Source organism: Paenibacillus sp. P4_A7 (assembly GCF_056402455.1).
The window spans coordinates 1-55,455 of the sequence record NZ_JBFUHJ010000013.1 but is presented as its reverse complement, the minus strand read 5'-3'; the positions used below and the strand labels follow the sequence as shown (position 1 = coordinate 55,455).

47 protein-coding genes and 1 pseudogene are annotated in these 55,455 nt (G+C 42.6%); 15 read left to right on the top strand and 33 right to left on the bottom strand.

Going from position 1 to position 55,455, the window contains the following annotated elements; all coding sequences use genetic code 11:
- Positions 1 to 267: 267 nt before the first annotated feature.
- From AC1DWN_RS03900 to mutS, 7 genes are all read right to left on the bottom strand, one after another.
- On the bottom strand, positions 268 to 918 hold the full coding sequence (locus tag AC1DWN_RS03900) for a peptidylprolyl isomerase (protein ID WP_477557628.1): 651 nt from the start codon (positions 916 to 918) through the stop codon (positions 268 to 270).
- 16 nt (positions 919 to 934) lie between these two features.
- The gene (locus AC1DWN_RS03895; protein WP_477557627.1) at positions 935 to 3,406 is read right to left on the bottom strand and encodes a transglycosylase domain-containing protein; all 2,472 of its coding nucleotides are present in this window, start codon (positions 3,404 to 3,406) and stop codon (positions 935 to 937) included.
- 160 nt (positions 3,407 to 3,566) lie between these two features.
- Positions 3,567 to 3,812 carry an RNA chaperone Hfq gene (gene hfq / locus AC1DWN_RS03890; protein ID WP_477557626.1) on the bottom strand — a complete coding sequence of 82 codons (246 nt, stop codon included), beginning with the start codon at positions 3,810 to 3,812 and terminating at the stop codon, positions 3,567 to 3,569.
- 17 nt (positions 3,813 to 3,829) lie between these two features.
- Positions 3,830 to 4,843, bottom strand: coding sequence for a tRNA (adenosine(37)-N6)-dimethylallyltransferase MiaA (miaA, locus tag AC1DWN_RS03885; protein ID WP_477557625.1), 1,014 nt, complete (start codon positions 4,841 to 4,843; stop codon positions 3,830 to 3,832).
- Positions 4,840 to 5,616: a class I SAM-dependent methyltransferase gene (locus AC1DWN_RS03880; RefSeq protein WP_477557624.1), complete on the bottom strand. Its 777-nt coding sequence runs from the start codon at positions 5,614 to 5,616 to the stop codon at positions 4,840 to 4,842. The genes miaA and AC1DWN_RS03880 overlap by 4 nt, the downstream gene beginning before the upstream one ends.
- A complete protein-coding gene (gene mutL, locus AC1DWN_RS03875) occupies positions 5,613 to 7,646 on the bottom strand; it encodes a DNA mismatch repair endonuclease MutL (protein ID WP_477557623.1) in 2,034 nt (677 codons plus the stop codon). The genes AC1DWN_RS03880 and mutL overlap by 4 nt, the downstream gene beginning before the upstream one ends.
- A gap of 27 nt (positions 7,647 to 7,673) precedes the next feature.
- Entirely contained in the window at positions 7,674 to 10,418 is a 2,745-nt protein-coding gene (mutS, locus tag AC1DWN_RS03870) for a DNA mismatch repair protein MutS (RefSeq protein WP_477557622.1), read from the bottom strand.
- Positions 10,419 to 10,935: 517 nt separating this feature from the next.
- On the opposite strand from mutS, the gene AC1DWN_RS03865 reads away from it, so the two are divergent.
- Both AC1DWN_RS03865 and AC1DWN_RS03860 read left to right on the top strand, forming a co-directional pair.
- Complete coding sequence (locus tag AC1DWN_RS03865) at positions 10,936 to 11,271, top strand: YolD-like family protein (protein ID WP_477557621.1); 336 nt, start codon at positions 10,936 to 10,938, stop codon at positions 11,269 to 11,271.
- 64 nt (positions 11,272 to 11,335) lie between these two features.
- Positions 11,336 to 11,461: a hypothetical protein gene (locus AC1DWN_RS03860; RefSeq protein WP_477557620.1), complete on the top strand. Its 126-nt coding sequence runs from the start codon at positions 11,336 to 11,338 to the stop codon at positions 11,459 to 11,461.
- 193 nt (positions 11,462 to 11,654) lie between these two features.
- Here the strand turns inward: AC1DWN_RS03860 and AC1DWN_RS03855 are convergent, their stop codons facing one another.
- Positions 11,655 to 13,307: a putative amidoligase domain-containing protein gene (locus AC1DWN_RS03855; RefSeq protein ID WP_477557619.1), complete on the bottom strand. Its 1,653-nt coding sequence runs from the start codon at positions 13,305 to 13,307 to the stop codon at positions 11,655 to 11,657.
- A gap of 387 nt (positions 13,308 to 13,694) precedes the next feature.
- Complete coding sequence (locus AC1DWN_RS03850; RefSeq protein ID WP_477557618.1) at positions 13,695 to 14,255, bottom strand: outer spore coat protein CotE; 561 nt, start codon at positions 14,253 to 14,255, stop codon at positions 13,695 to 13,697.
- 534 nt (positions 14,256 to 14,789) lie between these two features.
- On the opposite strand from AC1DWN_RS03850, the gene AC1DWN_RS03845 reads away from it, so the two are divergent.
- Positions 14,790 to 15,218 (top strand): PH domain-containing protein, encoded by a 429-nt coding sequence (locus AC1DWN_RS03845; protein WP_477557617.1) that lies wholly within the window; start codon positions 14,790 to 14,792, stop codon positions 15,216 to 15,218.
- A gap of 157 nt (positions 15,219 to 15,375) precedes the next feature.
- Here the strand turns inward: AC1DWN_RS03845 and AC1DWN_RS03840 are convergent, their stop codons facing one another.
- The 4 genes from AC1DWN_RS03840 to AC1DWN_RS03825 form a co-directional block, all read right to left on the bottom strand.
- Positions 15,376 to 16,173, bottom strand: a complete 798-nt coding sequence (locus tag AC1DWN_RS03840; RefSeq protein ID WP_477557630.1) for an ABC transporter permease — start codon at positions 16,171 to 16,173, stop codon at positions 15,376 to 15,378.
- 82 nt (positions 16,174 to 16,255) lie between these two features.
- Entirely contained in the window at positions 16,256 to 17,050 is a 795-nt protein-coding gene (locus AC1DWN_RS03835; protein WP_477557616.1) for an ABC transporter ATP-binding protein, read from the bottom strand.
- Between the two features lie 16 nt (positions 17,051 to 17,066).
- Positions 17,067 to 18,077, bottom strand: a complete 1,011-nt coding sequence (locus AC1DWN_RS03830; protein WP_477557615.1) for an ABC transporter substrate-binding protein — start codon at positions 18,075 to 18,077, stop codon at positions 17,067 to 17,069.
- Between the two features lie 138 nt (positions 18,078 to 18,215).
- On the bottom strand, positions 18,216 to 19,733 hold the full coding sequence (locus AC1DWN_RS03825; protein WP_477557614.1) for a carboxypeptidase M32: 1,518 nt from the start codon (positions 19,731 to 19,733) through the stop codon (positions 18,216 to 18,218).
- Positions 19,734 to 19,874: 141 nt separating this feature from the next.
- Between AC1DWN_RS03825 and AC1DWN_RS03820 the strand changes: the two genes are divergently transcribed.
- A complete protein-coding gene (locus AC1DWN_RS03820; protein WP_477557613.1) occupies positions 19,875 to 20,192 on the top strand; it encodes an iron-sulfur cluster biosynthesis family protein in 318 nt (105 codons plus the stop codon).
- Between the two features lie 38 nt (positions 20,193 to 20,230).
- Positions 20,231 to 20,797, top strand: a complete 567-nt coding sequence (locus tag AC1DWN_RS03815; RefSeq protein WP_477557612.1) for a beta-class carbonic anhydrase — start codon at positions 20,231 to 20,233, stop codon at positions 20,795 to 20,797.
- Between the two features lie 27 nt (positions 20,798 to 20,824).
- Here AC1DWN_RS03815 and AC1DWN_RS03810 read toward each other — a convergent pair whose 3' ends face one another.
- A complete protein-coding gene (locus tag AC1DWN_RS03810; RefSeq protein ID WP_477557611.1) occupies positions 20,825 to 21,364 on the bottom strand; it encodes a DUF309 domain-containing protein in 540 nt (179 codons plus the stop codon).
- Positions 21,365 to 21,582: 218 nt separating this feature from the next.
- Between AC1DWN_RS03810 and AC1DWN_RS03805 the strand changes: the two genes are divergently transcribed.
- From AC1DWN_RS03805 to AC1DWN_RS03790, 4 genes are all read left to right on the top strand, one after another.
- Complete coding sequence (locus AC1DWN_RS03805; protein WP_477557610.1) at positions 21,583 to 22,002, top strand: hypothetical protein; 420 nt, start codon at positions 21,583 to 21,585, stop codon at positions 22,000 to 22,002.
- A 2-nt stretch (positions 22,003 to 22,004) separates the two neighbouring features.
- Positions 22,005 to 22,283 carry a YxcD family protein gene (locus tag AC1DWN_RS03800; protein ID WP_477557609.1) on the top strand — a complete coding sequence of 93 codons (279 nt, stop codon included), beginning with the start codon at positions 22,005 to 22,007 and terminating at the stop codon, positions 22,281 to 22,283.
- Between the two features lie 188 nt (positions 22,284 to 22,471).
- A complete protein-coding gene (locus AC1DWN_RS03795; protein ID WP_477557608.1) occupies positions 22,472 to 24,409 on the top strand; it encodes a glycosyl hydrolase family 18 protein in 1,938 nt (645 codons plus the stop codon).
- A 39-nt stretch (positions 24,410 to 24,448) separates the two neighbouring features.
- Entirely contained in the window at positions 24,449 to 24,610 is a 162-nt protein-coding gene (locus AC1DWN_RS03790) for a hypothetical protein (RefSeq protein ID WP_477557607.1), read from the top strand.
- 72 nt (positions 24,611 to 24,682) lie between these two features.
- On the opposite strand, the gene AC1DWN_RS03785 is transcribed toward AC1DWN_RS03790, so the two are convergent.
- From AC1DWN_RS03785 to nirB, 4 genes are all read right to left on the bottom strand, one after another.
- Positions 24,683 to 26,194, bottom strand: a complete 1,512-nt coding sequence (locus tag AC1DWN_RS03785; RefSeq protein WP_477557606.1) for an alkaline phosphatase family protein — start codon at positions 26,192 to 26,194, stop codon at positions 24,683 to 24,685.
- Positions 26,195 to 27,652: 1,458 nt separating this feature from the next.
- Positions 27,653 to 28,438, bottom strand: a complete 786-nt coding sequence (locus AC1DWN_RS03780) for a formate/nitrite transporter family protein (RefSeq protein ID WP_477557605.1) — start codon at positions 28,436 to 28,438, stop codon at positions 27,653 to 27,655.
- Positions 28,439 to 28,491: 53 nt separating this feature from the next.
- Positions 28,492 to 28,818: a nitrite reductase (NAD(P)H) small subunit gene (locus AC1DWN_RS03775; protein WP_477557604.1), complete on the bottom strand. Its 327-nt coding sequence runs from the start codon at positions 28,816 to 28,818 to the stop codon at positions 28,492 to 28,494.
- A 36-nt stretch (positions 28,819 to 28,854) separates the two neighbouring features.
- Entirely contained in the window at positions 28,855 to 31,296 is a 2,442-nt protein-coding gene (nirB, locus tag AC1DWN_RS03770) for a nitrite reductase large subunit NirB (RefSeq protein WP_477557603.1), read from the bottom strand.
- 465 nt (positions 31,297 to 31,761) lie between these two features.
- On the opposite strand from nirB, the gene AC1DWN_RS03765 reads away from it, so the two are divergent.
- Positions 31,762 to 32,331, top strand: coding sequence for an SGNH/GDSL hydrolase family protein (locus tag AC1DWN_RS03765; protein ID WP_477557602.1), 570 nt, complete (start codon positions 31,762 to 31,764; stop codon positions 32,329 to 32,331).
- Between the two features lie 45 nt (positions 32,332 to 32,376).
- On the opposite strand, the gene AC1DWN_RS03760 is transcribed toward AC1DWN_RS03765, so the two are convergent.
- Positions 32,377 to 32,538, bottom strand: a complete 162-nt coding sequence (locus tag AC1DWN_RS03760; RefSeq protein WP_477557601.1) for a hypothetical protein — start codon at positions 32,536 to 32,538, stop codon at positions 32,377 to 32,379.
- 127 nt (positions 32,539 to 32,665) lie between these two features.
- On the opposite strand from AC1DWN_RS03760, the gene AC1DWN_RS03755 reads away from it, so the two are divergent.
- Positions 32,666 to 32,917, top strand: a complete 252-nt coding sequence (locus AC1DWN_RS03755) for a DUF6199 family natural product biosynthesis protein (RefSeq protein ID WP_477557600.1) — start codon at positions 32,666 to 32,668, stop codon at positions 32,915 to 32,917.
- 164 nt (positions 32,918 to 33,081) lie between these two features.
- The gene (locus tag AC1DWN_RS03750; RefSeq protein WP_477557599.1) at positions 33,082 to 34,545 is read left to right on the top strand and encodes an ATP-binding protein; all 1,464 of its coding nucleotides are present in this window, start codon (positions 33,082 to 33,084) and stop codon (positions 34,543 to 34,545) included.
- Positions 34,546 to 34,885: 340 nt separating this feature from the next.
- On the opposite strand, the gene AC1DWN_RS03745 is transcribed toward AC1DWN_RS03750, so the two are convergent.
- The 9 genes and pseudogenes from AC1DWN_RS03745 to AC1DWN_RS03705 all read right to left on the bottom strand — a co-directional run bounded on the left by AC1DWN_RS03745 (position 34,886) and on the right by AC1DWN_RS03705 (position 43,995).
- Positions 34,886 to 35,464, bottom strand: coding sequence for an LURP-one-related family protein (locus AC1DWN_RS03745; RefSeq protein WP_477557598.1), 579 nt, complete (start codon positions 35,462 to 35,464; stop codon positions 34,886 to 34,888).
- Between the two features lie 31 nt (positions 35,465 to 35,495).
- A complete protein-coding gene (locus AC1DWN_RS03740; RefSeq protein WP_477557597.1) occupies positions 35,496 to 36,368 on the bottom strand; it encodes a tetratricopeptide repeat protein in 873 nt (290 codons plus the stop codon).
- 28 nt (positions 36,369 to 36,396) lie between these two features.
- Positions 36,397 to 37,353, bottom strand: a complete 957-nt coding sequence (locus tag AC1DWN_RS03735) for an ATP-binding protein (RefSeq protein WP_477557596.1) — start codon at positions 37,351 to 37,353, stop codon at positions 36,397 to 36,399.
- An 84-nt stretch (positions 37,354 to 37,437) separates the two neighbouring features.
- Entirely contained in the window at positions 37,438 to 38,661 is a 1,224-nt protein-coding gene (locus AC1DWN_RS03730) for an amidohydrolase (protein ID WP_477557595.1), read from the bottom strand.
- Between the two features lie 36 nt (positions 38,662 to 38,697).
- A complete protein-coding gene (locus AC1DWN_RS03725; protein ID WP_477557629.1) occupies positions 38,698 to 39,363 on the bottom strand; it encodes an ankyrin repeat domain-containing protein in 666 nt (221 codons plus the stop codon).
- Between the two features lie 79 nt (positions 39,364 to 39,442).
- A pseudogene (locus AC1DWN_RS03720) lies at positions 39,443 to 40,558 on the bottom strand (aminopeptidase).
- Between the two features lie 330 nt (positions 40,559 to 40,888).
- Positions 40,889 to 41,725, bottom strand: a complete 837-nt coding sequence (locus tag AC1DWN_RS03715) for a carbohydrate ABC transporter permease (RefSeq protein ID WP_477557594.1) — start codon at positions 41,723 to 41,725, stop codon at positions 40,889 to 40,891.
- The gene (locus AC1DWN_RS03710) at positions 41,715 to 42,608 is read right to left on the bottom strand and encodes a carbohydrate ABC transporter permease (protein WP_477557593.1); all 894 of its coding nucleotides are present in this window, start codon (positions 42,606 to 42,608) and stop codon (positions 41,715 to 41,717) included. The genes AC1DWN_RS03715 and AC1DWN_RS03710 overlap by 11 nt, the downstream gene beginning before the upstream one ends.
- Before the next feature lie 61 nt (positions 42,609 to 42,669).
- Positions 42,670 to 43,995, bottom strand: coding sequence for an ABC transporter substrate-binding protein (locus AC1DWN_RS03705; RefSeq protein WP_477557592.1), 1,326 nt, complete (start codon positions 43,993 to 43,995; stop codon positions 42,670 to 42,672).
- Between the two features lie 274 nt (positions 43,996 to 44,269).
- Between AC1DWN_RS03705 and AC1DWN_RS03700 the strand changes: the two genes are divergently transcribed.
- Together AC1DWN_RS03700 and AC1DWN_RS03695 are read left to right on the top strand one after the other, a co-directional pair.
- Positions 44,270 to 46,015 (top strand): sensor histidine kinase, encoded by a 1,746-nt coding sequence (locus tag AC1DWN_RS03700; protein ID WP_477557591.1) that lies wholly within the window; start codon positions 44,270 to 44,272, stop codon positions 46,013 to 46,015.
- 14 nt (positions 46,016 to 46,029) lie between these two features.
- Complete coding sequence (locus AC1DWN_RS03695; RefSeq protein WP_477557590.1) at positions 46,030 to 47,592, top strand: response regulator transcription factor; 1,563 nt, start codon at positions 46,030 to 46,032, stop codon at positions 47,590 to 47,592.
- A 58-nt stretch (positions 47,593 to 47,650) separates the two neighbouring features.
- Here the strand turns inward: AC1DWN_RS03695 and AC1DWN_RS03690 are convergent, their stop codons facing one another.
- From AC1DWN_RS03690 to AC1DWN_RS03680, 3 genes are all read right to left on the bottom strand, one after another.
- On the bottom strand, positions 47,651 to 51,691 hold the full coding sequence (locus tag AC1DWN_RS03690) for an immunoglobulin-like domain-containing protein (protein WP_477557589.1): 4,041 nt from the start codon (positions 51,689 to 51,691) through the stop codon (positions 47,651 to 47,653).
- Positions 51,692 to 51,895: 204 nt separating this feature from the next.
- Positions 51,896 to 52,159, bottom strand: a complete 264-nt coding sequence (locus AC1DWN_RS03685; protein ID WP_477557588.1) for a hypothetical protein — start codon at positions 52,157 to 52,159, stop codon at positions 51,896 to 51,898.
- A 36-nt stretch (positions 52,160 to 52,195) separates the two neighbouring features.
- Positions 52,196 to 53,077 (bottom strand): SMP-30/gluconolactonase/LRE family protein, encoded by an 882-nt coding sequence (locus AC1DWN_RS03680; protein ID WP_477557587.1) that lies wholly within the window; start codon positions 53,075 to 53,077, stop codon positions 52,196 to 52,198.
- Positions 53,078 to 53,428: 351 nt separating this feature from the next.
- Between AC1DWN_RS03680 and AC1DWN_RS03675 the strand changes: the two genes are divergently transcribed.
- Positions 53,429 to 53,581 carry a hypothetical protein gene (locus AC1DWN_RS03675; protein ID WP_477557586.1) on the top strand — a complete coding sequence of 51 codons (153 nt, stop codon included), beginning with the start codon at positions 53,429 to 53,431 and terminating at the stop codon, positions 53,579 to 53,581.
- A 507-nt stretch (positions 53,582 to 54,088) separates the two neighbouring features.
- On the opposite strand, the gene AC1DWN_RS03670 is transcribed toward AC1DWN_RS03675, so the two are convergent.
- Complete coding sequence (locus AC1DWN_RS03670) at positions 54,089 to 54,487, bottom strand: zinc ribbon domain-containing protein (protein WP_477557585.1); 399 nt, start codon at positions 54,485 to 54,487, stop codon at positions 54,089 to 54,091.
- An 87-nt stretch (positions 54,488 to 54,574) separates the two neighbouring features.
- A complete protein-coding gene (locus AC1DWN_RS03665; protein ID WP_477557584.1) occupies positions 54,575 to 55,297 on the bottom strand; it encodes an alpha/beta fold hydrolase in 723 nt (240 codons plus the stop codon).
- Positions 55,298 to 55,455 lie beyond the last annotated feature (158 nt).

The following is a 55,455-nucleotide window of genomic DNA, read 5'->3' as shown; positions in this document are numbered from 1 at the left end:
CCATTCGACCAGGGCAGCAGAATACGCGCAAAATTCGCTATAAATCAGCTGTTAGCTTCGTCTACAGAGTAGCATAATTCGGTTCATAAGAACATTTTTTAAGCGGATATTCCATCCGCTTTGTTTGCTGTACGCTTTTTTCCTTGCTTGCACAAAAAAACAAACGGCACAGGGCTTTTTCCCGTGCCGTTTCGGATTCCATTTTTATTCCCGGTCTTGTCTTTGAACTTAACTTAATGACATTGCCCAAATGGGACGGCGTTAGCATTACGCTTCTTCAATGACGATTGATTCGATAATTATTTTCTCAGTCGGCGAATTGTTCTTGATCGGTGTTTTAGCGATCGCTTGTACGATATCCATACCGTTCTCCACCTTGCCGAAGATCGAATAATTCGGTTCACGATTTAAATTAACGGCATCTGGACCCGTGCAAATGAAAAACTGACTGCCCCCGGAGTTAGGCTTGCTCGCATTAGCCATCGCCACAATTCCCTCTTCATATTTCATATCTGCATCAAGCTCATCAGGAATGACATATCCAGGTGTTCCTGTTCCATTTCCTTTTGGATCACCGCCAAGAATCATATACGATTCAATGATGCTGTGGAATGTCAACCCATCATAAAAGCCTTCCCGAGCTAGGAAAACGAAATTATTTACCGTTACTGGCGCTTCATCAGAAAATAGCTTTACTGAAAAATCGCCTTTATTCGTATGGAACTCCGCTGTGTACGACTTATTAAGATCGATGCCCATTTCAGGCATCTTGTCCCAGTTCATTGTCTTTACAGGCGCTGCCTCGCCATCATCAGCTGTTGTCCGTATATCGCTCTTTGATCCACAGCCAGCCAAAAGAATGGCAATGGATACAAGAGCGATAAAAAAACGAAACCGCGTATTCCTTTGCATGTTCATTACTCAACCACCTGTTCTACAAGTTTCCTTCACCGGAATTTCCCGTTGAATTATTCTCCATGCCACCGCCTGTACTAGGTATTTCACTAGGTTGCGCACTTCCATTTCCTGGATCAGGAGTAGGTGTCGCTTCTGGAATGTCGGTGCCGTCCCCAGGCTCCGTCGTTCCTTGATCACCGTCCCCCTCTATCGGAGGAGTTGGTTCAACTGGATCAGTTGGAATTGGTTCCATTGGGATATCCGGTTCGGTTATCTCAGTCTCCGGAATTTGTATAGTACTCGGTTGAGATTGACTGCTTTCCACCTTATTCGTTCCATCATACGCAACCACATAATAGGAGTAGGACATTCCTGGGAATGCACTCATATCAACTGTACTTGTTTCAGTAAGTCCATCTACAAATAGTGAGAAATCACTTTCCGAGGCTTCTTTACGATATACCGCATACGTAATATCGCTTCCCTTAAACAGATCCCATGATAGCTGGACCTTCATTTCTTCCGGAACAAATACGGCCTTAAAGTTTGTTATAGCTGCCGGCGGTATATTCTCTTTGATACCTTGCGGTTTCACGAAGCTGGACTTTGGCTCATTTTTCAAAGCTGATTTCATGACCTTCCCGAACAGCGCAGCTGATTGAGAACCGCCAGTTTTCAGAAAATGTTTATCATCTGTAATATCGTAGCCCATCCATACTGCAGCCGTCCATTCCGGTGAGTAACCTACGAACCAAGCGTCTTTAATACCCGAATTTTTATTACTCATTTTTCCGAACTGAGTCGTACCCGTTTTCCCGGCAATAGGACGATTAATAGCCGCCTTCCTACCTGTTCCACCATTTACTACATCTTGCATCATCTCAGTCATATACCAAGCCGTTTCGGCAGACATAAGCTGCTTGGACACTGGAGCTTTATAATCCCAAGTCTTCTCCTTGCCCACAATCTTAACGATTGTATGAGGATCAACTGATTTACCGCCATTCGCAAACACGCTGTAAGCAGTGGCTAATTGTAATGGTGTAGTTCCCTCTGTAAATCCGCCTAGAGCAATTGACAAGTTACGGTCTCCCGGCTCTAGCTCAATGCCAAGCTTAGTTGCAAACTCAAAGCTTTTCTTCAAGCCTACTTCATTCAGCATCCATACAGCTGCAAGGTTGCGTGAATCCTTCAAAGCTTGATTCATCGTAACGGATTGGGCTCCCCATCTATCCGTAGGACAGTAATTAGAGAAGCATTTCTTGTCATTTGCGAGCACTGTCCATGGGTAGTACTTACCCGTTTCAAGTGCAGGACCATAAGACATAATCGGCTTGATCGCTGAACCAGGCTGACGTTTTACCTCTACACGATTATGGCTAATGCCTTTCTTAACATAATCACGACCGCCAGACATTGCTTGTATCGCACCGTCACGGTGATCCATAATAATCATCGCACCCTCTACCTGACGCTTCGGGTCTTTGCTTTCTTCAAAGTTATTATCATTATTAAACTCGGTATCGACTGCCTTCTGAGCATCCTGATTGAGCGTCGTATAAATTTTATATCCGCCAATCCGCAATTCTTCCTCAGATTTACCCGTCACCTCAATTGCCTCTTCAATTACATAATCAACAAATGCCGGATAGAGATCTGTTTTATTTTGTTCGTGTTTAGTAGGCAACTCGTACACAACAGCCTTGGCTTCTTCCATTTCAGCTGCTGTAATTTTTCCTTGATCGTACATTAGTTTAAGTACGACTGCACGGCGACTCATCGAATCCTCCGGGTTTTTGATCGGATTATAGCGATTCGGCGCCTTCGGCATGCCTGCTAGCGTTGCGCTTTGCCACAACTCCAAATCTACAAGCTCTTTATCAAAATAGAATTTAGCAGCATTCTTCACACCATATACACCTTTACCAAAGTAAATACGGTTTAGATACGTTGCTAAAATTTCTTCCTTAGACATCTGATGCTCAAGCGCGACAGCAATTGAAGCTTCAGTTGCCTTTCGGAAGAATGTCTTATCGGCAGTTAGAAACACGTTTTTGGCTAACTGCTGTGTAATCGTACTTCCGCCCTCAACCGCGCTTCGCGCGATAACATCCTTCACAATAGCTCGTCCAATAGAGAAGAAATCAATTCCTGAATGCTCGTAAAAACGCTGATCTTCTGTTGCTACAATCGCATCCAGCATCGATTTTGGGATATCTTTAAATTCCGCGAGTTCACGATTATCATGCAAATTATAGAGTCTCGAGATTTCTACTTCGTTCGCATCATAAATGATCGACGTTTCTCCTAGATCCAGCTTACCCCCGTGTTCCTCCAGCAATCGCTCACCATTCAATATAATAAAAAGGTAACCGATTATTCCACACACAATTGCGATAACCGCGGTAAAAAATATACCATAAAACCACTTGCGTCCTGATATCCTTTTTTTCTTTTTTGTCTTCGTTTTTGTTTTCGTTGCAGTCTTATTACTTGGTCGTTCAGCCATAGCCGACTCCCCTCCTGTTGTTCCAGTATCCGTATACTCTATTTTTGCCATGAAATGAAAAGAACAACCCGGCATGGAGCGGGTTGTTCTTGCCTGCCGCTATCTAGTTAAACGTAGCACGGTAAGAGAAAGTTTCACTTACCAGTATTCACGTATTCACCTAAGCATCTGATCCGCTAAGCTCATGGTGCATAAGCGACACATTGCGCTGCGGAGTATACGTAGAAATCGCGTGTTTATAGACCATCTGTTGACGGCCTTCACTGTCAATAATGATTGTGTAATTGTCAAAAGCTTTAATAACGCCCCGAATTTGAAATCCGTTCATCAAAAAAACCGTAACAGGTATGCTGTCTTTACGCAGCTGGTTAAGAAACGTATCTTGAATATTAATTGATTTGTTCATTGGACGTTACCCCCGTCTTAAAAAGATTGATTAGAAGTATATTCAAGATTGACTTGAAACTTTCCTGCTATTGTATCATGAATCAGCAGTAAATTGTTGTGAAAATTTTCATCCATGTCGATCCAATGAATATCTTTCATATGTCTAAACCATGATAATTGCCGCTTTGCGAATCTTCGAGTATCTCGCTTCAGTCGTTCTACGGCAGCTTCCAAAGAACAGTTTCCTTGCAAATAATCCGCTATCTCCTTGTAACCAAGTCCTTGCATCGCAACTGCCTGCGGAGGCAGATCCCGCTCCAGCAATTGTCTAACCTCGTCCACCAAGCCCTGCTCCATCATTAAATCTATCCGCTGCTCTATTCTACGATACAACTTTACACGGTCCATAGTCAAACCGATTATGCAAAGCTCGTAAGGAGACTCTTTCTTTTGACCTTCCTGCTGCTCCGTAAAAGTCTGTCCCGTCATATGATAAACCTCTAAAGCGCGGATAACGCGGCGAAGGTCGTTAGGGTGCAGCCGCTCTGCAGCCTGAGGATCAGTTTCCGCTAGCTTGAGGTGCAGAGCTTCTGGCCCATTTTCCAAGGCGAACTGTTCCTGCTCCTGCCGGAAAGCTTCATCTGAGCCGTTAGACGCAAATTGATATTGATAACAGACCGATTCGACATATAGACCGGTTCCACCTACGATGAAAGGCAGCTTACCGCGTTCAGCAATTTGCTCAATTGTACGGATCGCCTCTGCTTGAAAATCTGCTGCTGAGAAGGACTCATCAGGATCACAAATATCAATAAGATGATGAGGAATTCCTTCTTGCTCTTCATGGCTGATTTTGGCTGTACCGATATCCATACCGCGATAGACCTGCATCGAGTCACCTGATATTATCTCAGCGTTCCATGCTTTTGCAAGATCAAGGCTCATTCTAGTTTTGCCTACCGCAGTCGGTCCAATCAGCACAAGAAGAGGCTGTTTGCGTACAGCAGCAGGTTCTGTTTCTAGCTGTTCTTTATCTATAAATTCATTCAAATCTCTATCACTCCATATGCAATTTTGGACGTATTTACATGCCGTCGCTCGAAGCCGAGCCTGCCAAACTCTTCGCTTGCTTGATGCTCCTTAAGTACTACTGTTTTACGCGCAACCCTCACTGCCTGCTCGATGACCTCGGGCGTCAATGCGTTCATATTTGCAATGGATCGAAGCGGCTCCATCGAGCTCGATTCATTAATAGGCCTGCGAAACATTGGGTCGAAATACACGATGTCGACACTGCTATCTGACAATGTCTTCAAATAGTCCAGATGATTAACGTTGCGCATAACGATACGCCGCATTGCGGCATTTACATCTTCCAAGCCTGTATCGTAGCTTGCCAACCCTTCACGAACAAGTGCGCAAAGGACAGGCTCACTTTCCACTGCTACAACACTGCCACTCTCGCCTGCTGCATATGCAAATACAAGAGAATCAGAAGCAAGACCAGCCGTACAGTCCAAGACACTATCCCCTTCTCGGCAGTCGGATAACTGTATGAGCGGGTCTGATTCACCTTTACGCAGTCGTTTTACACGTACGAAGGCCATGCTTGGATGGAAATATAACGGTGTTTCCGATTGTTCATCATAATAGCGAACCTCTTGCTCAGTGACTACCATTAATCGCTCATCCGTGCTGAGCGTTATAAGCTTACGGACCGTCAAGTTTCCTCGTGCAACTAATTTAGCCGAGAGCTCCACCGCTAACCGCGCTGCTTGATCCATCGCGTTACGGGATGGCTTAGCTGTAGTTGTCACAATCACGACATCACCCGCTTAAACATTTTTTCCAGCTGATAGGTAGAAAGATGGACGATAATAGGTCGGCCGTGAGGGCAAGTATACGGCTGTTCACATCTCGAAAGTCTTGCTAGCAATGAATCGCCCTCTTCACGATTCATCCGGTCATTTGCTTTGATTGACGCTTTGCAAGAGCACATGATGGCCGCTTTCTCGCGCAGCTTCGCGATGTCAATGGACTTGCGCTCTGAAATAATCAGCTCGGCCATTTCTTCAAGTATGGCCTGTTCATCTCCCGCAGGCATCCATTCTGGATACGAACGAACAAGAAAGGTTTGTGCGCCAAACGGTTCAATCTCAACTCCAGCTTGTGCAAATAGTGGCATCAAACCTCGGAGCTGCTCCGCTTCTCCTGATGTAAATTCCATCGTAAACGGTACTAAAAGCTGTTGACTCGCATCTTCTGGATTGCCAAATTTACGAAAATAATATTCGTAATTAATTCTTTCATGTGCCGCATGTTGATCAATAAGATACAGTCCATCCTCGGCTTGCGCCACGATGTAGGTGCCATGATGCTGTCCGATCCAGTGAAGCTCTGGAAATGCCGGCTCATCGGAGTTCGCTTGCTGCGTTACTGCTTGGCTATCCTGTAGCTCAGCTTTATCAGTTGAAGCTGATGAAGAGTCTGTTGATGCAGTTGAAGCAAATGGCAAGTCAGATGATGCTGTTGTAGATGATTCAGAGCCTGTTGATGCCAATGAAGCAAATGACAAGTCTGTCACTGTAGAAGCTTGCTCCCAAGCTGCAGCCTGCTCGCGCACTGTTACGTTCTGTTCATTTGAAGCCACAGGCGTTGCATACAGTCTTTCCGTCGCATCACGAGGGATATACTCTCGCGAAGTTTGAGGCATGCTTGATGGTGCTGAACCAGTTGTTCGATTCGGCACGAATGGTTTAAACGATTCCGACTGCGGTTCGAGGCGATGAAAGGATATTGCGTCCTGCACAAACAGCGGCTTCGAGCGATCCTGTCTCGTGCTTGATTCAGGACCTGGTATATGGCGCTGACGACCCAGAACGCTTTTGACAGCCTCTTCTACTAATGCACGAAGCTCTGGTTCCTTACTGAATCGCACCTCCATCTTAGAGGGGTGGACGTTAACATCAAGCAGGCTGGGATGCATACCTATTTCTAGAACAGCTAGCGGAAAGCGATTGATCGGCAGCAGCGTATGAAAAGCTTGAAGCAATGCTTGATTAATGGCATGACTGCGAATGTACCGTCCGTTAACGATAGCTGTTATTCCATTGCGGTTCGCACGCGTAAGCTCTGGCTTCGATACATAGCCGCGAAGCTCGTAATCCGCATTTTCCGCTTCTACGGGCAGCATCGCTTTTGCTGTACTCGAGCCATATACAGCAGCAATTACTTGGAGCCTGTCTCCAGTGCCAAGTGTCCGCAGCAAAACATTTCCATTGTGCTTAAAAGTAAAAGCGACACCGGGGTGCGCTAGCGCGATTCGGTAAATATAGTCGGATATATGGCCTAGCTCTGTTTGAATAGCTTTCATATATTTAAGACGAGCAGGCGTATTATAGAATAGATCACGAACGGTAATATCGGTTCCTTGCGGCGAATTAGCTGGTTCATCTGTCGTAATCGCACCGCCCTCAATGACGATCCGCCTTGCAAGACCGGTTGTTGTGTCCGAAGAAATACAGGTCAACCTAGAAACTGCCGCGATACTCGGAAGCGCCTCGCCACGAAAGCCTAGACTAGCTATTTTGAAAAGATCACTGCTCGTAGAAATCTTGCTCGTCGCGTGGCGCTGAAACGCCGTAACGATATCGGATGCTTCAATCCCGAAGCCGTTATCGACGACTCGAATAAGCGTCAAGCCGCCTTCTTCAATCGTTATATCTACTGTCGTGCTGCCTGCATCGACAGCATTTTCTACAAGCTCCTTCACAACAGCAGCCGGTCGTTCTACTACTTCGCCTGCCGCAATTTGGTTGGCGAGCTGTTCATCTAAAACCTTTATTTTTCCCATACGTTACGACTCCCCCTCTCGCTTCTACTATTCGTTCAGCTTGCCTTTCATATCATTCAGCCATTGCATCGCTTGCATCGGAGTCAAATTAAACAAGTCAAGCTTGCGAAGCTGCTCCGCGAGTTGTTCCGCCTTCGGACTCGCTTTCCTCTTAACAGGCTCCAATTCCTTTGCAGCAGCAGGCTCGTCAAAGATGGAAAGCTGTACGATACCGTAATTCCCTGCAGTTTCCTTTGCTATATTTTCAGGAGCAGGATTATTGGATGAGTTAGGCAACGAAGTAGGTGTTGCATTCGATTCTATAAAAGCTGGTGTATTCAAACTAGATGACGAAATATTTTCAAGGTTAGGCTTTCTTTTATCCACTGTACTTGACGGCTGGACTGAGTATGGCTCAGCATCTTCAAGAAGCTCATATGCTCGTCCAATAATCGACTGCGGCAAACCTGCTAGCTGAGCGCAATAAATACCATAACTCGTATCCGCTGCACCAGGAATCAGCTTGCGTAAAAATGTAACATTGTCGCCGCTCTCCTCGACCGCCATACGCGCGTTTGTAAGTGCCGGCAATGATCCTTCTAAATGTGCCAGCTCATGAAAGTGGGTGGATACTAAAGCCTTGCAGCCAATATGATGATGTACATATTCAATGACTGCTTGCGCTATAGCCATACCTTCACCAGTCGATGTCCCGCGTCCCAGCTCATCAATGATAACAAGACTGTTCGCGGTCGCTTTTTCCGTCATAATCTGAATATCTTTCATTTCCACCATAAAGGTGCTCTGACCGCCAATTAGATCATCAGCAGCTCCAATTCGGGTGAAAATTCGATCGATAAGCGGAACGACAGCTGATTTTGCCGGTACGAAACATCCGATTTGAGCCATAATGCAGATTAACGCGACTTGACGCATATAGGTGCTTTTCCCAGCCATGTTCGGCCCTGTAATAAGAAGCATCCACTCTTCGTCCTTGCTGAGTGAGGTGCCATTAGCAATAAATGGAGTTCCATCCATCATTGCTTCAACAACCGGATGTTTTCCGTCTTCAATATGCAAATCAAAGCTTTCATTTACGCGAGGCCGTGAGAATCTGCGCTCGGCACTAACCGTTGCCAATGATTGATAAGCGTCAAGCTCCGCAATGACTGCTGCCGCTTGCTGTAGCCTACTTAAATGCAATGCAAGATGGTCACGCAGCTCAATGAATTGCGCATATTCCAAATCAACCATTTTGTCTTCCGCTTCTAGGATAAGACGTTCCTTCTCCTTCAGCTCAGGCGTGACATAACGCTCAGCGTTCGCCAGCGTTTGCTTGCGCTCATATCGGCCTTCCGGAAGCATCGCGATACTTCCTTTTGACACCTCCAAATAATAGCCAAACACCTTGTTGTAGCCGATTTTCAGTGATTTAATGCCGGTTGCTTCACGCTCTTTGCGTTCTAGCTCCGTAAGCCACTTCTTCCCGTTCGTGCTCGCTTCTCGAAGAGTATCCAAGTAGGCATCATGGCCAGCACGAATGAGTCCGCCTTCGCGAATGGTAACTGGCGGCTCATCAACCAGCACTCTCTCGATTAGATCTGCTAAGTCCGAGCAATCATCTACTCCGTCTACGACTTTCTTAAGTACATCCGACCCAGACTGCTCACAAAGCGTCGACAAGCTTGGTATACGCTGCAGTGAGCTGCGCAGTGCCTGAAGGTCACGGCCATTTGCGCTGCCAAATGCTACTCTACCTACTAATCGTTCCAAATCATATATAGGCTGCAGCTCAGCCCGAATATCATCTCGTAAAATAAGATCGCGATAAAGTGTCTCCACAGCATCCAATCGAGATTCTACTGCCTTGCTGCTCAGCAGTGGCTTATCGATCCAGCGGCGAAGCATACGCGCCCCCATAGAAGTTTGTGTACGATCTAGGAGCCATAAGAGCGAACCCTTCTTGCTTCTATCGCGAACCGTCTCCGTCAATTCCAAGTTTCTTCTCGTATAATGATCCAAAATCATAAACTGATTCGGTTCATATGTACTTATTGTCCGTACATGTCCAAGCGAACGCTTCTGCGTCTCATCCAAATAGCCTGTCAAAATACTGACAGCGCGTAGACGAGCCTCTGAAAGCTGCGCCAATTCCTCTGCGCCGTAGTGTTCAGTAAGCTTGTCTGCTGCCATTGGCTCGCGAGCAGTCAGGAGTACTTGTCTGTTCCATACGGCTGTTGCCTGCAGCTTGTCCAACAACTCGGTATCACCAACGATCTCCGCAGGCTGATAGACGTTGATTTCATCGATCAACGCTTCCAAATGATCAGGAAACGATGTGACATACAGCTCGCCAGTGGATAAATCGCATGCTGAAATGCCTAACATGCTGCCTGAACGGACAGCGGCTGTAATGAAATTGTTCGACTTGCCTTCCAGCGACTTGGATTCCATGACCGTACCTGGTGTAATAATTCGCACGATCTCGCGGCGCACAATGCTTTTGGTAGCTGATGGGTCCTCTACCTGCTCGCAAATGGCTACCTTGTAGCCCTTTTCAACAAGTCTGCTTATATAGTTTTCCGCAGAATGATGGGGAACGCCGCACATAGGAATTTTTTCATCGCCACCGCCCCCTCGAGCCGTCAGCGTAATTTCAAGTTCACGGGAAGCATTTATTGCATCTTCAAAAAACATTTCATAAAAATCACCTAATCGAAAAAATAAAAAAGCGTCCTTCGCTTCTTCTTTTATGGCAAGATATTGTTGAATCATCGGCGTATATTCAGACATGAGGTCCTCCTAAAAATTAACGGCCAATCCTTCTAATTATAAAAGAGGCTCGTTCCTATAATAGATAACAGTAGAACTTCATTATACCAAGCGGAACAGGTGTGCGCTACAAGCGTAATCGGCTTTCGCTGTCCTTTTGCTGCCAAAAATGCTCGTCTCGAGGAAATAGGTGAGTACATTTAAGAGTGATAACTTATAAAGATTAATCTATCTGAAAAGACTTCATTAGATTCTGGTTAGGCTTTGAGGAACTTTAGTAAGCTGAAAGGAAGGAAAACTAAGCGGGACGGAATGGATTTTTTAGGTAAAATACGGTTTAGACAAAAAAAGGACCCACATCGCTGTGGGTCTGTCCTAGTTCTATAGATCAACTGTGGGGTTGATGTTTTCATTATAAAAACCGAAGCTTAAACCAGCATTAAAAGAGTATGTCCGTTTCATGAAAAGTCAAGACTAGAATAAGAACGTTTGTTCTGTATATAATGGAACCATCGATAATGTAAAGGTGGGAACGAGCGTGAAAGTGAACAAACTAACTCCAGAAAGCAACCTGATGTGGGATGGCGGCACAATGCTGCAGCCTGAGCACACCGAAGCAATGAAGGAGCATCGTCACAACCACATTCGCCGGCAGCAAATTAAATTGCAGGAGCAGCAACAAAATGGTGTATCGCAAGCACTTGAGTTATCTCTTAAGCACAGAATGCAGATCAAGCTTCGGATGTATCATCCCTATGAAGCACTTGAGGTGATTGGTGTGTTGGACCGCCTCGATCAGAACAATAGTCGGTTTATGGTAGACGGCGAGTGGTTTGAGATTGGGAATATTGAAGGAGCTTGGGTTGGGGAGTGAGTTGTAGTCAATAAGTGTCATGAGAAAATGACGTGTAAGAAATAGCAATTGAAAGGAAAATGCTATGCAACTTTATTTTACACTTGAGAATCATGGTTGGTTGGATATTCATGTTACCGACAACGTCACAGACGATTTTACAAACAAGACAAGCAGCTATTTGATCTCTGCCTCTTATTTGACAGATTAATAAAGGTACTTGTGTTTTTAAGAGCCAGTTAAAGTTAATGGTTTTAGTAAAGAAATTTGAGATTGAGATTAATAAGTTACATAATTTAGACCCGAAATGAAAGCATGGAAAATGTTGGAAAACTCATAAATAGCAATGTTTCAACGATAATAGTCCAAATAATAAAAAGTGTATTTATTTTTGAGTTACAAAGCTAATAAGGCGCTATACGCCATTTCGCGCGGATATCAGTGGATTCATTCCATGTATTTCCACGGAGGGCCGCATCAAATAACGGCTCGATGTAAGGCGCGAGTTCTTTGAAGCTTGCAGTCGCCGCAATGGACGCGGCGATACCATCTAGACAGTCGGCGAGCTCGGTGCGATCGCCGGTGTAATAAGCTTCAACATACCGCTCCTCAAGAGCAGGTATGTAAGTCAAATTGAACGCTTCGCGGGCGCATAAGAGCGCCAATGCGAAGGATGCTTTTGCTGCTGCCGGCGAGACAAGCCAGCTCGGCAGCGTACGATATTCAAACCCGCCATGCGACTGCAGTCGATAGTCCCCGAGTGTTCCATATCGGGGACGTCGAGCTCGCCCAGCGGGGTCCTCGACTAGAGCAAGCGGGAAAGCCGCGTAGCTGTCAAGAAGGCTGAGCAAGCGGCCGGTAAGCGGCGCTCCGCTTAGGTGAATGTGCCCGCCGAGCGCTAGCCCCGGCACGGGCATGGCTCCAGCGGCCCAGCGCAAAGCGGGGTCGCTGATGCGGTCGGCGGCGCGCAGCATTAGCCGCCGGATGTTCGCGGCTAGCGATGCCGGGTCAGCGGCCGGATCGGGCCGCAGCTCGGCGACGGGATAGAGCAGCCGTCGTCCCACAAGCATAGCGTCGGCTCCCGCAGCCCCGCCGACGCCAGCTCCAAAGAAACGTGACGCCGACGCGATCTTACCGCTGGGCGTCACAAGCACAAACTCTGGATCGGCTCCTATAAGAAGCGGCCGCCTCTCCGCACCCTCCGCTCTCACTGCTGCGTACCACGCAGCAAATCGGCGCAGCGCAACCGCCTGCAGCTTCGTGTCCCTCAGCTTCGGCCAAACTGCATGGACGGCTGTTCGCCCGTCCCCGCCTAGCGCGACCTCGGCCTCTCCGATATCGAGGCCTAGCGCGTAGAGTGCTTGCACGGCGGTGCGTACAACACGCCGCAGAACAATATCCTCAGGCCATCGCCCAATGCTCTGCCCAACATCCTCGCTCGCTTGCTGCGCCCCACTCTGGGCTCTCCAAGTACTCATAGGATTACTACCTACACGTCTTTCAACAACTCCCTCCTCAGTACCCAATCTCTCCTGTAAAACACCACTGTTAGATCTCCAATTGCTTCTTGCCTCACTAACCTCTCGATTTATTTCTCTCTCATTGCTTCTCGATTCACTACCCTCCCTGCTCTCTTCGACTCTCCAATTTCTCGATTCACTCCCTGCTCTGCTTCCCCCGAATTCTCTCCCCTGAGCATCAACGCGTTGTATCTCAACTGGCTCCAAGTTCACTACACTTACGCGATATAACCGTTCACTCTCAAGAGTAACTCCACTATGTAAACCAGCACGTTGCCAAATACGCTGTTTCTCCTCGTAAGACATATGCGCTACCTTCGAGCTGCTTGCGTTCAACACCCACACAAGACCAAAACGGTTATCGATCGAACGCGTATCGGACAACGAAATTACAGCATCCCCATCTTTAACAGCAGACCAAGACTGCACATTAAACGATTGGGCTTTTCGGAGATCTGAATCGCGAACTAAGCGCTCCGAATATTCGATCCGTTCCAGTCGGTCATAATTGCCGTACCATATCCACGTCGAAGCCATCGCGCTACCCGCCTTTTTCTAATTTTCTTCAATCAATTTTATCTAATTTCATTCCATCAGTTTTCAATAATTTCAATTCATCAATTTCACATAAATTAATTCAATCAATTTCCTCTAATCTCATCCCATCAATTTCATCACAATTAATTCATTCAATTCCCTCTATTTTCATTCCATCAATTACATACCCAATAATCACTATTCCACTCATCACGCGAATTACATCTAGATGTCACCTCGATTTCACACTCATCCTGCCAATAAGATTCATCTTGCACTAGAAATCCTGATCCATTTCAAAAAATAAGAAAAAAAAAGAGGGCTTTCGCCCTCGAATATACTGCTTCCGCAGCATATGATAACCTGAAAGCAAAGCAGCCCGCTTGCTTAAAGATCATCGTCCAGATCTGGATCCAAATCCTCATAATCGTTATCGCCGAGGCTGAACTCCAAATCCTTGCCATCCAGGTCACCGCAACCGCCTGGTACTACCGCTACACAAACCTTAGTCTCGGCTATTAATTCTACCGAAAACTCACGTTCGACACGTACAACGACTCCTGAGCCATTCGAAGAAATATTCGCTTCGATACAATTAGGCTCCTGAATCACGTCGGCAGAAACTTCCTCAGTAGAAGTCCGATGTTTTGGATCTACATAGGAGAGACTGACGTGCTCAACATAATGTACGGATTCTTTTGCTACGTCTGTTTGCGAGTTTTTGCTGTACGAATACCAAATGTTGATATCGTAAGTACCGATCACCTCAATGCCGTCGCCCGAACGAACCGCTTCATACTGATGATTGATAATCCATGCACCCAGGATACTGGTTGGATGATGAGGCGGCGTTACGGTATGGGTTACAGTGGAAAACTTACGACCTTTTCCGCAGACAGCTTTAGTGATAATTTCTCTGTAATGCAGCTGTTTATCTGCAATAGTCATTGATTTAACCTCCTCCATACAATCATTCATTTAAAGTGTATGCAGGACATAGGCAAATGTTGATTAAGTGGTCCCATATAAATGATTATATTTAATAGCACTGGGATATTAACACTCATTCGCTGCGTCTCCTTACATCTATATGAGGTATATAAGTAATTGATTCGTGCTTAAAAGTGGTTCTGGAATACAAAATCATATATAAAATCACTGCATTAGCTACCATCCAGCTCTTTCAACAAACGTATGGGGTGGAGTGATTAGCATGGATATGATCCAATCAAACAACTGATTTTTTCTTGATCCTATGTTTTGAATGGAATACATACAATCTAATAGGTATCAAAAGACTTTTTAACTGTAAAATGCACGATTAGCTTGGATGAAATACAGTCTAATTCAATTTTCACCGATTTGATGTGGATTTGATTGTATGAAATCCAGTCTAATTCAAATACGACATTAAAAAAGCAGGGCTAGATGATGATAGATAGTAATAATCTTAAATAGTTGTAAATGAAGGGGTGATTCAATGTGAGCGGTATTTTAAATGGATTGTTCGGTAACTACTCAGAGCTTCCAATTCGGGAGCTGGCAAGTCAGTACGGTGCCTACCTCATGTCTGGCGAACAGATACGAACAGGTTTTAGATTAATTCGCGATACCTTTATTGTTTCTGATAGACGTATTATTTTGATCGACCATCAAGGTGTTACCGGTAAAAAGACTAGAGTAGCCTCAATCGACTTGGATTCCATTTATGAAGTGACGATGGAAACAGCTGGAACTGGCTTCGATGATAGTGAGCTAACCATTCATTACATAACTTCGCCCTATTTCAAAAGCAATAACGTAAAAACAGCCTCATATAAATTTGAGTTCGGAAAAAAATTCAATCTCCAGCCATTCTACGTGGCAATGTTAACGATAGCAGATCAGAACCGCAAAAAACTGAATACTTAACATCATCTATTATTGAATAAGTTATTGTAAAAGTTAATCATCAAGATTCTGAAGATCCTACTAGGAACCGTTCATTTCTATCTATCCTAAAGAGCCCAAGACCATTCAAGGTCAGGGGCTTCTTCTTTATTTACATAATGCTCGCACAAAAATATTGCTATCGCTCGCGCCAGCCTTCCGTTAAACGCCGCTCTAAAGTAGCTACCAGCTGATACATGACCGTCGCAACAGCTGCAATAACAATTAAAGTCGATAGCACCAACGTAAAGTTGAACACCTGAAAGCCATAAATGATCAAATAACCGAGTCCGACCTGTGCCACGAGAAACTCCCCAACAATAACACCTATCCACGCCAGCCCTACGTTCACCTTCAACGTAGAAATGATGACCGGAAATGAAGCTGGCAAAATAACCAGTCGAAACAATTGCGAACGAGAGGCTCCGAGCAAGCGAACAACCTTTACATAGCCCGTCTCAATCTCTCGAAATCGATTATATATATTTAAAGTCGTAATGATCACCGTAACCGATAAGGTTATTGCTACAATAGACATAAAACCCGGTCCAAGCCCTACGATAAAAATAGGTCCAAGCGCGACCTTCGGCATACTATTCAAAACGACCAAATAAGGGTCGAATACCCGTGATAAAAATGGAAACCACCAAAGTATTGCGGCAATGGCTGTTCCGAGTAATGTGCCTAACGCAAAGCCTACGATTGTCTCCATGACCGTCATGCCGACATGCGGCCAAATGCTGCCGTCAAAACTCATTTCCCATAATAAACGAAATAGCTTTGATGGGTAGCTGAATAAGAGCGGATCAATCCATTTATTCTGTCCAGCTGCCTCCCAGAGTCCTATAAAAAGGAGCAGGATGACCAGTTGAGTCACGCCTACAGCAGCAGTAACACGGCGCCTCCGCAGCTTAAACCGATTATGCAGCTCCACCATCCAGTCGCGGCGATCCTCTTGAATACCGGTTATAGACGCGATATCTCGGTCATCCGCTTTCGATTGCTTCATCCGCTTATGATCATCCAACGCGTCCTCCCCCTTCATTGTCCTCATCATCAAGCTCCGCCCATAGCCGTTCAAAAATAGGCTGGAAGCTTGGAAGCTTCCGAGCATCCAGTGGCGATGCTTGCCGAATATCCTCCGGCATCTCCAATACACATCGAATATGTCCAGGGTTTCGTCCTAACACAATGACACGATCGCTCATCGCAACCGCTTCTGCTAGATCATGTGTCACAAGTACAGCTGTTTTGCCCAGCCTCTTTAACGTTTGCTGAACCAAATCCTCAAGCTGAAGCTTAATATGCAAATCCAATGCAGAGAAAGGCTCATCCAGCAGCAGTACCTCAGGCTCTGTTGCAAGCGTCCTAGCTAGGGCGACTCGCTGTCTCATCCCACCTGACAGCTCATGCGGATAACGATGGGCTGAGTCAGGAAGACCCAGCTCTGTTAGTAAGTCATCAACAGCTTGAAGCGTCTCAATCGTTCTGCGGCCGCTTATTTCAAGACCTAAAGCAGCATTGTCTCTAATGGTTCGCCATGGAAACAAAAAATCTTGTTGCAGCATATAACCTACTTTGGGCGATGGGCCATTGACACGCTCACCATTCAACAGCACCTGCCCGCTTGTTGGAGGAAATAGACCTGCTAATAAACTAAGCACCGTCGTCTTGCCACAGCCGCTCGGTCCTACTAAGCTGACGAATTCACCACGTGATACGGTCAGCTCAATTTGTTCCACTGCAAGCGAGGCGCCTTTTTCATTTACATAAACATGAGTTAACTTCTGCAGCTCAAGCACCGGTACGTTCATTATGCAAGCACCTCTTTTATTTCACCGCTTTAATCGCTTTTTCGGCATATGTGGTATTCACTAGCTCGCTATGCTCCGTACGTTCCTTCAGCTCACCAGCGGAGGAAATAACATCAAGCAGGTTGTTCCATTCCGCTTCATCAATAATTGGATCTGAGGCGAAGGAGCCTTGCTGCTTGTAACGATCGATTGAGCTAATTAGGATATCACGGTCTACTTTAGGGAAATAGGAGATTACAGCATCCGTTATCGTTGCCGCATCATTTTTGGTAACCCAGAGCTGAGCTTTATAGATAGCATTCGTAAAGGATTGGACGACCTTTTTGTTTTTGTTCATATAGCTCTCTTTCGTCATAAATACGGTGTAAGGCAATTTCCCGCTTTCCGTACCGAAGGATGCTACTACATGACCAGTTCCTTCCTTCTCAAAAATAGATGCCGTTGGCTCAAATAGCTGAACATAATCGCCAGTTCCTGATGCAAATGCAGCAGATATGTTGGCAAAATCAACATTTTGAATGAGCTCCAAATCAGCATGAGGATCAATTCCTTTTTTCTTCAGAGCAAATTCTCCTGCCATCTGAGGCATGCCACCTTTTCGCTGGCCGAGGAACACTTTACCTTTTAATGTATTCCAATCAAAATTGTCATCAGCCTCGCGAGCTACTAGGAATGTCCCATCTGTTTGAGTCAATTGTGCGAAGTTAATAATTGGATCATCCGTACCCTGCTGATTGACGTAAATAGATGTTTCCGAACCAACAAGTGCAACATCAATTACATTGGAGAGCAAAGCAGTCATCGTTTTGTCTCCGCCTGGCGTAGTCGTTAATTCTACGTTAAGCCCTTCTTCTTCAAAAAATCCCTTGGCAATAGCCACATACTCGGGCGCGTAGAACAACGACCGCGTTACTTCTCCGATTCGAACGGTTTGCTTCTCTGAATCTCCTTTGCCGCAGCCTGCAAGTGCAGCTGTTGCGATGAGCACTACTGCAAGCAGCAGCGGCACAAGAACACGTCTATTCATTTCCAATCCCTCCCGCTATTTCACTTTTATAGTTGTCATTCAGCCTATGCACCAAGAGCCTAGGCGGTGAATAGCCGTACAAAAAAGAAGGCTGCCACCAGATCGTCAATGTGACGTTCCGGGACAGCCTTCTTATGCTTACAGCTTATAAATATCCTTGTATTTCTTTTCTAAATAAGAGACTAAATACTGTGGATCAAGCGGCTTTCCTGTTATGCCTTGAATGAGCTCAGCCGGCGTTCTTAGCTTACCGTACTTATAAATACGTTCGGTCAGCCATTGCTTAATTGGCAGTAGATTACCTTCTCCTACTAATGACCAGAAGCCCTGCAGATCGCGCTCCATCGTATCCGCGATTTGTGCAGCGTACATGTTGCCAAGTGAATAAGATGGGAAGTAACCAAATGCTCCACCCGACCAATGCACATCCTGCAGTATGCCTTCCGCATCGCTCTGTGGTGTCACCCCAAGGTACTCTTTGTACTTCTCATTCCAAATCGCTGGCAAATCAGCGGCCTTCGCGCCTTCATTGAAAATAAGCTTCTCCATCTCATAACGGATGATGATATGTAAATTATACGTGAGCTCATCCGATTCTGTTCGAATTAGAGAAGGCTGGACAACATTTATGCCTCTGTAGAATTGATCAACAGACACATCGAGTTGACCAGGGAATTGCTCCTGCAATCCGCCCATATACCGTTCCCAGAACGGTCTGCTGCGTCCAATTACATTTTCCCAGAAGCGGGATTGTGATTCATGAATGCCCATAGACGTACCCGTGCACAGAGTTGTTTCGATAAGCTCATCCATAATATTTTGCTCATAAAGCGCATGACCGCCTTCGTGAATCGTACCAAAAAGTGCACTTGTTACATCGTTTTCTAAGTAATGTGTCGTAATACGGACATCACCAGGGCTAAGTCCAGTTGCAAATGGGTGAGCACTTATATCCAGCCGCCCTGCTTCGAAGTCGAAGCCCATTTCTTTTAATATGTGCATGCTAAATGCCTTCTGGGCAGCTTTATCGTAAGACTGGCTGAGGAATGAAGTATCTGGTTGGTGCTCAGAATTTGCGATTGCAGATGCAAGCGGTACAAGCTGCTTACGCAAGCCCCCAAATACACGATCTAACTCAGCGACGGTCATACCAGGCTCATATTGATCTAGCAAGGTGTCATACCGAGTAGCTTTTGCCCCCCAAAGATCAATAAATTGATTCGAATAGGAAATGACTTTTTCCAAATAAGGCTGGAAGCTTGCATAATCATTATTTCCCTTCGCTTCCTCCCACTTCGATTCGGACTGCGAGGCAAGCACGACATATTCTTGATAAAGCTTCGGTGGAATTTTAACGCTGCGATCGTACTCTTTACGAGTCTCCGTCACTAGACGTTGATCGATTTCTGACAAGTCTTCGAAGACTGAACGATCTTCAAGCTTTGACATCCATTCCCCAAGCTCAGGTGAAGTAGACACCTTGAATAAATCGCCAGATAGGACACCGATTACCTCTGAGCGGTTATTCATTCCTTTTCGAGGCGCACCTGTTCTGAGATCCCAATAGAGGACACCGAGCGCTTCCTCGTAGCTTTTAATTTTGCGTACCGTTTCTCTAAAGCTTTGCAGCGCTTCTGATTGTTGTATAGTCATCATTATTCCACCTTTCCTATGTAACAAAATTCAAAATCCATTCATTTGAACTTAACTTGATCTTACTTATTACAATCCTTATAATCAACTTAAACCTAATTAAATAAAACTGCAACATCGCTTTAAGAAAGAGAGGTACTGCAAATGCACATTACATTTTCTAAAACGGCTGAAGATCGGCTAGCTCCCTATTTAAGTGACGGAACTAAGCTGCTTAAGCTGCTCCACGATACAGAAGATTGCGGCTGTGTCGTCAGCGGTGTACCTAGCCTACAGCTTATAGATGAGCCTTCGGTAGATGATCAGCTGTCTCAAGGGAATCCCTTTCCCTTCTATTACGAGCCACGTCATGAAGTTTATTATGAACCGAAATTACGCGTTGATTACGATGCTTCACGGAACAGCTACAGCCTGAAGAGCGACAATCAAATTTATACGACTAACCTTCGATTTATAAGCTAAGCCAAATAAACAAATACATACTAGGGAGGCATAAGCAAGTGAACAACATCGATCAAATTTTAAATCACAATAAACAATTCGTTGCCAACAAAGAATATGAACAATATGCGACAAGCAGATTTCCAGATAAACGGATGGTCATCCTTACTTGTATGGATACACGCTTAACCGAAATGCTTCCAAAGGCTATGAACCTAAAAAATGGTGACGCCAAAATTATAAAAAACGCCGGCGGCATCGTCACTCAACCCTTCGGCAATATTATGAGGAGCATAATCGTAGCGGTCTATGAGCTGCAAGCAGACGAAGTATTCGTTGTCGGACATCACAATTGCGGTATGACTGGAATTAACCCAGAAGAAATTATTCAGCATATGGTAGACCGCGGCGTTGCCGAAGATACCATTAAAACACTTAAGCATTCAGGACTTAACCTTATGCGTTGGCTTACTGGATTTGACAACATAAAGGACAGTGTTGTTAATACCGTTAGTATTATTCGCAATCATCCCTTACTTCCAGCTAACATTCTTGTTCATGGACTACTTATTGATCCTGAAACTGGCGAACTGGAGCATTTAGTAGATGCACTCGATGCAAACTAGAAATCATAGAACAGGAGCGAAACGACTTTAAGACAAGTCGTCTCGCTCCTTTTTTTTGGCTAAAAATGCTGCTTGTCTCGCCGCTATTACGTCTGAACGATCTCTTAACTTATGCCGATGAATAAGGGAATCATCATTTAATTGACTTGTAATGCCCCATACTAATCCACGCTCTATACATTGCTGCTCGCATAACTGCACTAAATGTTCATCTGTAATTTGAAAATTAATATCAGAGTAAATCATAGTAGCCTCTGATTCTAAGCCACTGATTCTTGCGTTCAAYTGCTCCAGCAAGCTTTGTTTATCTAATCCAAGCATTTGGAGTGGAGATGCTTGGAGCCTATCGCTCGCTTGGGTGTACATCTTCACAGCACCACGCTGATTGCCGCGACGGTCATGATATTGCCCAACGGCAAGCTGTATTAACCCTAACCAAGTATCAGAAAGCGGGTCCTCAGGGTGCTCCTTCCAATACTCCTCCAGCAGCTCATGACACTCGAAATAGTCTCTCGTTGCATGAAACTCAACTAAATAGGAAACATAAGCGACAGGAAACATTTGCATGCTATCCCTCCTATTACGCGTAAACGGACTGACACTGAATCACAGACCTCAGTTCTCGATTCGCAATGAAAATATAAATGAGTTTGTCCAAATCGTACGACTACTTTTCTACCTTGGCACATAGGTTAATAAAAAAATTGAAACCTTCGTCTATATTAGCCGTATTTTAATGTGTAAGCAATGCTTGTATTACGGAAAATCAGGAGGAGAACTTACAGATGAAAAAGGGTTTATTATTAACAATTGCATTTGCGTTATTTTTCACATTAGGGTTTGGCCAATATGCTGATGCTAAACCGCGTGGCGGTGGCGGCATTAAATCACCTAAACAAAGTATTACTACACCAAAGAAATCCGATGGTGCTACTCAATCGAATCCCGGCACCAAAGCACCAGCAAAAGCTGGCGCGACTAAACCTGGATTTTTCAGCGGCGGCAGTTTAATGAAAGGCTTAATGGTCGGCGGTTTGGCCGGCTTATTGTTCGGAAGCATGTTCAGTGGATTAGGCGCTTTCGGCAACATTCTAGGATTCATGATTAATATGCTTGCCATATTCGCGATCATAATGATCATTCGTGTAGCTTTTGTATACCTCCGCAGCAAGCGTAACCCGCCAGACCAACGGAGACCCTACTAATCATGCGAATTTATACGGACGAAATCATTAACGCTGTCTGTATTCATATGGCTGAACGTCGTGGGGTAAATGCTACGGATGTAGAAGTACAATTGTCCTGGGAAGAGGAATATGGTTTCACGGCTGAAGTATGGGTGAACGGCCGATCCCAGTACCTACTTGAAGCAAATCTGTTAGAAGCAATCGAGCAGTACATGTATAAACAATACAACCGCCGTACGTTCCGCTCCGATATTAAACTTGACGCGGACGAGGAATTCTGGGCTGATATAGCTGATTAACAAATAATTATGCGCAACAAAAGCATTCGTTAGTTGCTCTTCATCAATGTGATGAGGCAGCTGACGGGTGCTTTTTTTATAAATATATAAGAACTTATCCACTGGAAATTATTACATCAAAAATATTCACACAATTCTAGCAACCTCCCTCCTCTTTTTGCGTCTAATAGATAGACTGTGAGAGGAGTGTGTCGAATAAACGTATGAAAAGAAAGATAAGTACAGCACTACTGCTAGTTTTACTTTGCCAAACTTTGATGACGGTGACAATAAGCACTATCGACGCAGCAACATCTGAAGCGATGACGAAATACCGTGTTTATCAGAATGACAAAGCACTAAAAGAATTTGCAACAGAATCACAAGCTATCGCCTATGCCAAATCATTCAATTATTCCCATGTTGAGACGATTGCTGGTCGTGGCTGGGTGTGGGATAACTTCCCTCGCTATAAGGTTTATCAGAGCGGTAAGCCGATAGCAAAATCAGATTTTAGTACATACGAGCAGGCATTGTCAGTTGCTAAGACGTTGTCTAATGTACATATCAGAGATCTTGAAGGCATTGGCTGGAAGTACGAGGGTCATGCGAAATTCAGACTTTATCAAGGTGACAAAACGTTACCTAACTGGTCGTTTACCACGCTCGATGCTGCCAAAAAGGAAGCCAAAAAGTGGGGCAACGTTCACATTATGGAGTTAAAAACGAATTCGTGGATTTGGAGCAACCTGACGGATGCTCAAGTTAAAAGTCAGCGTGCAGCAAAGCCTGTCTATCAAATAGTCGTTGATGGTCAATCTGTTGGTGGAGATAAACTCTACTCTTATCTGTATGACGCTATTAAAGCTTCTACTTCAACTGCAAACAGTCAGGTTGTAAATACAGCTTCCAGTGCAGTCGTTCATTCTAATGTTCAAGCTTATACGGTACAGCAATACGGCGCTGTTCTTAAAACATTCATAAGTCTAGAATCTGCCGTTGAGTTCGCCAAAAAAAATGTGAATTCCGAGGTTGTCTATAACGGTTCGGTTTGGTGGTCAGGAGTTCCCTATTTAAGCGTCTACCAGAATGACAAAAAGTTGAAAACATACAGCTCGCTGAAAAGCGCTCTCTACTATGCGAAAATCTATTCTAACAGCACCGTTCGTACTGCTGACGGTCGCATCTATTGGAGCAATATCAAAAGCTTAGTGTACTTGGGTTGGAACGGTAGCTCTGCGAGTTCAACGATATTAAATCATGTCGCGAATACACAAGGACTTTCAATCGATTCTCCAACTTGGTTTGAGTTATCCGCAGCTGACGGAACACTCAAAGATATGTCTGACCCTGCAATTGTAACTACATTAAAAGAAAAAGGCATTCAAGTGATGCCACTCGTTCATAACCAGTTCAACCGTAAAATGACGACAGAATTTTTGGCGAATAGCGCTGCTCAGAAGCAATTCATCAGCAAGCTCGTTGATCGTCTAGTCGCAATCGGGGCTATCGGTGTAAATCTCGATTTCGAAGAAGTAGCAGGCAATGACCGCAAGGCTTACACTGCCTTCGTGACTGAACTTGCTAATGCCTTGCATGCAAAGAAATTAACACTTTCAATTGATTTGCCCAGAGGCAGCGTTAGCTGGAATCATCTAACCGCTTATGACCATGCCGCCCTCGCAGCAGTTGTTGATACGATCTACATTATGGCCTATGATGAGCACTGGAAAGGGAGTGATACTCCCGGGTCAGTCGCAGGACTAAAATGGGTTGAAGAAGGCGTAAAGCAATTTCTTGATTACGGTATCCCGCGCAGCAAACTAATGCTGGGTATTCCGTTTTACGTACGGGAATGGAAGCTGGATGGTACAGGCAAGCTCGTAGACAATCGCGCTGTTTATATGAAAGAGATTCCTACACTTATTTCGGACACAGGTGCAACCGGCGTGTTCGATCCAGAATCCGGACAAATGAAATACCAGTATGTTAAGGATGGATTCACTTATCTGTTCTGGGCAGAAACTGAGGAAACAGTAAAAGCTCGTATTAACATTGCTAAGAAATACGATCTAGCAGGAATTGGCGCATGGCGCCTCGGCTATGAGAGCAATGATTTGTGGACAGCTATGCTTCGTATGAAATAAAGTTAGTATAGAAACAACTACACCCTCGATTCCCTGTGTATGTGCAGAAATCGGGGGTGTTCTTATGCACAGGATCTGAAGGAAGGTATTGCGGAGATGGAAGCGGCTGTAGAGAAGCTTCGTGAGGAGAATCAAACTCGCAAAGAGAACGTGATTCGCTTCACTTGGATAATAGGAAGTTATGTGGCCAGTGTAAGCTAAAGGAGTACACATTCTAATTTTAAGCCCACCTCTCTGGGGGGCTCCCCTCTTGAGAAATATCATTTATGTTATCTAATTAAATCCCATAAGTTTAGCTAATAGCGGGGCAATATCAACGATCTTCATCTCTTTAATATCTTTGTTCTTAGGTATACTTTTACCCTCAATAAAAAATGAAGATTTCATTTCTTTGAATTGAGGAAGGAAACCATGAGTAGCTTTATCAGATAATTTGTCTGTAATATAATCTCCTGTAATATTTTCTGTTGTCTGATATCCGAGTTTAGCTATTAATACATAATCCGCTTCAGGAAACCCGTGAAGCTTTAATTCTGCTTCCTTACCAGTCATTACTTCTAAAATACCTCTATTATTATCAGCTTTAAGCTTGTTCAGTATCGCTTCTACTTTATGGCGCACCTCAATATTATTAGGATCTTTGAGTTTTATTTGTCCTGAACCTTCTGCTTTTTGAAAATAAGCATCCCAATTTATCACCTTGCCATTCTTATCTATTTTTATCAGGCCTGCCTTATATAGTTCGGTATTAGGGCTTATATTTGCTATATTATCCACCATTCCATGATCTGAAACAACAGCTACAACTACATTATCATTTGTTATCTTATGAACTTCTTTTACTAGTTTACCAATCATGCCATCAATCTCTTCTAAAGCCTTCAATGATTCTTTAGAGAAGGTTCCATATTTATGTGCATACTCATCATATGCTGCAAAATATGCTGTCATAAAAAATGGATTTTGTGGTATTTGAGGTTTAATTTTATTTTCAATAAGCCACAAGGCTGCGTCGTACCTTTTACGATCTCCCTCTAGTGAAAAGTCATAACTTGGGTATCTACCAATTACCTTTTCCATTTCTTTTACAAGTCCTTGAGGATAACTAACAGCATTTAAAACTTTACTATCAAGCTCCGTTTTATCTCTCCAATATTCTGGAATATTAAAATCTGCATGAGCACCTACGGAAGTTGGAAAACCTACATTTGCCGAAAGATACCCCTTTTGCTTTGCAGCCTCCCATAAATTTGTAGTTTTATTAGATACATACCACTCCCAAGCCCCCAAATGCTTACCTTCAGGATCCCATACCCTGTTATTGTAAATACCATGTATCGACGGATTTGTACCCGTTATAATAGATTGATGAGCAGGATAAGTTACTGTCGGAAATACTCCTTCGACTCCATTCCTGACATATGAGCCATTTTCTATAAAATATGTACGCATATTAGGCAATTTTATTCCATGTTTCTCAGCTTCAAAAACGATATCAGGTCTCATAGCATCAATCGATATCAATAAAACACTAGGCCGATTTGATGCTAAAAATTCATTTGTAGTAACAGGTATCTCATTTTTCTGTATTAATTGACTAGATAGATTATTGTTCATCTCTATTTGGTATATCAAATAATTTAACTGAAATATTTTGGATTTTATTTCATTCAACATCATATTTTTTGTATTTATACATTCAACACCGTATAAAAAATCTAAGTAGTAATTGATTTCAATCATTCTATTATTAATTTCGTTACATAGTAATGTTTGTTTATACATTAAAACACCCACCTTGTTAAAATTAAGACTCTCGGAATCAAAGATTCCTCACTAGCACTGACCTGACGGTCTGGACCTATTACAAGCAAGGTTAGCTGTTTAATTAATACAGCTATTGCGGTAAAAATCCAGGCATTCCAGCCACCCCCTTCAGTGTTAGCTGATCTTAGCTGTTCGGAAGTCTCCGCTTTGAGCTAAGTATTACTGTATGTGGGTGTGAGCCTAGAAGTGCCTGTACATTTATACAAATGAAGCAGGAGAAGAAGAGACTCTTATTGATATTTATGCACGTTCCATTTACGAAGTAGATAATGATGATATTTATTTATATAGGCCCGTTTTCTGATGAGGTTTTAATGTGAGCAATCGCTCACTCTACATAAAAAAAAAGACACTGACGGGTCAGTGTCTTTAGCAATATTCAATCTATCCCTGTTTCCCATCAATCGAAAGCAGCAGCACAGCGGCCGCAAGACCCAATCTTCGGTCCAACTGATTGGCACTAGACGGCTATCTTCTTTGATGAACCCGATCTCTGCTTCTTTTGAATTTAAAATAACCCACTCATCCATTTGACTCCCACAATTCGTCTTGAAACTGTTTATCATTTGGATTAATCCTAATCGCGTTTCGCATGTATGTCTCTTTAAGCTTGTAATCCCCGCGCAGACCCGCAGCCTATGCCAAATATAAGAGGACATATGGCATCTCGGCGTCATATTGAATCGCCTGTCGGTCTAATCTAGTTGAATTCGCAAAGTTTCCTAGCAACGCCTCTGTGTAACTCAGCATAGACAAATATAGCGGGGTTTCTGGTCTGAGCTCTAAGGCATGTAACAGCTGCTCCTTTGACTCAACGAATTTCCCCTTCTTATTTAACTTATTCATTTTAAAGAAATAATAATTGGCTTCATATGGATCATAGCTTCCTGCAATGCTTCGTTGAACCCTTTTTCATTCTCTGTCTCATAGTGCTTAGATGTCCGGATCCTCTGGTTCCTGTCGCAGTAATTTTTCTGCTTCGACTAAAGCTTCCTAATAACGTTTCCATTCAATCAGCTGATGTACTGCTGCATAGGCTGCTTGAATAGAATGTTTTTCCACAGCCATAGACCTCCCGTTTCCAATCCAGTTACTTGATTCCGTGCTTCTTTACATAGTCCATTACGACTTGATAGTCTCTATTCACATCACGAAGAGTAGCATAAATTTTCGCCATCGAACTTTACTAAAAATGAATGTGTTTTAAATTTTTGCGTCTTTGTTCGGCAAGTTCATTATGATCGGGCTTATTTTTGGATTGTTAACTGGGTACGAAAGTTTCAGGCTGGGGGAAAAGTTTGAGGACTTTCGAGGTTACAAAAAGCGATTCCAGAAAAAATTAGGCGACCTCTCTCCGGTAGAATACCGAGAAGTGATCGCCGCTTAACAAACTCTTTAAATTCCAACAATTATGTTTTATTTCTTATTTTTTCGAACTGGGGAAATAACCCAGTATGCCATACCAACGAACAGACCTCCGCCAACAATATTGCCAATAGTAACAGGGATCATATTATGCAACCATCCAGCAATAGATATTGTTTCTGGGTGATTCGGTAATAAGGTAGCAATACTTAATAGCGTCATATTAGCCACACTATGCTCATAACCACTCGCAATAAAGGCAAATAGACACCACCAAATGAGGATTAATTTAGCGACATCCTCCTTGGCCCGAATGGACATCCAAATAGCTAGACATACTAACCAGTTACAAAGAATCCCTCGAAAAAACAGTTCCATTACGGGTAGTTGCATCTTTTTAGCTACTGCCGTAAAGATAAGGTGTTCAGCAGGTATATCCTTGAACAGCCCCGCACCTAGAACCAATAAGCAAAGCACCAAAGCACCTAGTAAATTACCTAAAAATACGATACTCCAGTTCTTAAGTGTATCCTTCACGGTTGTTTTACCTGCTAATGTACTCATCGTAAAAAACATATTATTACCAGTAAATAGCTCTGAACCTGCAAATATGACTAACGTGAGTGCGATTCCAAAGGATCCCCCCATAACGAGGGATTGATAAGGTGACTTCATTGCGGCTAATGGGGCACCTAATGTGAAAATTAGGATAATCCCAATTCCCACAAAGGCACCCGCTAATACAGCAGCAATTGTATAGCGAAATACACTTTCGTTCATCTTTTCTTTTTTCTTAACCGCCGTCTCTACCATGGTCTCTACACTTTGTGTATACAAGCGGACTACCTCCTAAATGCCTCTCGTTATTTATTTTTTCATGTGATGAATTGTTATGCATAAATGCCAATTTGAATATCTTCGTTCTTCACAATAACAGGATATGTCGTGACTTGCCCTGTATCAGGTGCTTGCACTGCTCCACTCGTTAGATCAATCTTCCAGTCATATAAGGGATCGTAGATATAATGTCCAGATACGATCGCTTCTGCCAAAGGTCCTCCCTTAGGGTGTGGCGACTTGTTTGCCAAAGCGTATACAGTCCCATCCGAAGTACGAAATAAAGCAATCTCCTGACCTTCAATGATCACAACTCGACCCACTTGTACTAAACACTCCTCAATTGAACCAATAGAATAATAATTAGTTGTCATTTCCATTTGATCTCTCCCCTTTCCATTCAACACACTAATGGGTTATTCCACTAAAATTGCAGATTTATTATTTTCATAAAGAGCTGTACGAGTTTTGTCATCATTAAGCATCTTTCTCCATGGATCTTCCACCTGTTGTAGCGCAATTTCGATTCGATTAACGAGTTCTTTACGGTTATCTAGATTATCCAATATCGCAGACTGAATCTGTTCAAGGCCTATCCGTTCTACCCATTCCGAAGTTCTCTCCAAATATTTGCCGGTTTCACGATAATACTGCATAATTGCTCCACAAATCTCAATCAATTCTTCATCACTTTTAACCTTACAGAAGCTATCAGCAATACGAGACTTAATCCCTCCATTACCTCCAATAAAGATTTCCCAGCCTCCATCATTTCCGACGATACCGATATCCTTAGTACATGCTTCCGCACAGTTCCTCGGACAACCATTCACAGCATATTTAAATTTGGCAGGTAAATCGAGACGCTCAAATTTACGTTCTAAAAGTTCTCCCATAGACATGGAATCTTGTGTACCGAATCGACAGAATTGGGAACCTACACATGTTTTGACCGTACGCAGCGATTTAGCATAAGCATAACCTGAAGGYATATCAAGTTCTTCCCATACCTTAGGTAAGTCTTCCTTCTTGACTCCGATCAGAGCCAGCCTTTGTCCACCTGTCACTTTAATGACCTTGACATCATATTTTAAGGAAACATCAGCGATTATCTTGAGATCTTTCGGTGTCGTAACGCCACCATACATCCGTGGAACAACAGTGTATGTCCCGTCTTTTTGAATATTCGCGTTCATTCGTTCGTTAACAAACCGTGATTCTTTCTCGTCTTCATAACTCTCTGGATAAATCATACCCAAGTAGTAGTTGATTGCTGGACGGCATTTAGAGCAGCCTTCCGCGTTACTCCACCCAAGTACATTCATAACTTCACGTGTCGTTGTTAAACCTTTCGCCGTAATCTCTGCTACTACTTCATCCCTATCGAGTGAAGTACAACCACAAATCCCTTGTTTCGAAGAAATCTTGAAGCCATCCCCAAGAACATACTGCAGTATTTGCTCAACAACTGGTTTACATCCTCCACACGAACGGGTTGCGCCTGTACAAGCTTTAATTTCATCTACCGTCGTTAAACCCTGATCCGTAATAACATCGATAATTGTTTTCTTAGTTACACCATTACATCCACAAACAATCTCATCATCAGACATTGTTTCTACAGAGGATTTTTTCTTAGCTCCACCACCGCAGCATCCTGTACCCATGATTGTATTATAAACATCATCTGTCATTTCGGAATGTTGCTTAATCAACTTTTGCAGATTAGAAGACTCAGTTACATCTCCGAATAAGACAGCTCCGACAATGATATTGTCATGAAGAAGAACTTTCTTATAGGTTCTTTTCCACTCATCTTTTGCAGCAATCACGGTGTGCTCCGGTCCCTCAACAAACTCACCTGCTGAGAATACGTCGATACCAGAAATTTTAAGCTTTGTTGCTACAATAGAACCTTCATAGGGTAATGTTTCTACTCCGCAAATATGCTTAGCTAACACATGTCCTTGTTCAAATAACGGGGCTACGAGCCCGTAACATACTCCCCGATGTTGCGTACACTCACCGACAGAATATACACCTTCAAATGAAGTACGCATATAATCATCTACAACAATACCTCTTCCTACTTCCATACCACTAGCCATGGCGAGCGCTATGTTTGGTTTAATACCCACCGCCATCACAACAAGCTCCGCTTCTAATACACTACCGTCGCTGAAACGTAATCCACTTACCCTATCCCCCCCAATAAGTTCAGAGGTTTGTTTTCCCATAGCGAATTTAATGCCTTGACGTTCCAATTCCGCTTGTAACATTGACGAAGCACTGTGATCCAGTTGACGTTCCATAATATCTTCCATCAAATGGACCACCGTTACATCCATGCCCAAATTCACGAGTCCTTTGGCAGCTTCTAACCCTAACAGTCCACCACCAATGACCGCAGCCTTATTATATTTCTTAGCAGCATCTATCATTTGGTTACAGTCGCTAATATCTCTAAAACCTACTACGCCTTCTTTGTCGCTACCAGGAATCGGTAGAATAAACGGGTTAGATCCTGTAGCAATAATGATCTTATCGTAAGATTCCGTCATTCCATTGTCCGTAGTCACTTGCTTACTTTCCGCATCAATATGTGTCACCGTCGTTGTCGTATGCAGCGTAATTCGATTGTCTTTATACCAGTTCCAGTCGTTCAAGACAATATCATCGACCGTCTTGCTACCTTCCAGAACATAAGAAAGCATAATACGATTATAGTTAGGATGTGGTTCACTACCGAATACCGTAATATTAAACGAATCACTTAGTTTCAGAATTTGCTCAACTGTACTTATCCCAGCCATACCATTACCAATCACTATTAGTTTCTCTTTTTTTTGTTCTTGCATGTTAGAATGCCTCCTTCTTTGCCTTGCTTGCAAAATAAGTGTAGCATCTTAGAACATATTAATATGTGAATAAAATCACACTATTAATAAACAGGATACTATAGGACATATTGAGAATCTTATCGACGATCAGCTACTTTATTGTCCTTGGCTATCAATCTACCATGCTGTCCGCGCATAAGAACCACAACATCGAACTTCCCTATTGTCAAATAGGATAAAAATAGCTAATTGATTGTCAAGTCAAGCTTTTTGATACGATTGAATTTTGTTATACTCTTAAAGTACACACCAAATAAACCACCATATTATGGAGTTTAAAGGGTTTTTCAGATTGCGGAGTGCATGGCTGACCTTTTCTAAGCAGAACGTAGACGTCATGTATTAACATGTTGGGGAAGGTTTCTTATCCGAACCTGTCTTATACTATTCTAATAGATTATYTTAAAATAAGGAGTGTCTGATATGTACAACCACTATGTAGCTATAGGTGATAGCTTTACCGAAGGAATAGGTGACGAGGTTGAGGGAGTCCCTTTAAAAAGCTGGGTTGAACACTTTGCTGAGCTGCACGAGCCCGCTTTAAAATACACCAATCTAGCTAAACGTGGGTTGATATCAAAAGAGATTCGCGAACAGCAACTTGAAGAAGCTTTAGCTTTGCAACCTGACTTGGTTACTCTGATTGCAGGAGCAAATGATATTTTAAAAGGCCGTTGGAATCTCGATGAATATAAGAGCGAAATGAAACAAATAGTTGATACGTTAAGCAAGTCAGGTGCTGCCATCATATTAGGAAATCTTCCTGACTTTACTACTAGATTACCTTTACCACAGGAAAAAAAACAAGCATTAAAAGAACAGTTATTACAAGCAAATGAGGTTATTCTATCTCTTAGCAGTGCGTACAATTTAGATCATATTGATTTTTGGAATCACCCTATGGCTAGTGACAACACGATTTGGTCTAAAGATTTGGTTCACCCAAACGCAAAAGGATATAGAAAAATTGCTGAAATGATATTTAATCGTTAATTTTTATGTAAGAACAATGGAGGTTTGTACGCAAATCTCCCTTCCTCACTTTGCCTTTTGTGCGTACCTATTATTCTCTTTTTGCAGGGATGCTGTTGTAATGATCGCAACGTTCAACTGGCTGAATTCCTTATCAATTAGTGTTAAAAAATTCTTCTTAATATCCTCTGTATAAAAACCGTTAGAGGTTAGTAGCAGCTTAGTCATAAGTAGCCCCCCGTTCTTCTCCGATCTAACAAACGTATTTACATTATTCCGATAAACAGGTGAGCAGCTATTGTCAGTTTGAATGTTCTAATACTCTCCTAGTTCATTAGTTACAGCTGCCTATCCTATGTATCATTTTAAGCAAGGTAATCTCTTCGAATTCTGCTTATCATTCGCTCTTATGATTTATGGATGGTGTGGGTATCGATATGAGAAATTTCAAAGGTTTCTCTTTCTTATCTCGCTTCGCTGGATTTGGACTCAGGATCCTGAACCTAGTGATTTCTATTTTTTGAGCTGCAAAATAGGCGGAATTCTCACTATTGTTGGAACCATCATCCTCGCCGTCGTTTCATTACAACTTGAAATATTCAGATAAAACGTCCATGCCATATATCTAAAACACCGATTATAAGTGTTTGCAATATACCACAAATTTTAATAATTCACATAAATTGCCTGAAAAATCATTGATGATTTCTCATTAGCGATTATAATATGAATAAACCCCATCATTGAAATGACTTAGAGAGGAGACTTGTAGTGCTAACAAATGAAGTCCAAAGTTATGACTTTGCCTTTATACAAGCTGTAATTGGTATGGCACTTGTTTCGTGCGACGGAACCCTCCTGAAATTGAATGCAGCATTATGTAATCTCTTGGGGTATGATCAGAGCGAATTAAATTCAACCTCTCAACAATTTCGTACCTTTTTTGAAGAAGTCCATAAATTTGTCCTGGTTGAAAATTGCTTACACTCCAAGGACATCGTTAAGCATCGTTTCGAACTTCAATACTCCCACCCATCCGGAAGTTATTTATTACTAGATATAACTATTTCTATCATTCGGGAAGCCACTGGTGCACCCCTATATTATTTTACACAATTCGAAAATAAGACCGTGATGAGGCAAATGGAGAATCGGTTACAACATACCGAATTCAATTTGGTTAAAAAAGAGGACTCTTTCCAACAGCTGCTAGAGGAATTGCCTTTAACCGTACTTATTACTAAGTTTGGAATTATTCAGTATGTGAATCCTGCGGGCTTACGATTAATTCATGCATCGAGCCTTGAGGAAGTGCTGGGAATGTCTACTAACAGTTTTGTAGATACTACTAGCTATGAAGTCCTCGCCGATCGAAGAACGAAGTTTTACAGCAATAAAGCAATTAGCTCCGTCTGCTATCTGATCAACTGTTTAAATGGCCAGCAGAAATACGTGGACGGGTTTTCATTACCGATTTCATACAATGGTGAGGCTGCGGTCGTTGGAATATTCAAAGATATATCTGAGCAAATGCTCGAAGATGAACGGCTTATGCAATCCGAAAAATTATCTACTGCAGGTCAACTAGCTGCTGGAATTGCCCATGAAATCCGGAATCCACTTACGGCCATTAACGGCTTTATGAAGTTGCTTCGCTCATCCGAGCACAAAAATGATAATTATTTTTCCATTATCGAGTCAGAATTGAAACGCATTGAATTCATCGTCAACGAGTTGCTGATTTTATCCAAGCCCCAAGCTGCGCATATCAGTAAACCAATGGATTTTTTACCACTCCTAGATCAAGTGATCATATTAATGAACGGACAAGCAGCTCTAAAAAATATCGAGATCCTTCCAGTCTATTCCGAACAATCTATTTGGATTAAAGGTGAGGCTAATCAGTTGAAGCAGGTGTTTATTAATTTGCTTAAAAATGCGATTGAAGCAATGAGCAGCGGCGGCATCATTCATATTCATGCCCTCTCAAAAGAAAGTGAAGCTCAGATTAGCGTGAAGGATGAGGGCTGCGGAATGACGGAGGATCAAATAAAAGCGCTTGGTAAACCTTTTTATACGACAAAAGAAACGGGAACAGGTCTCGGTTTTATGATCACACATAATATAGTACATAATCATGGCGGAGCGATCACCATAGAGAGCATACCTCAGCAAGGCACAACCTTCACCGTAACAATCCCCATCATAATCAAACCAGAGGGCTCTAATTTATAGCACCTGTTTTCCTCTGTAGCTACTCCTTTACTGTCGAGGTATTAGCTTCAAACATATCTAGATTGTGCAATTAGCTCATTCTTTCTTCAATTTCTTGAGTTTTTGCTAGTCAATAAGAATTTATGATTTGCTCGATGGTGAAATCTCGTATATTTTCAAAATGATGACGGTACTGAAAGGTTAGAAATGTATAAGGCTGTAGATGATGAACTTATTTATATAGGCCCATTTTCTGATGAGGTATTGATATGAGGTATTGATATGAGGTATTAATATAAGCTATTGATCACTCTGTAAGAAAAAAGACACTGACGAGTCAGTGTCTTTACCCTCATTCAATCTATCCCTGTTTCCCATCAATCGAAAGCAGCAGCACAGCGGCTGCAAGACCTAATCTTCGGTCCAACTGATTGGCAGTATCCAGTGAAAAATCCACATTCAGCTTGCTGACGAAAGGGTTGAAATTCGAATCGAAGATGGCTATCTGCTTAGAATTTATTACCACATTGAATTTTTGAGGAATTAAGTTGGTAAGAAACCTTCTAAGCAGCGCCATCAGACGGCTGTCTTCCTTGATGAGCCCGATCTCTGCTTCTTTTGGGTTTAGAATAACCCACTCATCCTTAAGAATCGATTTCATTCCATTGCGGCGCAATGAACCAATCCGTTCTCCGGTCACGGTATCGACCACATCATAGGTCGCTGAGAAATCGATAACACTTCGCGCCTTAATAGTAATCAACTCTTCATTCATCGTTTCATCGCCGTACAACCTTATGTCCTCTTTCAGCTTGAAAGCTTTCATCTGCGAGAACAGAATCAATTGTTCGCTGTTGTCGTAAATATGAAACTTTGCTCCTACTAGAGTGAGGACTTTTTTCCTAACCAGGTATTGCGTGTGATTAAATTTATTATTCATTTCTTAGTCTCCTCTTTTGCTTCTTCAGATCCTACGAACCTCTTCGCCGCCATCCGAACACTCGCACATGTACAATCCACTTCGTTACCCAATGTGCTAGCACATAAAGCACAAGGAAAAGGATAATGAGTGGTTTGAATAATGCCCATGCGACGATCCATGAGACTAAGATTTGCCACGGTTTCAGTTTGCGTAATATTTTGGTAGGCCATAAAAATACACGAAACATCTTTTCACTTTGCTGAAGCGTCTCTAAGTATTCATCTTGAAACTGTTTATCATCTGGATTTATCCGAACAGCATTCTTCATGTACGTCTCTTTAAGCTTGTAATCCCCACGAAGACCTGCAGCCCATGCCAAATATAAGAGGACATATGGCATTTCGGCGTCATATTGAATCGCCTGCCGGTCTAATCTAGCTGAATTCGCAAAGTTTCCTAGCAACGCCTCTGTGTAACTCAGCATAGCCAAATAAAGCGGAGTTTCCGGTTTGAGCTCTAAAGCATACAGCAGTTGCTCCTTCGACTCAACGAATTTCCCCTGCTTATTTAACTTATTTGCTTTAAAGTAGTAGTAAACGGCCTCATAAGGATCAATTCTCATGGCTTCTTGCAGTGCTTCATTAAATTCCTTATCTTTCCCTGTCTCGTAGTAGACACCGACACGTACATACCAGGCTAACTCCTGCTCTGGCTCTCGCTTAAGCGTCTCTTCCGTCCAATGCAACGCCTTCTCGTATTCATCCATTAAGAAATAAATATGTGAAATAAGAGCATATATGCTTGGATCTTCCGGCTCCTGTCGCATTACTTGTTCTGCTTCGACAAGAGCTTCCTTATAACGTTTCCATTCGATGAGCTGATACACTGCTGCATAGGCCGCCTGACTGGAGTTCTTTTCCACAGCTACAGACCTCCTGTTCTCCGACCTGTTACTTGATTCCGTGCTTTTTTAGATAGTCTAGAACAATTTGGTAATCTCGGTTTACATCACTAAAAGTAGCATAATTTTTCGCCGTCGAGAACCAATCCAGTGTTGTTGCCTTCCGGGACTTCGCCACCTTCTTCAAATCATCATGCGTGATCGGTTGAATCTCCCCTGTTTCGAAGGTGCGCTCCATGGCTAATTCTACAGCATCACTCACTACTTGCTCTAGATCGGCACCCGAAAACAACTTCGTCTCCGCTGCAATCTTTGCTAGATTAATAGAATCCGTCGGCTTACCCGAGATTTTAAGTTGAAGAATCATCTCGCGTTCAGCTTCCTCTGGTGGCGGTACAAACACAAGATGATTGAACCTACCTGGACGCCGCAACGCAGAATCTAGATACCAAGGAGTATTCGTCGCGCCAATTACAAACACGTTATCGTTCTCTGCTTGCAAGCCGTCCAGCTCCAGCAGCAGCTGATTAACAAGCATACGATCGTGATGCTGACGCATCTGATGACGGCTTCCTCCCATTGCATCCAGCTCATCGATGAAGATAACGCATGGCTTACTCTCCCTTGCCTTCTGGAAAATATCATGCAGGTTATGTTCACTTTGACCTGCATACATGGAAAGAATGGCTTGGAGCTCGATATGTAAGAAATTCGCTTCGATCTCTCCAGCTACTGCTCGTGCCAAAAACGTTTTGCCGCAACCCGGTGGTCCGAACAACAAAAGACTTCCACCAGCTGCTTTGCCGTATGCAGCGAATAACTCCGGTTGCTTCAGAGGCAGTATGAAATTCATCCTGATTTTCTTCTTCACGTCCTCCAGACCGCCTACGTCAGCAAAAGTTTCCTTAGGCTTATCTGACTCAACTAGAGTTTGATCATCTTTACTAAATTGAATGAGTTTTAAATTTTTGCGTCTTTGTTCAGCCAGCTCGTCATGATCAGACATCCTATTCTCTCCCTATCATTTTTGAGATAAGTTTACCATATTTCAATCAAATTTCCCCATTTTTATAATAAACATCTGAACCTATTAAATCGAACCACTCACGAGGCGTCCTTCATTACATACCGCTTGACGCTCAGACCTTCGTGCTACCGCTTCCGCAGAGCAGCTTGCATGAACCAATACAAAGCTCGCTTTATCTCCTACCCTAGGCCACACCTGCTCGCCTTCTTGGTTGAGCGGTGTTACCCCGCTTGTAATAAATCCCAGAGACTGAGATAATGATTTTTCGTCATTATATCCATATAATTCTGCAAACCGTCCCACCTTCTCTAATTGATCTCCATTTCCAAAAGGTGACCAGTGATCAGTTAGGCTATCCGTTGCAAGCTTTACTTTTACGCCCTTATTATGGAGCATCGGCAGCGGCATCATTGTTCTTCCAATCGGAACAGTAGATGCAATCGACATGCCGAGTGATGCCATCCGTTCAGCCAGCTCTTCCGAATCTTGTGGCTGCGCACTTGCAAACCAGAAACAATGACTAACTGTCACTTTCCCCTGCAGTCCAGCTTCTTCTGTCAGATCAGCTAACCTCGTTAAAGTTTGCTTCCCTGCTTCACCACCTTCATGTAAGTGAAGATCGATTCCAGAATTATTCATAACCGCTAGTTCTACCATCGTCTGTAATGACTTCTCTATATCTCCATCCACCGTAAATGGATCAACTCCACCTACATGCGTGGCACCCTCTGATAAAGATTGCTTCATAAGTTGGACGGAATCTGAACGAAGCAGTCCATGCTGCGGGAAAGCTACAATTTCATAGGAAGTTTTGCCAGAGAACGTGTTCAAAGCTTGCAAAGTTGCTTCTAAACGGTGCAGTCCACTGACAGGCTCGATATTACAATGGCTGCGGACATGTGTTGAACCGAAGCCTTGTATAAGTGTCAAGATACTTTCGGCTTGTTGCTTTGCCATAGGTAATATTTTGGGCAGTAATATCTTCTCTTCTTCAATCCGTTCGAAAATACTGGATATACGCTTCACCGCTTTCCACGGTCCATTAAAATATGTTTTATCCAAATGGATATGTGCCTCTTCAAAAGATGGCAGCATTAGCAGCTCTTTACAATCGTATTTTAAAAGGTTACTGTGTTGCTCCGATACCGTCTCACTAATCTCAGCGATAGAACCGTCTTCGATTCGAATCTGACAAACCTTCGTTTGAGTGCCAGCAACCTGCCCTTCTTCCATCTTATAGCCTTCCTCTAATCTTATGTTCGTCAACCAATATGAAGCATTAAACATGTCATCCGTCCTTCCTTTTCTCACAGAATTTTTTTGCTACTTAGCATCCTTATTCATTAACATTTCTATCATTTCTTTATAACCCTTATTTTTCGCATGTTGTAAGGGACTAACTCCATCAGAATCTGCAAGATTAATATCAGCACCATGATTAATTAACAGCTGTACAATAGCTTGATGTTCCTTACCACCATCACCAAGTATGATAGCTTCGAGTAGAGCTGTCCAACCGAGATTATTGACATGATCAACATGGACATCGGACGTGTTAAGAAGTTCTTCTACAATAGCAACGTGACCTCGGTCTGCAGCAGGAATGAGTGCAGTACCACCATATCTATTCACAATTGAAGTATCTGCTCCAGCGGCAATAGCCACCTTTACAAAATCAAGCATACCTTCTGCTCCTGCATAAAGAAGTGGATTATCCAGACGTTCATCACGAATATTTATGTCAGCCCCTTTCTCAAGCAAAAATTTGAATAATTCCAGTTGATTCGTGTGCACGGCGATCATAGCAGACGTTCTACCTTTTTTATCAACAGCATTAATGTCCACTCCGTCCACTAAAAGCTTTGTTATAAGATTCTTATCTCCTTGCTCAGTAGCAGTTAACAGTGCTTGGTTCAGCTTGTCCATATCATTATTCACCGTCTGAGTTGATTGCTGCTTTTCATTGCTTATCTGTTTGACATTGTCCATCTGACATCCAGCAATAAAGAGAGTTAATGTCAACATGAGAAAACGCATAGCGAATCAACACCTTTCTAAAAATTTTTTATTATTTTAAATTTTCTGGATTTAATCCATTTAAAACCTCAGGAACAAATAGCCCATCTTTACGGATTAGCACATCATCAAACCATATTTCTCCTCCACCATATTCAGGTCTTTGGATATTGACGATGTCCCAGTGCAGCTCGGACCAATTTTCATTTCCAGGAGAACTAGCAGGAACACAACCGGGTGTAAAGTGGAAACTGCCGACTATCTTCTCATCGAACAAAGTATCTTTCATTGGATTTTCAATGTAAGGATTAAGACCAATCCCAAATTCACCAAAATATCGTGACCCTTGATCCGTATCCAGTAATTTATTAATTCTGTCTGTGTCATTTGCCGTAGCATGAATGATTTTACCTTCCTTGACTTCAAAACGAATATTGTCGTAAGTAAATCCCTATTTGAGTGACGACGTATTATACGATATTACTCCGTTGACCGAATCTTTTACAGGCATTGTATACACTTCTCCATCGGGAAGATTCATAATACCAGCATCTTTAAATGAAGGCATATCTTTAATCGAAAATTCCAAGTCCGTCTCTGGTCCCGTAATCCTTACTTGATCTGTTTTATCCATAAGCATGACTAGATTGTCCATCGCTTTATCCATTTTGTAATAATCTAAATTACATACATTAAAATATAAATCTTCAAAATCATCAATAGACATGTTCGCTTGCTGAGCCATAGCATGGTTGGGATAACGAACAATACACCATTTCGTGTGGTTATAACGTCTACCGTTGATCTTTTGAAAATAGTGCTTTCTATATAGTCCCATTTTCTCAGGTGAAACACTACTTAACTCACTCATGTTTTCGCCAGCTCTAATGAGAATATAGGCTTGCATGTCGTTTACTCTATTTAAATCGTAGGATGCCATCGCTATGATTTGTTCCTCTGTACATCCAATTAGTAACTCTCTCAATAATTCATGGTTATTTATTAATAGAAAAGGGAGCCCACCGACAACATAGGCTTGCTTAATCAATTCTTTGGCCAATGGAATCTCTAAACCATCCACTTCAATTAATATTTTTTCCCCTCGTTGCAGCTTAACAGAATATTGAATAAGATTTTTAGCTAGTTGTTCAATTCTTAGATCTTTCATTTGTTGTCGCTCCTTTTACTCCATTTAGTTCGATGAAGGGTAACTATAAATAATAGGATTTGACTTATTATTATCGTAACATAATAACTAGCAAGAAAAGAAACAGATCATAAAAAAACAAGATGATCCTGGACATCTCTCGCCCAAAATCATCCCATTTTCAAATGTTAACTTCCAAACACCTAAGGATTTAACAATTTGCTTATTACGAGCAATCTAGATAAGATTACGGCCGCTTCTGCCCTCTTCCTATAATTATCTTTTTAACCCATAATTAAAATCTAAAAAAACCGCAAGGATCATCCTGCGGCTCGACAATATTTCAGTAGCTTATCCTTTAACCGATCCACCTGTAATCCCTTGAATAAAGTATTTCTGCACGAACATGAAAAATACGATAAGCGGGATTAGAACAATACACATCGAAGCGGATAGCGGCCCCCAATCTGTTGCAAATTGGGATTGAAAGGCCAATACTCCCATCGGCAGCGTCCGAATTGTCGATGATACGGACAATGTTGTGTTTGCCCAGATCAATTCTCCCCAGAAGCTTACGAGATTAAAGATCGACACGGTTGCAATGGCTGGGAGCATCAACGGTACGATAATTTGAACAAATGTTCTTGTCTCACCACTGCCATCCATTCGGGCGGACTCCAGCAGCTCCTTAGGGATGGTGGTAAAGAAGTTTTTCAAAATATAAATCGTTATGGGGAGACCCCATCCGATGTAAGGAATGATAAGAGTCTCATAACCGCCTATCCAACCGAGTTTGCTCATCATCAGGTACAATGGCATGATGACCGATTCAGAGGGTAGCATCAACGTTGACATGAATAAGAAAGTGATCACTTCTGCGTATGGAATATTCAGTCTAGCTAACGCGTATCCGGCTAATGCTCCTAAAATAACGATCAATAACACGGAAATAAATACGACTATGAAGCTGGTCAGGAAGTATTGTCCGATATGAGCCGTAACCCATGCATCGTAAAAGTTGGACCAAGCATAATGACGTGGTAAAGACCAGACGTTCGTATAAAACTCTTTCGTCGACTTTACGGCTGTAATCATGACGAAGATAATCGGATACGCCGTCAGGAAGAAAGCAAGGAACAAAATCACTCGGCTGCTGAGAGCTAGCCTCAAATCACCTTTAATATTCATGGCTCTCACCTCCGAGCACTTTACGAGTGATCACCGTAATGATCATGACAACCACAGTCAGGATAAAGCCCATCGCCGCAGAATACCCAAACTCATTGTACGTAAATGCTGTTTTGAGCATGTTGATTGGAACGGTCTGGGATAAAACTCCAGGTCCTCCCTTGGTCATAACCCAGACGAGATCGTATGTCTTAAAGGATATCGCCAAGGTAAACACACAACACAGCTGAATAATTGGCTTGATAATTGGAAGGATGATGCTAACTACCTGTCTAATGAAGCTTGCACCATCTATCTTACTTGCTTCGAACAAGGAAGCGGGAATCGACTGAATGGCTGCGAAGCAAAGCATCATTGTCAGCCCGAAAACGCGCCAGGCGCCTACGATCGTAATGCATATCAGGACCGTTGCGGGATTTGAAAGCCAAGCGTGCTTCAAACTACCTGCACCAATTAATACTAGGAATTGATTCAGCAGCCCCATCTCCGGATTGTAGACGAATGTGAACAGCAGTCCTATCAGAGCAAGGGGCAGCATTACCGGCATGAAGAACACAAGCCTGAAAACGGCTCCTTCCCATTTCCCCACCTTAAATAGCAAGATGGCGAGCAATAGACCCACAGCTACACCGAGCAGTGTTGAGCCGACTGCAATATAGGTAGAATTGTATAAGGACTTCCAGAATTTATCGTCTTGTATTAACTGCCTGTAATTATCTATGCCTACCCAGCTTTTCTGCTTAAACCCGTTCCATTTCTGAAGAGATAAAATCATATTCCAGACCGTAGGTATGAAGATAGCAAAGAGTACAAAACAGAAAGCCGGCAGAAGAAATAGGACCCCTGTTAAAGTGATGCGTGTACTGCTTTTGAGTTCGCTCATATGCATGACTCCTTAAGAATAATTGGGTATGAGGCTGAACGCCTCATACCCAAAATTTAGGTTACGAATTAGCAGCTTCCTGTCTTAATTGTTCCAGCTTCTGAAGCACTTTGTCCCCGCTTCCGTTTAATACGTAATCAGCAAGCGCTTCTTTGGCCATATAGTCAGTTACTTTAGCTGAATAGTTGAAGAACTCGAGGCTGCTTGAGTTTTTGCCGAATACAGCCATCGCTTGGACACTAGGGTCTGCGCTTTTAACAGTCGTGTTTACGGTTATGAAACCAGCATCCGCATGAATCTGCTGAACATCGGGTCCTGTGAACGCCTTCAGCATCTGTATGGCTTCTTCAGGACTCTCCGTGTTGACGGGGATGAATAGACCATCGGTTCCACCGTTAAACAAGCTTGTTTTCCCCATATGCGGCCATTCTACCGGCACCACTTTGAAACCAGCATCCTTCTGGATGGAAGCGAACAAAGCGGATACTTCTCCTAGAATAGCTACTTTACCTTGCATGAAGGCAGCCTTTGATTCATCGCGAGATAGTGTTAACGCCCCTTCACCCGGGTACCAATATTTCGCGTCATAGAGCTCTTTTGATTTTTGTAATGGAATTTTGAAGTAATCAGATGTCGCTTCGATTTTACCATTTGCTAGGTCTTCCACTTTGTTGTCGTCAGCTGCTAGGCTGAGCATACCGTTACGAATGAGCCACGGATTCAGATCGCTGCTCACGGAGAATGGAGAAACTCCTGATTTCTCCTTCAGCTCCTTGCAAGCAGCAATAAATTCATCCCAGCTCCATGAGCCATCCGGAACTTCAATGCCTGCTTTTGTGAACAAATCCGCATTCGCCATCATCATGCTGTAATTGGCATCGATGGGAAGTGCATAATATTTTCCGTTATACTTACCTTGATCCAGATAAGCCTGCTCGAAGCTATTTTTCCACTCTCCACCGTTCTCTTCTAAGAAAGGCGTCAAATCAAGAGCTTGCTCCGCGTCCACGAAGGGCTTCATCTGCATCGGCCAATATACAGCCGCATCTGGAGGAGAACCTGCGGCAATACCGGTCTTAAGTACAGTCAATAAATTTCCCCAATCTACCTGACTTGCATTAATGTCCAAGTTTGGAAGAAGCTCTTGCATTTTAACTACCATAGCTTCACCAGATGAATACTCAACGATTTTTCCATAAAAGTTCACTTTTGTTTTATCTTTCGGAGCTTCCGTCGGGGTCTCAGCAGCTTGTGTCGAAGCAGGAGAAGGTGATGCGGTAGCTGAGTTCCCTTCGTTCTTTGTGTTGTTCGAACTCGAACAAGCAGATACAAACAGTGTACACAGCAACAATGCCAAAGCGATTGAGAACAATTTCCGATTGGTCATGACAATCTCTCCCCTGTTTTGAAAGCGTTTTATATTACTACTAAAGCATACCGTGAATGTGGCAACACCATAAACAATTGAAACTACAATAATGACGTGATTTCTACGACGGTTATGAAATCGTTTAAGTCTTATTAAGTTGCTTTCCGCTGTAGCTATAATTACACCTTATTTTCTACGATTTTCCAAACAAAACTTGAATTATATGAAATTAGAACTTAATCTGTATAATACGAAGCGCTTACATTTGAGTATCATGAAGGAAGTCATCCACTTGCAAATCCGATATTTATCCATCTCCAACAAGATGCTTTTTAGTCTGATCTTATTTTTGATAACCCCCCTGCTGTTTACTGCCTTCTTTCTTAACAGCAGAGCCTCTAACGTTATCGACAATAAAACACATGAGCTTATCTATCAAACCTTAAAGCAAACAGAGACTAACTTTAGCCAAATGATTAACGATACTGAATTTCTTTCCGTCGCCATGCTTGCAGACAAAAACCTTCAGGAAATGACCATTTATTATTTGAACAAATCCTATTTAAATGCCGAACGACTAAGACGTGAGCTGTTCTTCTCGTTCGACTCCTTAATTAAATCGAGACCTTATATTCACTCCATCTCACTTAGTGATGGAGATGAGGTCATCTACCAATACGGCAAAGTCGTCACGAATGAGGATACCACATTTCACAAGAGAGCGGCGGATCTGAAAGGAAAATCTTTCTGGACTCCGACTTATCCATTGAATCACTTGGCTAGCAGCGGCAAGGACCCTACCAACGTCATATCTATTATTCGCGCAGTTAATGATCTAAATAAAAACAATCACATACTAGCTACTCTTCGAATTTCGATTGACGAAACTTATTTATATAATCTATTCAAGGATATTAATCGCTGGGAAGAAGGCTCTATCTCAATCATCGATCCGTATGGAAATATTATTTCCTCTACTGATCGGACGCTGCCGGGGAAATCTCCTTCCGAGTTTCCGTTCTCCAATTTTGTCGATACCGTTAATGAAGGCTACAACCATTTTTCTATGGATGGACGTACATGGTCAGGCTTCTCCTATTCGATTCCTGAGGTCGGATGGAAGGTTGTTCAGTTCGTTCCCTCCTCCGATCTCCGTAATGAAACGAAATTACTTAATATGTATGTGTCCATCTCGATCGGACTCAGTGTCTTCCTAGGTCTCATATTCTATCTCATGCAGAAGAAAAGTATAATCAATCCTCTGCGTCGATTATCCTTGGAGATGGCAAAGGTTAAAGCTGGTCATTTCAAGGTCACTCTTCCGTCTAATGGTAACGATGAAATTGGACGAATTAGCCAAAATTTTATCGACATGGTTCATAGAATTGAAGATCTAATTGAAAGGGAATATAGCAGCATCGTGAAAGAGAAAGAAGCCAAGCTCAGCGCATTGGAATCACAGATTAATCCACATTTTTTGTACAACACACTGGAATCGATCCGCTGGCAGGCTATCAAGTCTAAGGAAATGATCATCGCCGATCAGATCGAGGCATTAGCCAATATTTTCAGACACGTTCTGAACATGGGCCATAGTCATACGACCGTCAGAGAAGAAGTAAACTATTTGCAAAATTATATGTTGATTCAAACTCACAGATATGGCGATAAAATAACGATGTCGGTTCAAACGGATCCCCGTGTGCTGCAATCCGCCACCCCAAAGCTTCTGCTACAACCGCTAGTGGAAAATGCGATCAAGCATGGTCTTGAGCCCCAGAAAGGGAAAGGACAGATTGAAGTTCATATCGGGCTAAGGGGAGAAGCGATATGTTATTCGGTTTCGGACAACGGAGTGGGCATGGGCGCGTCTGTCATAGAGTCGATTATGAATMAGCAGAGAACGGACAAATCCTATGCTCTCCGTAATATTATCGAACGAATTCAGCTTTATTAYGGCGAACCATATGGCATGCACATATCAAGTGAGCCTGGTCGCGGGACAATTGTAGAAATTTGTATCCCTTTTCAATCATAGAATGGAGGAATATTGTGAAACTGCTCATCGTAGACGACGAATACCATATCCGCACCGGACTACAGCAAGCTATCGACTGGCAGGAGTTAGGCATACATGAAGCGTTAATAGCCGAAAATGGAGAAGAAGCTATGATGATGGTCAAGTTTCTCCGGCCTGAAATTGTTATCACGGATATTCTCATGCCAGTGATTGACGGCTTGACTCTTGCTCAAAACATTCTCATCTTCGACCCGAGCACCAAAATCATTTTGCTCAGCGGGTACTCCGAGTTTGAATACGCCCGTAAAGCCATTCAATTAGGGATCTTTCATTATGAATTAAAACCGATTTCAATTCCAGCACTAACTGAAGCGGTAAAAGAGGCCATTGTCAGCTTTCGGAAAAGCGGCCAGCTGCGAGAACTCGCCAAAGAAAAATTGGCTTTACAGACATTAACAGACGAGCTTGAGGACTCGGCACAAATACAAGACGTGCTCGGTGAATTGTTTGGCTATGAATGGACTTCTGGACATTTAGCAGTCGTAGCAATCGCGTCTGTAGATTCACACTCAGATGCTTCCCCCACCTCAACAACTGTCTTAACCGGTAAAATCAAAGAAGTTCTTCATCGTCACCGAGCCATAATTAGAGGAATTGTCATTCCCTCCATAGACGGGCAGTTTGCCTTGCTATGCGACATGCCTCAAGATGCATCCACTCACATGCGAGCGGATTGGTTACGTTATTCAGATACCGTTAACCAAGAGCTTAGCGCATTCCTATCCGTTACGTTATCTTTCGGAATTAGTCATATCTGTTCGATCTCTTCCATTCCACAGTTATATCGCCAAGCGATAATAGCGTTGGAATCTCGCCTCTACAAGGGAACTCGCTCACAATCCTATTACGAAGAGCAGACTCCTGTTGAACCTACTTTTATCTATGATTTAGAGGAGATGGAATGGAAGGAACTCATTCTTACTTTAAACGATTCCCTAATCGCCGAACGAATTTCTTGGGAGTTTAACCGTATTAGCGAAAAGGCGGTATGGAAGGAACAAGAAATTCAACATTTCTCCATTCAGTTAATTCAGCTCCTCCTGCGTTCAGTTAAGTCAGAGTTCAAATATTTCGACCTCATGGTCAAAGAAGCAATTAGCGGTGTGGATTTCAACCGAAGCCGTGGCACAATCGAAGCGTATTGCAGCTGGGTACAGCTCGTATATCAAGATATTTTGTCAGTTATACGGGATTACAAAGGGATCAAACATCAAAAAATGATGATGACCGTGATGAAATATCTTGCCACTCACTATAATGAAGACCTCTCTGTAGAGAAAGTAGCAGATACAGTTGGAAAAACCCCCAACTATTTCAGTCACCTGTTTAAGAAAGAGATGGGCATTTCCTTCTCCGAGTATTTGAACAAACTCCGCATTAAAGAAGCCAAGCGGTTGCTTACAGAAACAGACAGACTTGCGTATGAAATTTCTGAAACCGTCGGATATAACGATTATAAACATTTTGCTCTCGTGTTTAAGAAGATGACTGGCGTTTCACCATTAGATTTCAGGAATAATCAGTATCATCATTAATGAAATGGGGGCTATCCCTTTGGTCTTTTCAGACCTTAGAGATAGCCCCCATTACCATTTACTTATTGTAAATCTTATAAATCAATTGAGCAGATTCAGCTCTTGTCGCATGGTTACGAGGATTAATGTAACGTCCGTCTCCAGTAACCACTTCATTTTTAACCAATGTTGCTAGATGATCTACCGCGTAAGTGGAAATGTATTCCTTATCCGCAAACCGATCCAAATCCGATGCTGCCCCTGCCGTCAATTCTTTACCTGCAGCCTTCATAGCCTTAGCGATCAGCGTCATCATCTCTTGCCTAGTTATCTCTATTTCAGGTTTGAATAATTGATTTCCCACTCCATTCGCAATGCCTAGCTTACGGGCTATGCCTACTGCTTCATAATAATAGCTCGATGAGTCAACATCAGAGAAATTGTCGTTTACGTTAGCGGTTAGACCCGAGGCGCTAATGAGCATAACCATAAAATCCGCACGCTTGACAGCTGCCCCTGGTTGAAACTCCGTATTGGAGGTTCCTTTGATAATTCCTTTTGAAGCCAATACCTCAATTGCTTGCCTAGCCCAGCCGTACTTTTCAATATCCGCAAAGGTCTTCTGAATAAAGGCAACTGCAAAACGGCTGAAATGAGACGTCGTAAAAGTAACCACACCTGTTGCAGCGTTATATTTACCAGAAGGCATCGGTATCACTTGACCCGCTTCATCGATATACCAAACCACAATATGTTCTGGTGCCGCCTTCTCAGCTTCTGTCGGCGTATAAGGAATAGCAACAGTTACAGGCGCTTCTGAGTTACTCCAAGTAACCCTTTTACCGTTCACTAGCAAATGTATATCGACGACCGGTTTGCTGCCTATTTTCTCCTTCAAGGAAGGATCCATGTTACTGATATCAGCATTGGAGATAACCAACTCAACTCTTGCTGCTCCCTTCAAATCGGTAGATTTTAGCATATTGACTGGAATGGTTACGGTGCCTATCTCCGTTATGATCTGAATCTTATTATTAACGTTATCGGTTGATAAAGCATCCACAGGAAAACTTGTTATATAGTCGGTTATTCCATTCCGTTTAGGAATATCAATGACCGCTAGAGATGACTGCTTCAAAGCGTTATTAAGCGCCTTGTTGTCTATGATCGCGGTAGCTGTCTTACCCGACACCATAAAATTCGACAGCACAACCTTCCCATTAACCCCAACTAGTTCAGATCCATTACTGCCACCGATTGGACCATTTTCTTCCGTTTGTGTGACACGGAAAGCATCAACTAGCATGAACATATCCGATGCGTTGACAAGCTTGATGGTATGAGACCCCTTCGATAGTCCGGTCACTTGAAACACCGTCTTCTGCACTTCTCTGGATGAGCTATTCGTGCTTATTTTCTTCTGAAACACGCCATCCAAATAGACATCTACATCCCCTTGATCTGTATTGGTGGAGGTAATAAAATCCACACCAGTACCCGTAAATGTGAATTCAGCAAAATCGCTTTTGGTTACTGTATAATGAACATCCTCAAAGTAATCTCCAGTGGATCTATTGGAAGATACATCCCAAGTACCGTTATAGATGATTTTAGAATCATCGTCATTCACCATACCCAATGGGAGGGTTAGATCCGCATCTTTTAATGCTTTAAATACATCCAAGGATTTTTCAGCTACCGTGCCATCCTCCCACATCATCATATTAAACGTTAATGGAACCTTTCGATTGCTCGCACTTCTAACCCAATCAATCGCTTGGTCGCTTGTAACAGAGGTCGAAATCACTGTGTTTGGATCATGAACACCCCAGTCATTTTCCATGGTGAACATAGCTTGCTGAAGGAGCCCCTTCTGCGGTCCATCCGTAAACACGCCGTTGCCACCCATAGGTGCACTGCCGTATTGTAGCTCTCCATGGCTCCCTTCACCGAAATATACATCCTGAAAATCAGTGTATCGAGCTGCTATCCAAGAATTATAAGATACGAGACGTTCCGAATTACCGGCTCTGGCTGCTTGCCCTAGACGTTCGAATGGAGCAGGATAATAAACAAGTCCGTCATCGAAAAACCAGCCATCCAGCTTATCTCCGTATCGCTCTCCAACCTCCGTTATTATTTTTTCCCAATTGTTGATAAAAGTTGAGCGATCGCCCTCTCCAGTTCCAGTATACGAATCCGGCCAGTTTTGATTTTTCCAGAAATCCGTACTTTTATAACCTAAATGACTATCCTGACCCGTATGGTAATAAAGCATGAAGCGAATACCCTTCTCTTTTAGTGCAGTTGCGATTTCACCAATTAAATCACGGGTTGAGGTTCTATCCCTATTTCCAGTAATATCATCTACAGATTTGATAGGAGCAGATATTTCATAAGTCCACCAACTCATTGACCAGAGGACATATTCGGCACCTGTATTTTCAACCATATTTACGAATTTATCAATGTCAAAGCTATTCGCTTGTTCTTCCACACTTTTCTTGTCAGTACCCTTCTCAGGATATCCCCAAGGTCCATACTGAAACATCAAACCGTATTTGGACTCGCTAAGCCAAGTAGTATCAACCTTGAACTCATCTATTCTTTTCATATACGCAGCACGATCCACTTCGCGAATCAATTCAAGCGATTTGAAGTTGATCGTGCCGCTGCCTGAAGTTCTAACCAATTTAAGCTTGCTAATTCCTGCAGGAATAAAGACTTTACCTGCATCTAACTTATCCCATCCATTGATCTTTGTTGCAAAACGAAGTGAGTGCTCCGTATTCTCTACTGATAATTGAAAATCGTTTTCTTTTGGTGAATCTAATAGCGCCTCGACGTGGTATTCTCCGCCTTCATCAAGCTTTACTGTCCACTCCATATAATCCGTATTTGAGGCACTGAAATTATTAATCCAACTATGCTTGGGCTGACCATAATCAGTTACGGTTAAATTTGACGAGTGTTTGGAGGCTGCGCCCATAAGTATAATTAAATTGTCTATAACAGCTGTTTGATCAAAAATAATCGGATTAGGCCCGCTCTGGACCGTGGACGGAATTGCCTTAACAATGAGTTCAAACGCCTTTGTCTTACTCTTCGTACCTTTGGAGAGTGTAGCTGTTAGGTTTAAGGAGATATCTTGGTCCGTTGATCTTGTAACTTTACCTGTGTTAACATCGATAACTCCCGGGTTATCTGTTTCCCATGAGATAGCTGTACTTAGTAATGTAACTGGGAGAGAGATGTTCTTCGTAATATCATGAAGCGCTTTGTTTCCGTTTAAAATAACTTCCCCCGTCAGAGCAACGAAAGCCTCATCCAAGTAATCACTGTCCGATAAGACATCACTTTTAACCGTCAAAAGAAAGCTCTTGTCTTGGCTTATCAATCCTTTAGAAACTGTAGCCGTTAAGGAAACCGAGACATCAGTGGCCTGTCTTGTTACAACACCAGTATTCGTATCAATCACACCGATTGGATTCGCGTTCCATACGATCGTAGAACCGTGTGCTCCAATGTTGGGCAGTGTGAGATCACTCGTAATAAATGACACTGAGCTATTAGTGTTCAGAATAACTCCGTCATTTAGCGAACCGATATCAGCTGTTACAGTGTCTTCATCGGTCACGATCTCTGTATAATACTCGAATCTATCAATTTGAATGTACTGATTGCTTGATGATGGATTCTTTCCTGCGTTGACGACTATCTTCAAAGTATGATTTCCAAAAGGTAAACCCGCAATTTGATAGACATTATCTAATTCATAATTAAGACCATAACAATCAATTGTTGTATTTAGCACACCGTCGATATAAACATCAGCTTTCCCTTGATTATCTCCTCTTACAGCAGAAATCTTTATAGCTGTACCCTCGAAAGTAAAAGAGGCCTCGCTTCCCGACGTGTTGCTATAACGTAGCTTCGTCCCTAATTGGTCGACAGTCCCCCACTCTCCTGAGTAAGTGATGGCCGGATCGGTACTGCTTATTACTGTTGAACTTGCTGCTTCTGCTCTCACTTGCGCAAGACTCAAAACAAAACTAGACGTAAAAATAAGCATAACTAAAAGCATTATGCTTATCCTTTTAAAGCTTTTACTAATTGTCATTAACAATCCCCCCTCGAATTGAAAGCGTTTTAATAGCTGCTAATTAAGCATAGCGCTTTTGCCTTCGAGGTATAAACAATTGAAACTACAATTATTACGTGATATCTACAATTTAATTAAACCGAAAACCGTTCCTGCATCGATATACTTCGTTTATTTAATTGTCCGATTTCTTTATCGACTTGCTCGGCTGCTTGGATCTGATTATCGCATAGTGACAACCATCTCCTCTGCGCGATACGATGATTGCTTTAGTGTAATCATGGTTTCTGCAGCTGCATGAACCGCTTCTGAAATTTGCATCATATGTCCATATAAAAAAGTAATCTTTTGATGATTAGCCTCGACAGATTGCTCTGTCACTTCTGCATTTCCTTTCATCCCCACAGAGGAGTTTAGCGCCGTTTGAATCGAAAGGTTCGTGTGATTAAGCTTGGAGTCCATATTTTGACGCCAAAAAGCCGACATCGCAATGTCGGCTTTCTGACCATGCACAATATTACATTAAAGACCTTTATATCCATGGACCGGTAGTCCCTGCACTCCGGGCATATACCTAAAACAGCTTCCAGCCAATGGCTCCTTGCTCAGCTGTTCTTCGCTTAAACCAGTTCTTGCAGAAGTAATATATAATACATCTAGATTTTCGCCGCCGAAGCAGCAGGAAGTTACTCTTGAGACAGGCAGCTCTATTTTATCCAGCTGTTCTCCTGTATTAGGGTTCCACCTTGCGACACAGTATCCATCCCATTGAGCGACCCAGATCATTCCCTCAGCATCGACAGCCATACCATCTGGAAGACCTTCGCCATCTCCTAATCTCACAATTATTTCCCTATTTCCGGTTTCACCAGTTTCTAGATCATAGCTAAGCTGATGAACTTCTCGCGTATTAGAATCAATATAATACATCTTTTGATTATCTGGACTCCAGCCGATTCCATTGGAACAGCCAATGTCAGTGAGCACCTTGCGAGCAGACCCATCGGTCTCCAAGCAGTATAACGATCCGGCTCCTGCTTCATCATTCATGGACATCGTCCCTGCCCAGAATCGTCCTGCGCTATCACATTTGCCATCATTAAAACGATTTCGCGGCAAGTTACTCTCTAGTTCAACTATTTTTTCGAAACGCTCCGTATCTAGATCTAAGTAATATAAACCATCATACATCGCGCATACTAAGCGGTTATTTGTTGCAGGTACTGCCGCCCCAACGAATTGTTCCGCCTGAATCTTCCATTGTTTACTTGTTTCTGGTTGATAAAAGCGAATTTGCTTCTCTATGATATCAACCCAGTAAAATGTCTTTTTGTCGGCCAACCATACAGGACCTTCTCCAAGTGTGGATATTGTTCCTTCAATAACTTCGATATGTCTTTCCATGCCCGTATCTCCCCCATGTAAACCTAGTTTTTTCTGCTATCATACGATTCGTTAAAAACTCAAGCTTCTCGAACTCGATAGTAATACCCATGGTGAGGAATGCTTCATTTCTAATATATCAGATGGTGCACCAAAGACAACAAAATATTTACGAATAATACCATGTTTAACTTAGGTTTTTATAAAAATAAATAGTAGCATCTAACTCGCCGCTTGCCGACATTGCATAGTTTGGAATCCGTCCAGCTTAAATATATTAATAGGCAATCATCACCACCGTACAAACACCCAATCAATCAGCTATAGGGGCGCATAAACTTAGAGTGTACTAAAGAATCAGGAGGTGAATGTTTGATGGGTGGATTTGTTGGAGGTGCAAATAACAGCATTGGATTTATTCTTGTACTGTTCATTTTGTTGGTGATTATCGCTTGTAGTTGTGGTCTTGGTGGCTTAGGCAACGGTTGTGGTGTTGGCGGAGCCGGATATGGTAAAGGCTACTAATTAACACTCCAAACCTCATACCTCATTGTAAGCAGACTGCAAAGAATTCCTTAAAATAGAACATTCGCAAAAGACCCATTTTATGGGTCTTTTGCGTTCCGAGACATGACGCCCCTTTTTGTCGTTTAGGTATATGACTCTGATCATTTGATACCCTACCAAACATCCAATCAATAAGTGCCAGACATGCATAACTTATAATGTACTTGAAACGCAAGGAGGTGAATGTTTAATGTCTTGTGGTAATGTTGCTGGTGCAAGTAACAATATTGGTTTCATTCTGGTTCTTTTCATTTTGTTGGTGATTATCGCTTGTAGTTGTGGTATTGGCCGTAACTACTAATTCATGGTAATCACTGTTAAAAAGGATTTGACAGACAACTCCCTTTATAAAAAAACATGATTTAATCGAAATTGGGTGGTACAGGAAATTGTTCCTGTACCACCCATTTCGTATTAGTGCTGCGCAAAGGATCTACATGTCGTTTCAATAAAACAAGTCCGGATTTATCCGCCAAAGAGAACATCCATCACTGTTCCTAATTGCCCAGCTTTCATACCTCTTAATACATTCGGGTCATAAACTTCGACAAAACCGCATGAAGTACAAGAAACAAACAGATAATGAATATGCTGTATGTCAAATAGTTTACTTAATCCAGCCCCGGTCATGGCTACTTCCTTGACTGAACACTCGGTTCCCTTGCATTTTGAGCAAATAAAATTGCTTTCTATTTCTTGTTCAATGTCCAATTCTTCAATATAAATTTCTGTACCCTCTCCTGCACTTACAGACTCAAAATCATCTTCATTTATTTCATACAGTTTATTATTACATTTGGGACATCGTCCGTTTTGGATTTCAATTTGATTATTACACCATGGACACTCGATCACACCATTCACTTCCTCCCTATTTTACAAATACCTACTCAATTCAGAAAAGTATTTTCTCCGACTGCTCCACCTGCTCGATACTGATTTTTTTGTCCATCAGTCTAAACCCATTCCATCTATAAATGTAATAATATCTTCGTAAAAGAACTTTTTCTCGGTACCTTTTATGTTATGTCCAGATTGAACATACTCTTTTATAGTTAATTGTTTAATCATCGTTTTATATCGCTCTACATCATTGTCAGAGACTAACGATTCTTCTAGTTTCCCTCTTGCCATGAGAAGCGGAATAGCTAAGCTATTCTCGAGACTGACCTGTGTAGACTCCCTTTGAATACCGATAACAGCCTCAGGTCGAATATTTTCGGTTCGGTTATACGGGATTAAATAGTTATTTATATAATCTTCATCMCAGCCATGAGGCATCGCTCGATGTTCTGGAGGATAATCACCTACTATTAGTGATTTTATTCGATACTTGTGCTTTTGAGCATAGCCTAGTGCATAAGCCACTCCACGAGAGTATCCAAATAAATGAAACGATTCTAACCCAGCATGCTTAACAACTGACTCAATATCTGAAATATGCTCTTCAAGATTATATCCATTTTCAGGGGTACTACTTTTCCCTCTGCCTCTGAATGATAGAACTATACACCTTCTTGGCAGAACAGTCTCAAGAAAATCTATGTATTCCTCTGCTGTTTCCGATAATCCCGGACAAACTACGATAGGTAACAACTGACTATCTGATTGATTGCAGGAATCATAGTAATGAATCGATACGTTGTTATTATCTACATGCTGAGATAAATACATTTCCCTTCACTCCATCCTCATTCTATAAAAGATAGCCCCTTTTCCTCGAGCGCCTGACGAATCAGTTCCATCGCTTTTGGTCCCATCCCATGAAGCTTTAATAGATCTGACTCTCTAAGCTTCGTAAATTGCTCAAGTTGTGTGTAACCAGCCCGCCC

Bases quoted from the DNA above. Each gene is read 5' to 3' on its own strand.
- AC1DWN_RS03900 (WP_477557628.1), bottom strand. From the start codon at position 918: ATGAACATGCAAAGGAATACGCGGTTTCGTTTTTTTATCGCTCTTGTA.
- AC1DWN_RS03895 (WP_477557627.1), bottom strand. From the start codon at position 3,406: ATGGCTGAACGACCAAGTAATAAGACTGCAACGAAAACAAAAACGAAG.
- hfq (WP_477557626.1), bottom strand. From the start codon at position 3,812: ATGAACAAATCAATTAATATTCAAGATACGTTTCTTAACCAGCTGCGT.
- mutL (WP_477557623.1), bottom strand. From the start codon at position 7,646: ATGGGAAAAATAAAGGTTTTAGATGAACAGCTCGCCAACCAAATTGCG.
- mutS (WP_477557622.1), bottom strand. From the start codon at position 10,418: ATGTCTGAATATACGCCGATGATTCAACAATATCTTGCCATAAAAGAA.
- AC1DWN_RS03860 (WP_477557620.1), top strand. From the start codon at position 11,336: ATGCAACTTTATTTTACACTTGAGAATCATGGTTGGTTGGATATTCAT.
- AC1DWN_RS03855 (WP_477557619.1), bottom strand. From the start codon at position 13,307: ATGGCTTCGACGTGGATATGGTACGGCAATTATGACCGACTGGAACGG.
- AC1DWN_RS03850 (WP_477557618.1), bottom strand. From the start codon at position 14,255: ATGACTATTGCAGATAAACAGCTGCATTACAGAGAAATTATCACTAAA.
- AC1DWN_RS03840 (WP_477557630.1), bottom strand. From the start codon at position 16,173: ATGGTGGAGCTGCATAATCGGTTTAAGCTGCGGAGGCGCCGTGTTACT.
- AC1DWN_RS03835 (WP_477557616.1), bottom strand. From the start codon at position 17,050: ATGAACGTACCGGTGCTTGAGCTGCAGAAGTTAACTCATGTTTATGTA.
- AC1DWN_RS03830 (WP_477557615.1), bottom strand. From the start codon at position 18,077: ATGAATAGACGTGTTCTTGTGCCGCTGCTGCTTGCAGTAGTGCTCATC.
- AC1DWN_RS03825 (WP_477557614.1), bottom strand. From the start codon at position 19,733: ATGATGACTATACAACAATCAGAAGCGCTGCAAAGCTTTAGAGAAACG.
- AC1DWN_RS03820 (WP_477557613.1), top strand. From the start codon at position 19,875: ATGCACATTACATTTTCTAAAACGGCTGAAGATCGGCTAGCTCCCTAT.
- AC1DWN_RS03805 (WP_477557610.1), top strand. From the start codon at position 21,583: ATGAAAAAGGGTTTATTATTAACAATTGCATTTGCGTTATTTTTCACA.
- AC1DWN_RS03800 (WP_477557609.1), top strand. From the start codon at position 22,005: ATGCGAATTTATACGGACGAAATCATTAACGCTGTCTGTATTCATATG.
- AC1DWN_RS03790 (WP_477557607.1), top strand. From the start codon at position 24,449: ATGTGCAGAAATCGGGGGTGTTCTTATGCACAGGATCTGAAGGAAGGT.
- AC1DWN_RS03785 (WP_477557606.1), bottom strand. From the start codon at position 26,194: ATGTATAAACAAACATTACTATGTAACGAAATTAATAATAGAATGATT.
- AC1DWN_RS03775 (WP_477557604.1), bottom strand. From the start codon at position 28,818: ATGGAAATGACAACTAATTATTATTCTATTGGTTCAATTGAGGAGTGT.
- AC1DWN_RS03765 (WP_477557602.1), top strand. From the start codon at position 31,762: ATGTACAACCACTATGTAGCTATAGGTGATAGCTTTACCGAAGGAATA.
- AC1DWN_RS03760 (WP_477557601.1), bottom strand. From the start codon at position 32,538: ATGACTAAGCTGCTACTAACCTCTAACGGTTTTTATACAGAGGATATT.
- AC1DWN_RS03755 (WP_477557600.1), top strand. From the start codon at position 32,666: ATGTATCATTTTAAGCAAGGTAATCTCTTCGAATTCTGCTTATCATTC.
- AC1DWN_RS03745 (WP_477557598.1), bottom strand. From the start codon at position 35,464: ATGAATAATAAATTTAATCACACGCAATACCTGGTTAGGAAAAAAGTC.
- AC1DWN_RS03735 (WP_477557596.1), bottom strand. From the start codon at position 37,353: ATGTCTGATCATGACGAGCTGGCTGAACAAAGACGCAAAAATTTAAAA.
- AC1DWN_RS03730 (WP_477557595.1), bottom strand. From the start codon at position 38,661: ATGTTTAATGCTTCATATTGGTTGACGAACATAAGATTAGAGGAAGGC.
- AC1DWN_RS03725 (WP_477557629.1), bottom strand. From the start codon at position 39,363: ATGGACAATGTCAAACAGATAAGCAATGAAAAGCAGCAATCAACTCAG.
- AC1DWN_RS03715 (WP_477557594.1), bottom strand. From the start codon at position 41,725: ATGAATATTAAAGGTGATTTGAGGCTAGCTCTCAGCAGCCGAGTGATT.
- AC1DWN_RS03710 (WP_477557593.1), bottom strand. From the start codon at position 42,608: ATGAGCGAACTCAAAAGCAGTACACGCATCACTTTAACAGGGGTCCTA.
- AC1DWN_RS03705 (WP_477557592.1), bottom strand. From the start codon at position 43,995: ATGACCAATCGGAAATTGTTCTCAATCGCTTTGGCATTGTTGCTGTGT.
- AC1DWN_RS03690 (WP_477557589.1), bottom strand. From the start codon at position 51,691: ATGACAATTAGTAAAAGCTTTAAAAGGATAAGCATAATGCTTTTAGTT.
- AC1DWN_RS03685 (WP_477557588.1), bottom strand. From the start codon at position 52,159: ATGTCGGCTTTTTGGCGTCAAAATATGGACTCCAAGCTTAATCACACG.
- AC1DWN_RS03680 (WP_477557587.1), bottom strand. From the start codon at position 53,077: ATGGAAAGACATATCGAAGTTATTGAAGGAACAATATCCACACTTGGA.